We start from the raw sequence: 57671 nt of genomic DNA, 5'->3' as shown, positions 1-57671 counted from the left end.
ATTACCCAATAAGCAAGTTAATATTGCAATAACTACTATAATAAATACTTTAAGTTTTATTCCAATCATGCCCCCTTTCCTTTACAGTCATTTACATTTTACTGTTGCATTGAAAAGTATGTATGTTTTTACATTTATTTTTTATCTGATGGCTACCTACTGTAACACTCCCACTTCTATCAAAGTGGGAGATATTAGAACTCTTGAGCTTCAGCGATTTAGAGTTCTTATGCTGTGCATAACAGTAGCTACGCCCCTAGATAATTCATCTAAACTTAGTGAGAGAAACAAACTTCCACTAAGTAAGATTCATTGATATCAAAATAGTACATTTTTTATAAGTATATCAGATTTATTAAACTTCTACACTAACATTTTCTACTATATAAAGTAAAAAATCACTACAGGAACTTAATCCTATAGTAATTTTTATTTTATCCCATCTATTCTATTTTACACAAACCTATGGATGTTCCCTAGCTATGATAAAAATCATTAGATTTTCCAGTATAACTATCTCCATTGCTCCATTTAAAACTGCCTTGGCCTTGTTTTTTATTATTTATTGTAGAATTACTCAATACCTTTAGGATCTAGTCATTTGTAATCATATGCTGTCAATATGTTTTCATATTCAAAATTGAAAAAGCACTGCCATATAATTTGAACTGTGCCCTGTCTACTTGACAGAGCACAGTTCATTATAAATGATAGTGCTTTTTATATAACTTATCCTATTTCAATTTTATTTTGGTTATCATTGTCCTGCTCTAGCATATCAGCTGGAACCTTTTTCTTAAGTGTAAGCATAGTAACACCTGCAATTACCAGCGATACAGCCAAGCACATATATGCCACTGTATAAGAGCCTGTACTAGTTTTTACAAAGCCAACAAAATAAGGTCCAGTAAAGCCTCCTAAATTTCCTATAGAGTTAATTAGGCCAGTAGCACCAGCTGCTGCAGGACCAGATAAAAATGACGTAGGTACTGCCCACCATACTCCCATTCCTACATATACACCAATTGCAGTAACACAAGTGAATATAAAGCTTAATACAGGATTAGAAACCAAAGCTCCTAATGCCATACCTACAGCACCAATAAAAAGTGGAATAGCTACATGCCATCTTCTTTCTCCTGTCTTTGAGGTAGAATTACCATTAATTATGAAACCAATAAGTGCTGCTGTCATTGGTATTATAATTAGCCAGCTGACACTAGAATTACTCAATCCTGATACTGATTTGAGTACTGTTGGCAGCCAAAATCCAAATCCCCAAAATCCTGTAACCCACATAAAATATATAAAACATAATTTGAGAACGGTCTTATCTTTTAAGGCTTCCCATAATGTATATTTCTTTATTGAATTTTTTACAGCAATTTCTCTTTCATATTCTGTTCTTATTGTCTTTTTTTCTTCTGAAGTTAACCAATTGACATCTTCAGGTGAATCCTTGAGCCAAAAAATAAGAATGATTCCATAAATAAAGGCCATAGTTCCTTCTAAAATAAATAACATCTGCCAACCTTTAAATCCAAAAGCTGCAATACCTAATATTATGCCCGCTAAAGGAGAACCAATAATACTTGAAACCAACATTGAAGTTAAAAGTATTGAAAGTGCCTTAGGCCTCTCCTTTGCATTAAACCAACGAGGAACAATAGCTGAGTAACAAACTGGATAAAAACTTGCTTCTGCAGCTCCTACTAAAAAACGAACAATATAAAATTGAAGTTCCGTATGTACAAAACCCATAAGAGCAGTAACTATACCCCAAGTAAGCATGATTCTAACAACCCATTTACTTGGACTTCGCTTCTCTGCAAATACAGTTCCAGGTACCTCAAACACTACGTACCCAAAAAATAGAATTCCTGCTCCCATTCCAAAAACCTGAGCAGTAAATCCCAGATCTTTATTCATCGTCAAAGCAGCATAGGATATATTGAGTCTGTCAATATACGCCAGCATAGATGCGATAAACAATGGTAAAATAACATTTAAATATTTTCTTTTAGTAACACTACCTTTAATATTCATAAGATAAAGCCCCCTTCTTTTACTCCTGTATAATCATATTTCTATATTGTAATTTGCCCCAATTTTTCTAATATTCTAATATTAATTTATCCTCCTCTCCTATTACACATATTTTAATGAATAAAAAAATCTTTCATCCTTATAAACACATTTTTAAATATGTTCATAAGGACGAAAGATATATTTCCGTGGTACCACCTTATTTGCAATTAGATATACCAATTGCCTCTCAATTTAGGTCAACTTTAAATAAAAAACTTTATTTAATCATGAACCCTAACCATATATCGTTGGTATACGTCCTCATTTACTTGGCAAAAGCCTTTCTACTTGGAAACTCCGGAGTGATTTGCATATTTTCATTAACACCAACTTGCACCAAACGCTGGCTCTCTTAAGTTAATACATTAAATATTTCTTTCTCCATCACAGTTTATGGTATTAAGTGTATTATTTTTTTTTGAGATTGTCAAATGTTTTTTGGAATATTTATCTGACTCTAAGAATCACTTGATATCTTAAATTTTTGAACCATCTCATTAAGTTTTTGAGCAAGTTCTGCTTGACTTTGTGCAGTTTTCGATACCTCTACTATTGCTTTTGTTGTTTCATCAATACTTGCCTTTATTGCTTCTGAATGTTCACTAGAGTTCTGTGAATTTTCTGCCATATTCTGCACTGCATTACTTACTTGACTCACTGTGGCTGTAAGCTCTTCAGACATAGATGCAATTTCCTCAGACATTCTGCTAACAAAATCAGAATCACTGTAATATTGACTCCCCATGTTTCCAAAATCCTGAAATTGTGGATCTACATCTTCATTTATAAATTTTAATACATCATTACCATTTTTAGATATATTTTTAAATGCATCCTGAACCTTTACAATAGTATCTTGAATACCTGTTACTGCTTGTGAAGATTGTTCTGCAAGTTCTCTTACCTCTTCTGCAACTACTGCAAATCCTTTGCCTTGTTCTCCAGCCCTAGCAGCCTCTATAGCGGCATTTAGGGCAAGTAAGTTTGTCTGCCCTGATATATCTGCAATAGTGTCTGCCATAATCCTTATATCATCTACTATTTTTCCCTCTTCAATTGCCTGCAGCATATGATTTTTCTTCTCTTCATATAAGTTTCGTACTTCTTTTATTGCATCCTTACCTTTTTTCTTAACTTTAACAGCTCTTTCTTTAGACTGGTTTGCATTATTGCTTCCTTCTGCAGCTTTACCAGACAGTTCATTAATACTCGAATTCACTTCTTCAATAGATGCTGTTATTTCTTCTGATGACGCACTATTTTCTTCAATTCCAGATGTTATATTCTTTACTGCACCATCTATCTCCTCTGCTTTTGCTGATAACTCTTCTACTGTAGCAGAAAGTTCTTCACTAGATGCACTAATCTCCTGTGAATTTGACATTATTCCTTTAACTAGCTCAGTTAAATCTTTCTGCATCATATATACTACGTCGGCAAGTTCTCCTATTTCATCTTTACGTCCAAGTGGTACAACTGTAGTAAAATCTCCTTTGGCTATAACTTTTATATTTTCTACAGCTAATTTCAAAGGACCTGCTATACATGAATTTAGCAATAAAGATAAGCCTATAGCAAATACTAGTCCAACTATTATTAGTATAGTCATAATCTTATTGCTGCTTAAAAATACAGCATGGTTATTAGAATTTTTGATTTTTGCATTGTCAGTGTTTACACTAATTAGCTTATCAAGACTTGAAAACATGGCATCTCTTGTAGTTGCTATCTGCCCGTATTGTTTAACTGCCTTATCAAAATTTCCTGCATCAATAAGCTTAATAGTATTTTTCCTTAAAGTTATGTACTTATTAACGTAACTTTTAAATGTAGACCACATTTGTTTTTCTGTGTCATTCTTAGGAAGCTTTTCATAATTTTCTATATATTTCTCATCTTCATCTTTATTTAGTTGGATATCTTTTTCTAAATCACTTTTTTTTGAAGCATCTTTCACATAAACTAATTGCAGCATATCGCTTTTTATTTCCGTTAAATTTTGTTCCATATCTGTAAGCATATAAACACTCTGTAATCTATTGCTGTACATCTCTTCAGAATTTACATTCACTGTCCTTAGTGACATTATACCTATAGCACCAACTACAGCAATTAATAAAGCCATTATAATAAAAGATAACATCAATTTTGTTCTTACTTTAATATTTTCAAAAAAATTCACCTTGATTCCCCCTATTTACTTTGATTTTTTAATAAATCTTCCATTTTATTTTCTTTAAGCGGTTTACTAAAATAGTAACCTTGAATCAAATTACATCCCAAACCAATAATTTCATCTAACTGTTCTCTTGTCTCCACACCTTCAGTGATTACTTTATATTTTAAATACTTTGATAATTTAACTATGCTGCCAATTACAGCTTTGTTTTTATCATTATGGATATTAGAAATAAATGACTTATCTATTTTTAACGTATTAACTGCTAAATTAATTAAATAGCTCAAAGAAGAATATCCTGTTCCAAAATCGTCTATTGCAATGCTTACGCCGCTTTCCATAAGCTCATTTAATAATTCAATTCTGTCTTCTCCAATTTCAATTAAAGTTCTCTCCGTTATTTCTATTTCAAGTAAAGAAGGTTCTACATTGTGCTTTGCACATATGTTTAATATATTCATCTTAAAATCACTTTTTTCTAATTGAATTGGAGATACATTTACAGATATCGTCCTAAATTTATAACCTTTTTCTTTCCATGCACAAGCAGTATCTAAGGCTTTATTTAAAACCCAGTTTCCAATTTGTACAATGTATCCATTATCTTCAGCTACAGGAATGAATTCAGCAGGAGGTACATTGCCAAGTTTATTATTATTCCACCTTAAAAGTGCCTCAAAGCCGATAATTTTATTATTTAAAGCATTAATTTGAGGCTGATAAAAAATATCTAATTCGTTATTAATAATTGAATTCTTCAGCTCACTATCAATTAAAATTTTTCTAAAATAGGGTTGTGCCTTTTGTTTATCAAAAAAAGTACACTCATTTTTTCCCTTACCCTTAGATTTATATACTGCAAAATTGCAAAACTTTAATAGCTCATCTGGATCAGAGCTATCATCTGGAAAAACAGTTACCCCTAAACTTGTACTAATATAAATTTCTTTACCCATTATTCGAAAAGACTTTTTTAAACATTTATGAATTTTATTACACATTTTCTCTATTTTTTTTATATCATTAAACTCATAAATTAGTATTGCAAATTCGTCCCCTTCTAACCTGAATAATTCACCTTGCTTACCAAGTAATACAGTAATTGATTTTGCAAATGATTTTAAAATCCAATCACCAAGGTGGTGCCCAAAATTATGATTTATAATTTTCAAATTATCGATATCAATATATATAAGTGCACCTTTTTTATTATGAATTTCAGCCATTTTTATTGAATTATTGAGTTTTATCAAAAAAAATTCCCTATTAGGTAACTTAGTAAGACTATCCCATCTATCATAAAACTTCATATTTGTGATATTAAATATTAATACACCTAGTACACCAGAACTTTCTGTTTCATCTTTAAATATTTTCCCCTTAAGTAAAACCCATTTAATTTCTCCACATTTAGTCTTTATTCTAAATGTACTTCGATAAAATTCTAGAGATCCATTAATGTAATCATCTAAATCTTGTATTGCCATCATTTTGTCTTTTTCATAAGTTATAATATTAATAAATTCATTCATACTTTTGATAGAGTTAAATTCATATCCTGTTATTTTTTCAGAAACAACCATTTCGCCTGTATCTATATTCCATTTGCAGACTCCAAGATTCCCCATATTAAGTGCATATGTATACACGTTGTCATTTTCCAAATTATATTTATCGTTTCTACACATTTTACAATCCTTATCTATGCAAATAATTTTTCTTCTAAACTATTTAACACTACTGGTATTTGTTTATTTAAATGCTCATTCCTCACCATGTGATTAATATTTTGACTTATTTTTTTATCTACATTATTATTTATTTAGACGAAATAAATATATTGTACAATTATTTTGAAAAGAGGAAACTAAATGGAAAGAAATGGTGACAGAAAAATAAAATATCTTACTCAGGAGGAAACAAAGAGCCTTTTCAACGCTATCATTAATTTAGATAATATACATGCAGTTAGAAACTTAGCAATTTTTAGAGTTGCTTATAGGTGTGGGTTAAGAGCATCGGAAATTGCTTTAATTAAATTAGAAGATTACAACTCTTCAAAAGGTGAACTTTACTGTAAAAGACTAAAAGGCAGCTGCAATAATACCATAAGACTTGATAATAAGACAAAAGATGCATTAGATAAATATATACATGAAAGCAATTTGTCATCTAATTCTGAAGTTATATTTAAAAGTCAAAAAAATAGACCTATTTCCAGGCAAACTCTTGATTATCTTATGAAAAAATATTGTTCTTACTCTAATATTCCTGATAAAAGTAAATATCATTTTCATTCTTTAAAGCATACTACAGCAGTTCATTTAGCAGAATCTGATATGGATATAAAAGAGCTGCAATGGTGGCTTGGACATAGATCTGTTACTAATACAGAAATTTACTTTCAATTTACGACCAAGCAGCAAGAAAAAATGTATTCCAAGCTTGAAGAAAAAAGTGAAATGGTCTAGAAATATCTAAATTTAAAGCTAAAGTGCAAATATAGCATTTTAGCTTTAAGTTTATATTGACATAAAAAAACTAGATGATATAATTACATAAATTGAAACTTAAATCATATAAATATCTAAAGAAAGGATTTAAAAATATGAGTATGGAATTTATAAAAAAAATACCTACAGCACAGGAAATTATACAAGAAATGCCTCTGCCAAATCATATTAAGGAAATTAAAAAAAATAGAGATATTGAAATAAAAAAAATTTTTCAAAATGAAGATGACAAATTTCTTCTTATAATAGGACCCTGTTCTGCAGATAACGAAGATTCTGTTTGCGAATACATTGGAAAGCTTGCAAAAGTTCAAGAAAAAGTAAAGGATTGTATTATCATTATACCTAGAATATATACAAATAAGCCAAGAACCACTGGTGAAGGATATAAAGGAATGGCTCATCAACCAGATCTACATAAAAAGCCAGATTTAGTTGAAGGAATAAGAGCAATTAGAAGGATGCATATAAAAGCGTTAAGTGAATATCATATGCCTGCTGCTGATGAAATGCTGTATCCTGAAAATTATAAATATCTTTCAGATATGTTAAGTTATCATGCAGTTGGAGCTCGTTCAGTAGAAGATCAACAGCATAGATTTACTGTAAGCGGTATTGATATGCCTGTAGGAATGAAAAATCCTACCAGTGGAGATATCCATGTAATGTTAAATTCTATTAAAGCGGCACAGCTTGGACATTCTTTTATTTATGATGGTTGGGAGATTAAAACAAGTGGAAACCCTCTTGCACATGCTGTTTTAAGAGGAGCAGTAGATTCTTATGGAAGAAACATTCCAAATTATCATTATGAAAACTTGACTTACCTTGCCAGCGAATATGAAAAACAAGGGTTATTAAATCCTGCTATTATTGTAGATACAAATCATGCAAATTCAATGAAGCTTTATAAGGAGCAGCCAAGAATTGCAAGAGAAGTATTAATGAGTAGGAAATATAATTCTACACTTAAAAAATTAATTAAGGGATTTATGATTGAAAGCTATCTTGTAGGAGGTAGACAAGACGTAAATGATAATATTTATGGAAAATCCATAACAGATCCATGTCTAGGCTGGGAGGATACAGAAAATTTAATTTACTATATTGCTGAAAACGTGTAAATTTACAATAGATGAATTTATTTGGACAGACGTGAAACCTAAGCTGAAACTAAAAGTACCTCACACCTTAAGTTTCATGTCTATATTACTTTTAACCCCTGACTCTACCACCATGTACTACCTTGCCAACTACACTGCCTAATTTTCCCTTTTCTTCCTCATTGTTAATGTTCAAAGCCCAGAACACAGGAAATCTTTCACTGATTTCTGTCTTAATTATCTCTGGTGCTGCAAAGGCTATAATTTGAAAATTAAGCTTGTTTGCAATAGTAAATATGGGGTCCAATACATGAGCTCCAGAAGCCTTCCCAAAAGGATTATCCAGCATCAATACAGTCCAGGGATTTTCATTTCCTAAGGTCTTCTTCTTATAATTCATAAGCATCATGATTACAAAAGTATTTATGGATAACGTCTGTCCCCCACTGCCCTCTGGAGCATCTCCTTCTCCTGAATTTACAGCTTCCCAGGTAGCATAATGATAATTCATTGGTTTTGCATATAAAAATTCATTTTTTTCTGTCATTTTATATACTTCTAGTTTAGGATATTTTCCTCTAAGTGATTTTGAAAATATACTTTTGTCACTCATAAGTTTTTCTAATGTTTTATTATCCAGGTTATCAAAATCCACCTTTTTCTCTTCCAATTTTTCAATACACTGAATAAAGTACTCATTTAATAATACTTTAATATCCTCTTCTTCCTTTGGAAGGAATTCTTCTCCTTTAAGTCTTACAAGCTTAAAAGCATAGTTATTTTCATTAACATATACCATTTTATTAACCATTTCTTTTAAACACTCTGATATCTTAATGGCTTGCCTTGAAGCCCTTGAAACCCACTGCTCCCTTGCTGCTTCTGCCTCAAGCTTATCATTTTTTATTTGGTTCATTTCTCTTTCAGCATGTTCCTTCATACTTTTAAAGGAATCTCTATTATTTATAAAATTACCTACATTAGTCTTTTCACCTATAAGCTCTTTAATCTTATGCTTTAAGATCTCGTCTTTTATGTTATTTTCTAAAGCTTCCATAAAGTTCTCAAAATTCTTCTCTGCATTTATAGTATGATTTTTTATGCTTCCCCTTACAGACTTATACTCCTGTATCCATTTTGTAACTTCATTTTTTTCATTGTCTTTTATTTTATCCATATCATATTCCGAAGTCTTACCCTTGGATAAGTCAATGTCTTCCAGGTATTTAATTTCTGAAATACAATTATTTATGTTTATATTCCTTAATTCTAATTTCTTTAGAATATCTTGTGTATGGCCTAAATAATTATCATTATCCAATATATCAGCCTTTAACCTAAATTCCTTTTCCTTCAAATCCACTCCATCCCATATTTGTACAGCCCTTTTGTGATTTTCAAGTATCTTCTCTGATTGTTTCTTAATCTCTTTACTTATCTGTTTTATAAGTCCTTCCATTGTCTTTACTCTGGCATATTTTTCAACTGCCAGACCATCTTTCAATTTCAACTTTCTGTCAACATTGTCAAATTCAATTTGGGCAGTTTCTAAGGATATACTTTCCACCTTATATCTTTTCCAATTTAAATCTATTTTTTCAAGTTCCTTTATCTGTTGTGCTATGCTCTCACCAACTTCTCTAACGGTATCTTTTAACAAAGTAATCTTATAATTTTTATCTTCAAATTTTGCACTTACTATTTTTCTTTTAGAAATAACTGAAAATATGGCATCTTCCTTATAACTTTCATAATCTGGGGCTGCAGCATGCTGCCAGGTATCACCTGAATCTGTCTCTTTAAATCTGGCTTCTTCTATTACTCCATTTATATCCTTTAATTTTTCCTCCAACTTAATTTTCCAGGATTCATAATTCAAAATTTCATCTTTTATATTTCTATCTGAATTTTCTCTTTCCAGCTCCTTTTCTTCAAGCTGTACCACTATACCATCTAACTTTTCCTTTTCCTCTTTTTCTTCCTTTAACTTCTTATCTATTTCTATTTTTAAATCTATAAATTCCTTCAGCTTTTGAATTTGAACTGATATGTTCCCAATATTTTCTTCAATACTTTCCTTATTTGTTTTATTTATATTAAGACTTTCCAGTGCATTATTTATGCTTACTTCGACAGCACTTATTTCACCCAAAGCTTTACTAATATTAAGCTCCATTTCTTTAAGACTTTGTTCTAAAGAAAAAGAACTCTGATCCTTAAGCATATTATTACTATCATTTATAATTTTATCTATTTTTCTAATAGAACCTTCCACTATATTAATGGTTTCTTTAGTTCCAGTTTCGTTTCTACTTAAGCTTTCCTTCCACAGTTCATAAGCTTCACTGCTTTCTACAAATTTTAAAGCCTTATGCTGCACTAATTCATAGTTAACAGCTTTAACCTCCTGCATTTCTGTACGAATGTAAATTGGAACTGCAGCCCTTAACATAATGTCCTTTTCCAAATTATTATCTATAGTTTCCCATTCCTTACTATTTGATATAACTAAACCAAAAGGCAGCATAGGAAAATTTATTAACTGACTTTTTCTCTGCTTCTCAGAAAGAGCTCTTAAAAATTGTGTACCATAAATAACCTTTATTCCCAAAGCTTCTATTTTAGCTTTTATGCTGCTGATATCATTATTTGCTATCCAATATTCTTCAGTATTTAAGCTTAAATCAATGCTGTTTTCCCATAAATTTTTATAAAGTTCCTTCAGCTGAAAATTTTTTTCTTCCTTAAGCTCTGTTATTTTAAAAATAATATTTTGGAGCCAAGTTTCTGAATATGTCTCTGCTAAAGGGTCTATCTTACAAAGTTCTAAAATTCTTTCATAAAGATGCTCCTCTTCTAACTTTTGCTTATCATACTTTTCTCCAAGTATTTTTTTATCCTTTTCATACTGTTTAAGTTCCATTTCAAATTTAACTTTTTTAAGCTTAAGGGAACTTATTTCATCTTCCAGTTTTTTGCACTTTCTATTCAAACTAACTAATTTTGCATTTTCTTTTGCATTTTCTTTCTCAATATCTTCTAGCAATAATTCTGGATAAACTATTCTAAAAGGATTGAATTCAATTCCTAACTCTTTTTCCCTTCTGTCAAATTTTTCTTTTCTATTTTCAATGTCCTTTAAGTTAACTTGTATATTTTGTTCCTTCTCATTCAAATTCTTTATATCAATTTTTAACTTTAATTCTTTATCCTTTAAAAAAGCTTCATAAGCTTTGTGCTGTTTAGCTGTATTACTCCAATTTTCTTCTGTAAGCTTCCATCTATCTTTAATTTGTTCTTCCAGCTTATCCATTTCCTGCTTTATATCTTTTAAATCCACAGCATTCATAAGACCCGCTATTTCTTCAATCAAATTTTTCTTTTTGTTTAAGCTCTTTTCCATTGGAATAATAAGTTTATTTATTTCATATCTTTTTCTTTCTTCCTTTAAATCTTCCATTTCACCATTTATATAATCAAGTTTTCTCTGTTCTTCCTGCTTTTCTTCTTCATAATCATTTTTTGTCCTAATATTCTTTACATACTCTAAATTGTCTTTTTCAAATTGAAGTTCTAAAGCTTTGTTTTCTGTGTTGTGCTTTTCTTTTTCCCAGGTTTTTATTTCATTTAGTATGTTGATTTGAATACTATTTAAGCTGCAGTACAAGTTATTTCCTTCTATAATACAGTTGTTTCTCCTATTTCCATAAGTTATTCCAAGATCTGCATCTGCTATTAAAGGATTTAACATGGAAGAAATATTTTTGTAATCAGCTTCTCTATTTATAAGCACAGGAAGGTTTTTGGTTATAGAAATATTACTTTTAAACATGTCCTTAAGTACATTTTTATTTTCTTCAAATTGATTGTTAAGATTTTCAGAAATAGCTGGGATTATGTATTCATCAAAAATTCCTTTATTATCTTTAGCTTTTGAAAAGTAATCTCCAACTCCGCCTTCCACTTTGTTTATACGCTTTAAAATAGACCATTCTGAACGATATATACCCTGTCCTGCTAGATACTGATAATATTCAGAATTCGTACTTCTTGAATCCGATTCTAAAAATTTTCTAAAATCTCTTTTATTACTTGAAAGAAATTTCTCTAAATCTTCATAGCTTAATACCTCTTTTTCATTACTTGAGTAAAGTGGTATATTCTCTACTGTATATGGGCTATTTAAAAAATGTTCATGGGTATATAAAAAATATTTTACTCCTATTCTTTCCTCTTCTTTTTCCTCTTCCTTATTGGCCACTTTTTTTACTGCAGTAATACATATACCTGTTATCAACCATCTATCCGGTATTGTATCCAGTTTCCATTCCAACACTACATGAAAGGTATAAGGACTAAATTGGTTATTTCTATTTAAAAACATACCTAAAATTTTATTTCCATCATTTTTACCCCATCTTGTGTTTGGAAGCATTATCTGTGATATAAGCTGCATTATTACCCCTTTACCACTTCCATTATTAAAAGTAAACAAGGTATGATTCGGTTCTCCTTGCTTGGTTAAATCAAAAATAGTATTTTCATGGCACTTTTTAAAATTATCATACTTATTTCCTACTATTCTAATTTTACTTATTCTGGGCATTACTATTTTCCTCCTTTGCAGCTTCTATAAGTTCCATAAATTCTCTATATCTATCCTGGTTGTGATATACTTTATCCAATCTTTCATACAATTCCATTTTAGGGGTAATCTTAAGTTCTTTAGTATTATTATAAATAAGCTTTTGATCTGCTAAAGGCTTTAAAGATTTGTAAATAAAACCAAATCTGTTATCTGAAGTATTTACTACATCAATAGTCCCCTTAGTTTTGCTATTTTTCATTGGTGAAAAATCTTTAGTCCATACTTCATAAATTTCCTTAAGTGCTATACCAAATTCTTCACTAAAGCCTTCCTCTTTCTTGTCTCTAGACATCCATGAGTTTATAACACCATTTACTAAATCCTCCAATTTAGCATAGGATATTCCTTCTTCTTCCCATCTAATTCTTATATTAATTTCTTTATCTACTTCTGATAAAAATACACATATTATTAAATTAGCTAGATAGAAGTATTTCTTATTTTTTAATCCTTTATACTTTTCCTTCATTTGAGTGTAGGAATTTGCAAAAATAGATCCATTTGCTGAAGAAACTAAGTGAAGATTTTCCATAGTTTCTATTATTATAAGGTCTGCTTCCGCTGCCATAGTTTTTACTATTTGCCTCATTTCATTATCATTTGAATATTCTTCTGCGAGAGGCTCCTTTATAGATATGATATTTTCTTTCAAAAGCATAAAAAATAATGCTGAAGCCTTTTGTATATTTTCTGTAGTATATGCCATATAAATCCTCCAAATAACTAAAAATCACTTGATATATATTTTATAAGGTGATATAAACAAACTTCCAAGGTTTAAAGGTTTCTTTTCTTCCTCTAATTTTGAAACAATAGTGCTGCCAATAAGTTTTTTATACTTTTCATCTTTATTACATAACTTATCAAACAAAATCATTCTCTCATCCATCTCTTTAAATTCTTCGCTTATTTGACCAAAGGTTAATTCTGTAAGAACAAACATCATAAATATTTCTGTATTCTTTTTTTGACTAAGCCAGAGTTCTTGAAGAAAAACATCCATATTACCTAATTCAGTAATGCTAAAACCCTTTCCCTCTAAAAACCTATCAAAAATAGGCTGCCATAATTCTAATATGAGCTCCCAATCAACTTTTTTCTTATTTATATACTCTGTTTCTTCCTCTCTATTATAGGGTTCTTTAAATTCTTCTTCATTTTCCCTTACTGACTGCTGCTCCTGCCATGCCCAATCCAAGGGATATATAAAATCTAATTTCGGAGATAAAAGAGGTGTCACAAGATTTTCTAGATAATCAAAGCTTGGAAGTCCATTTTTAACCACTACATTTTGCCATATGTCTTTTTTAAAGGATACCTTTGAAGTTATCCAAAAGCTTTCTGGATAATTTACTCTTATTTTTACCTCATAAGCCATATTATCCACCACTATCTTAGCAAGCAAATTATGAAGTACCCTGGCTTTTTCTACTTCTTCAAAAAGTTTTTCTCCTTCACTTATTTTGTCACTTGGAAAACTTTCCAATCTATTTTTCCAGGACATCATCTCTTCAAAAGTCTTTTTTTCATCTTCAAATTGATTTTTTATTTCCTCATCTGTTTTCTTCCTATCTCTTTTCGTATCAAAAAATATTACTTGAGGATTTCTAATTATATCCTGTCTATAATCCATTTCTTTCTTTATTAACCTTCTCACTCTCCCAATCAAATTATTTACACTGCTTAAAGCTTTATTAAAATTTCCGCTTTTAATCAACTGCAGGGTATAAAATTGTTCCACATCAAAGCCAAATTCCTCCAGCATTTCTCTTGTTATAAATATTATTTTCTGTGCTTCTTCAGTAAGCATGTATACCGTACTGCCGCCCTGTTCCCATCTGGAATGTTCTCTATCTGGCGTTAAATATCTAAATTTATATACTTCATGTTCTCCAGTTTCTTCATTGTATATCAATGAGCTAAATGGATCTTGCCTGTCTGGATCTTTATACCAAAGTACCCCATCCACCATTCTCTTTATATTTTTGTCTGAAGCAGAAATTTTCATTTTCCTTAAAATATCTTCTACAATGTATATCATATCATTACGGGTTCTATTGGTGTTTTCAGTAATTTCCCTTCTAAATATACTTAACAAAAGATATAAGGCAATTTCATGGGCATAATTATTTAACTCTCCTACGTCCATTCCTGTGCCAAGCAATCTTATGGCGTTGATCTTTTTTAATCTATCATTCATACCACTTTCCACTAAATCCATTAATTATACTGCTCCTTCCAGCTTCAGCAAGTATTCATAGGTAATAAATTCCTGAGGTACTCTACAATTTTCTTTCCATAGTTTCTCTATATAAGGGGTATATTGTCCATAATTTTTTTCTTTAAATTCCTCTAAAATACTTTTTAGGCATTCTTCATTTTTTTGCTGATCTTTACTTGGATATTTTTTCTCCAATTTTATAAGTTCTACATAAGCTTTTACAAGTAAACTTATATCAACATCCCTGTATTTATCCTTTAAAGCTGTATATATAAAATAACCCTCAGGATCCATGTCTCCAAAGTAATATACTTTAATATGCTTTCTTTCTGCAATTTCATCTATAAAAGAAAAGCTCTTTATTATTTTCTTTCCATAACCAAAAATAAGGGCATCCGGCTTTATATTAAATATATTTATTCCCTCTTGTACTGTTTTTTTAAAGGAAAAGAAAGTAGAATGATTTTCTAAAATTATTATAGTTTTAATTTCACGAACTCCTCTATTCCAATATATAAAAGGTTCACCATATTCTTTAGCTTTTATATCCTGAAGATTTAAACCAAGCCTTTGGAGCACCTTATTGTCCTTTTTTCCTCTATCATTATCCGTCAAAAACTTTTCATCTTCAAAAAGTTCAAGGCACCTTTCTTCTACACTAGCCCAGGATCTGTTTTCCTTTTCTTTTAAAAATTTATATATATTTTTTATGTATGTCCATTCTTTCTTCGTTTGATATTCAGGATGCCTATTATAGGTTTTAAAATCTAATATATCAGAATATTTAATGATATCTTCGTCCTTCCATAAAGCTTCAGGCTTTGTACTAACTAAAGTCCACCTAAGCTTCATTGGAAGTTGTGCTCTGTTACTTTCTGACCTTGCAATTTCTCTTACAACTTTATCTTTTTTTAATCTTTGCATTTTATTGTAAAAAGTCTTATATCCACCAAGTTCATAATAATTACTTTGTCCACCACATTTTTCTATAATAAAATTTTCCAAATCGCAAATTTCAAATTTCTTGTTGTTTTTACATTCATTTTTGAAAAACAATTTTATAAATTTATCCATTTTGTATCACCATTTTACTATTTTTATTATATTTTATCACAAAAGCATAACCATAATATGATATTTTACATAGTATTGAATTTTAACGTTTATAAAAGCTAAAGTGCTGTACAATACACTTTAGCTTTTTGATCTGCTATTTCAATACTTACTTCATTTCTTTCTACTCAATTTTCTTTTTCATTTCATTCTTTAACGCCGGTCTCCTATTGTTTCGGTTTATGAAATCAATATAATAGGTTAAGGACTCCTCTTCTTTGTTTAATTTTCAATTATTCTTTCAAAGTATTAATTTATTACTACAATCATATTTATATGAATTTTGAACTGTTATTCAACTTATCATCTTTTACAATTAATTTATCTTCAGCAATATCAATAATTATTTTAGAAGCTTTTAGCAAATCTAGACCTAATAACCCATTCACTCTATCCTGTGGATCTATCTCTCCAAAATCAATCCTCATGTTGTCTATAGGCATTTCACCAATGCCTACCCTATCTATTCTTTTTCTTAAAGAACTACACTTACCACCACCTAAAGCATAAGCATTTACAATTTCATCATCTACTGCTACTTCCGTATCTATCTCTTCAAGAAATGCTGGGGATATTATGGTATGATATGCACCTGTATCTACTATAACATCTTCCACTAAAACTTCTTTTCCGTCATGACAAAGAAACAAATTTGTATATAATAGTCCATTCTTATATTTCAAATCAACCATTTACATTTTACCTCTTATACCAATATATTTAACTAACTGAATTTCAACTCTATTTTTAACTGTACTATACACATATTGACCAATTTTGCATTTTAAATGTTCCCTCATAGCTTCTTTTCCATCTTTAATAGGTTTAATAAAGGCAACCTCATCTACTATTTCCTTGTCTTCTTCGATATGAGATTCCACTATCTCAAACTTTACAAAAGTATTAGGATATTGATTTCTTACATCTTCCCATTTCATAATATCAACTCCCGTACAATTGTATTTTTCTAAATTTTAGCATACTAAAATATTTATATAAAGATATTTTTTATACTTTCTCGCCAACAAAAACATCCGCTAGGATAAGATGTACTTTAAGCAACAATCTCAATTAATCTTGTTTCTATATTATCCCACTTCATATTTAAATTTACTGTACATACCTTCAATACATGATTTTCCATAGTATAAGTTAAATCTAAGTCTCTATTTACCTTTGAATGCCTCAACTCTTTTTATAAAAGTTCCTAACAAAATTTTCAAAGAGATATGCCATTTTTCTTTCATCCTCCAAAAAGTTATAGAACCCTGATTCTTTGCCTTTTTCATCCATTAACATATTATCATTAATAAGCTTACATTATACAAAAATAATGGGTATAGATTTGGTTTTTACACAAATCTATACCCATTTTCATTTCAACTCTAGGTGATGTCATAGGGCATTTTGACAATAAACATTTGATACAAATAATCAAGTTTATAATAGCTTGCCATCAAATTATCTAACGTGATATAAACCAAGTTAGTAAAGATGCCAGCACAAATATCATTATCTCTAGTATATAATATTTGATATCTCCTTGTTTAATTATTTTTTTCTCCATTATTACCCTCCTCTGCAAAATAACATAATTGTTGATTTTATATATTTTTTCGACAATTTATATTTTTATAATACTATGAGTTGAATAAAGATGCAAAGGAAGAAAAGAATAAAAATTCCTTTAATTCCTCCTTAGAAAGCTTGCTCTATATCTTTTTCAGTATAATTATTAAAATTCTCTATATGCAAAATAATTCCGTTTCTATTATTTAGATTTTCTTTTTATTTTAAATTATTATATGATACTGCTATTTCTCCTATATTAGAGTTCACTTTCATATCTAAGGGCAATCCATTTACAGCTTCAGCAACAATGTGTTTGCTCTTATTTATTTCCTCTATCAAACCGGCCATAAATACTTGATATAAAGACAAAATAAAAAGAACTATAAGGAATTTAATAAAAAATTCACTTATAGTTCTTATATAGTAGAGCACATAATAATCTAAGTTGCACCATTATAGATAACATACATCACCTTATTATGATATTTCCACCACAATAAAGCAAGTCACTACCAATAATCATGTTTTCCTCGACTACATAAAATATCTACACAACTATATATAACCTCTCGGCTATATATAACCATCTCAACACCTCATATAATTTTAGCTCGACCCTATATCATAAGTTGGAACCTTAATATAATCAACTTTAATCAACTATATTAAAGCTTTTCCCCACAATATAGAATCTTCCCTCTGACTATATATAAGCTATTTATACAATAACCTATATACAATCGTCGGCCGACTTACACATACCTCTAATTGAAGCACATATAAATCTTGACTCAACTGTTATATACCCTATGCTATTATAGTAACCTTTTTGTCTTTATTATATACTGGTAATTTTTGATTAAATTTAAACAAAATTTTTTTCAAACTCCCATTAACCTTTTAAAAGTTAATGGGAATCTTTTAATTACTTACCAATTACTTGATAGATTTGTTGTTGAACATTCTTATCTACTACACCCTCTCCACCAAATATGGTTGCTCCAGATAACTTTCTATCTTTTAAATATAATTTTCCGTTATCTGACAATCCTGTGTTAACTAGAACGATTGGGGCATTGTGCTTTCCAGCATATATGCTTCCGGCAAGTGCATCTGGAAAATCATTACCGGATGCTATGCATGCTTCATTTCCAGCTAACTTAAAATACTTTCCTACTTCAAGAGAAGTTTCATAACGATCTGATCCACCTATTCTTGTAATATTTGACTTCTCTATTGGTATAACCTGTGCAATAGTATTTTCAACTTCTGGGTCTATTGATCCCTGCAATCCTATAATAAATACTTTAGTTGGATTTATAGTTGAAATTTCTTTCTTTATTGTATCTGGAATTTCATTTCTTCTAACTAATAAAATAGGATATTGGTTTACTGCTGCTGTACTGCTTATTGAAACTGCATCTGCATAATTTTCTCCCGAAACTACAACTACAGGAGTTTCTTTATTTACATTTAATTTTTCCGCTATCTTTTCTGAGGTTTCATATCTGTCTGCTCCACCTAGTCTTGTAATATTCTTAAAACCATTAGCTGTAACTTTATCTTCAAATTCTTTGCTTACTGCTCCGTTTCCTCCAAGTATATAAACCGAACCTGTATTATCCATGCAGGATTTAATATAAGCTAGTACTTTTTGCTGATCTTCATCCGTGCTTCCTACAAGCAGCATTGGTGCATTTAGTTTGTATGCTAGTACACTTCCTGACAAAGCATCTGGGTAATTTTGTGCTGAAGCAATTACTACATTTGAAATTTTCCCTGGATAAGTTGCCTTTGCAATCTCTAAAGCTGTATCTATCCTATTTTGTCCGGACAAACGCTGTACTCCTGTTACTTTACTTGAATCATCTTCTTTATTCATTCTTATATCCCATTTTACGATTTCCTGTTCTACAGAAATTGTAGGACTTACATATTTATAGTACCCATCTTTATTTACTACTACGTAGTAATCTGAATTTGGAAATACCATAAATCCATAGGCTCCGTTACTATCGCTTATTTGTGGATTCTTGTTATTATTAGGTTTAAATCCATCTATGCCAGGAAGTGGTACTTCTGTATCTGCTTTCTTCCCTGCAGCTTTATTTCTATCAGTGTTTGCATAATATACTGTTACATTTGCTCCTTCTATAGGTTTTCCTGTAGATACATCTGTTATTATTCCATAAGGGTCAATCAACTTACTTTGTAAGCCTACTTTTCCGTCTGTTCCAACCTTAACTTCCATGGTTCCAATAACAATCTTCTGCCCATTTCCTAAATCATAAGTTAAATTAAAATTGTTAGTTGTTCCCTTTGCTAAGTTTTCAACTTTAACTGTTCCGTCAGTTGCAATTGTAACTGGTGTTCCTTTATCTGTGGTAATACTTAATTTTGAAACATCTGTTAAATCACTTACAGTTCCGTCTGGTGTTTTTAATGCTGCTACCTCTGAAGCCTTCATTGAAACTGTACTATTACCCTTACTATCAGTTGTTACTTTAGCTGATATACCAGAAACTTGAGTCCCTGTCTTACCATCTACTACAGATCCTGTAACAGTAGTTTGAGATGAAGTATTTCCTGATGAACTACTGGAGCTTCCGCCGCTATGAGAATCTGGGATTGGTGTAAAAGCTAAATCAAAATCACTTTCTGTACTGCCCGGAATCATTCTTATACTTACATTATATCTTCCTGAAGTAATAGTGCTTCCAGCTGCAGTAATAGGACTTGATATAGTAACCGGGAGTATCACGCCGGCTATCAAATTTTCATTGGTTATGTTAGTCTTTGGAAATTCTCCACTTATACTTTTGCTTCCTTTGCTTATAGTTACATTAACTTTATCTGTATTTATTGAATTAACATCACTTAATAGAGCATCTCTTGTTCCATTTGGAAGTTTAAAGTGATATCCGCCTGTCATATTTGGTGTTACATCTAAGTTATTTACTGTTTCTACTGGTTTTCCTGTAACCTGTACTAAAAATGAATTTCCAGATGGAGGTGTGCATGCTTCTACCTTATATGTTTTTCCATTTGTCAAGCCTATTATTTCTGTTCCTGCCAATGCTGCTGCATCTGATTCATTATCTGATAATGTTCCATCTGCTTTCACATACTTAACTGCTCCATCTACTGTTACCTTGTATTTGCTTCCTTTAGTTAAGCCTGTTATCTTGCTGTCTCCTGCAACTGCTTCACTTACTGAACCAGTTGCTACTGTTACTGAACCTGTTTGACTTGGTACATAGACTTCTATTTTGTATGTCTTTCCATTGGTCAAGCCTATTATTTCTGTTCCTGTTAATGCTGCTGCATCTGCTTCATTGTCTGATAGTGTTCCATCTGCTTTTACATATTTTACTGCTCCGTCTACTGTTACCTTGTATTTGTTTCCTTTAGTTAAGCCTGTTATCTTGCTGTCTCCTGGTACTACTCCACTTACTGAACCTTCTGCTACTGTTACTGTACTTCCTGGAGTTTGTTCTGGTGCTGGAAGATTTACTGGACTGCTAGTTATCTGTGTACAACTTGCAGCATTAAATGCTAGCTGTGTTCCTGTAACTGCTGCTGAATTAGATGTACCAAGGTCAGTGAAATTTACAATTCCTGCCTTTGCTGCTACTGCTGCAGTTCCAGTTAACGTCCATGTTCCAGTATCATTTTTAGATGCTGTTACTTGTGTTGAGTTATCGTTTGTACATATGTTTAAATATTTATCCTTAAGAGTTACTTGAGGCTGCTTTGCAAACTGTCCTCCATTTGAAGAAGGTGCTGTAATATCCTGAGTTAAACTCATTGATGTTACTGCCGCTGGCACTGGTGTTATTGTAATAGGTTCTGTTATTGGCGTATCTACTCCTTCTACGGTAAATACTATATCTTGTGCTGCTGCATTATTAAGTGTCAAGTTTGCATAAGCTACACCCTGTTCAAAGTAGAAACCCAGTGTTGTAGAATCTGCTGCTAAGCTTCCTACTGGATTAATTTCACTTAAAATACTACCAAGTCCAACACCACAGCCAATAACTGGCATACCTAATGAAGCTATAGGACATTGCGAAAATTTCCCATAACTGCCATCTGGTGCTGCTCTGTAACCTGATACTGTAACGTTCTTTAAATCATTAAACTGAGTATCTATATTTCCATGTGAATCTTTCGCAGTTAATACAATTTGGTCATTTTCTCCTGCTGTTGGATTTGATTTTGTTACAGATACTTGTATTGATTCTGGTGCCGGTGCTGGTGATACAACTACCTCTACTGTTGCTGTATAGTTTCCAGTATTTTTATAGCCTGCTGGTATTGTTCCTAAAGTTGCAGTAAAAGTATAGCTTCCTGCTACATTAGGATTATAGTGATCTGTGTTCACCCATGTACTTACTGGTACAGTCACTGCACTATTGTTTGCCTTTACTGTTTTGGGTAGTGCTTTTATTACATCTGATGCATTTGAATAAGTTGTACTTCCTACATTTCCTGCTGATACATCATTTATTTTATCAAAACTTGTTATTTCCGTCGCTGCTGGTGCCGAATTAAACTGTTTAACTGTTATCTTTTCACTACCACCTCTATATACATATGCTGCATATAAATTATCATTTTTATCAATAGCTGCACTAATATCACTTATCATTCCTTCTGAAAATCCTGCAGTTCCTACAATTTTCCAGCTAGTTCCATCATACTTTTTTACCAATGCTCCCATATATGAACTCGAAACACTTGAATCTGTATTATGTGTATTATCTGTATCAATATATGATAAATAAAGATTATCCTTGCTATCAAAAACTATGTTTCCATTCCATGATCTAGATCCTAATAGTGAATCAGCTCCTACATCTATCCAATTACTTCCATCATATTTGTTTACATGCACATAACTCTTATCATCAGAAATTGTATAAGATAAATAAGGAGTACCTTTACTATCAAAAGCTAAACTATTATAAAAGTTTTGACCAGTGGTAAAATCCTGGTTTCCAAGATATCCCCAGCTAGTCCCATTATATGCCTTTACAGATCCTTTTAAGGCATTACTGTCCATATATGCTACATATGGATAATTATTTTTAGGATTTATAGCCATATAAGCGTTACAAATTTGACTCGATGAAACTCCTCCTTCTGCTCCAACAAATTGCCAGCTAGTCCCATTATATTTTTTTACAGAAGCTTGATAGTTTTTGCTATGATCATCATATAATATATAAGGAGCATCATTTTTATCAATAGCTAAACTAACATAACTAACATAATTATAAGTACCTGTATATATGCTATCACTTGCTACATCTTGCCAAGTTCCTGAAGAAAATTTCTTTACACTAATACAACCATATCCGATGCCATTATCCTTATATGCAACGTAGACTACATCATTACTGTCTATACATATATTTAAATTATCAGCTTGACCAGCTGAAAAATCTGGATCTCCTACATTTTCCCAGCTTGTTCCATTAAACTTTTTTACTGTTATTTTGCTGCCATTTGTAGTATCATCATATGCTACATAGCAATTGCCATGACTGTCTGTAGCCATCTTAACACTAGTAGCCGCCCCTGAAAATTCTGCAGTTCCTACGGTGTTCCAAGTATCCGCAGCCAAAGCTTTCGTGCCGGTAAAAAACTGTACTAATAAAAGTAGTACTGCACTAATAGAAACTACTTTTAAAAAGGATCTTTTTTTTACTTTCATATTTTATTACCTCTTTTCTCTATTTATTAGACCTTCATAACATATTATATAAAACATTGATTGTCCTACTCTTGGTCCATCCGTATAACAAAAGAATATTTTAATATTATATATTTTATTTTACAATATTCCAGTAAAAGAAAAGTAAAAGATTTTTAGTTCTTTCGTGTTATAAAAATGAAACCCTCTTCCTTCGTCACAGAAATAAGCGATTCACACAAAATCATAGATTTTGGTCCTCTGCTTAAATATAAATGAGGTATTAGAATCAATCTAATACCTCATTTTTCCGATCGCTACCATTGCTAATATCCCCCATCGCACTCTGTGAAAGCGACTATCACCAAATCAAAGATTTTGGATATCTGCTTTTCTTCAAAGTGGGGGATAAGCACTGCTACGCGCCTGGATAAGTTCTTCTAAGGTTCAGATGGAGAAAAGGTATTCCTTATAAGAAAACTCCACCTGAACCTAAGAATCACTTGATATTCACTAAACTTAATTAAAAGCCATTTATAAGTTTTCTATACAAATCTATCACAGCTGGTTCTGGACATATATCTAATTCCCTTTTTAACATTTTTACATAGCCTTCATAATGTTTCATTAATAATTTTTTATTCTTTTGTGCTGCAAATACCTTCATAAAAAGATAATTTGCCTCTTCCTGAAGCGGACTAATTTTAATTATCTTTTTTAAAATATAAGAAGCTTGTTCCATGTTACCATTATCGAAATAATATTTTCCTAGTTTTTTGGCTAAACTTAAATATTGATTTAAATATTTTTCTCTTTCTGACATACTCCAATAATAGGATCTATCTCCTAGTAGATCTCCTACATACATTTTCTCTACATTTAATGCTTCCTGAAGATTTGATGCATCTATTTTTTCAAGTTTCTGAATTTTTTCTCTAAAGTCCATGAAGTCCACATAAAAATCACTACATTCTAGCTTATAAGCTCCATTACTTGATGTAAGCAGTAATTTTAAGCCATGGTGTTCAATCACTTTCCTAATTTGATAAACAGCAGTTTTTAGATAGTTTTCAGCATTTTTTAAAGGCATGCCAGGAAATATATCTTCTATAACTATATTCTTTGGCACTTTCCTTCCTTCCTTTAAAAGAAGATATGCAAAAAGCTCCATACTCTTAGTAGAAAGCCATTTTACAGTGCCTAAGCTTTGGCTGCTTACATCTATACCTCCAAAAAGATAAACTGAAATATTTTTTTCTTTTGATAACGCTTTTTCAACTAATACTGATCTTTTTTTCAATGCCCTACTTATAGTACGCTGTAACCGCTCTGATAAAACTGGTTTTACAATATAGTCAAAGGCACATATATCAAAAGCTTCCACAGCATATTCTCTATAAGATGTAATAAATACAATATCAATTATTGAATTTGCTTTTTTTATTTTCTTAGCCAACTCAACTCCATTTTCTCCTGGCATATTTATATCCAAAAACACCATATCTATACTGAATTCTTTTAGAAATTCCAATACATTGCTTGAACTATTAAATGTATTTATTACCTCCACTTCTGGAATTTTATTAAAAATCCTTTTAAGGATAAGAAGCATAGCTTTATCATCATCAATAATAATAACCCTCATATTTATCCAACCCCCAACCTATTTAAGCTTTTAAGCACTTTTACCTGATAAAATTGTAAAACCAAAAGTACTTCCCTTGCCTACACTGCTTTGAGCCCATATTTTACCGTTATTTTTTTCAATAAGCTCCTTACAAACCATTAATCCAATTCCTGTTCCTTTTTCCCCTGAAGTACCAAAAGTAGTGTTACGACTAAAATTACTAACTCAACTTTCGCACATAAAAATTAAGGCGAAAGCCTTCAGAATAAACACATAAAGCAAAAAAACATTCCTTTTGGTATAATAGAATTGCTAAAAACACCACACCAAAGAAAGGAATGTTTCTTATGAATACTATTATATCAAATGATACTACTGATAAACAATTTAATTTTACTATAAATAGATTTTTTAAAGACAACAAAATTGGACATATACTTAGGCAATGCAATTTTTCTAAAGAAAAAGGATTTTCATGTATTAAAATATTTCAATATATTTTTATGCTTGTTTTTACTGGAAAAAACTTATTTAGAAACTTGGAGTCTGGAAAAAATAATCAATTTTCAAAGGATACTGTATATAGATTTCTTAATTCACCAAACTTTAATTGGAGAAAGTTTTTGTTTTTACTTTCTTCATCAATCATAAAAAATATTATTGTACCACTTACTTCAAAAGATAGAGTTAATGTACTTGTAGTTGATGACTCTTTATACAGTAGGTGCAGGAGCAAATCTGTTGAACTTCTTGCAAGAGTTCATGACCATGTTGAACATAAATATGTCAAAGGCTTTCGCCTTCTCACCCTTGGTTGGTCAGATGGCAATACTTTTTTACCTCTTGCTTTCACTCTGCTTTCTTCCGAAAAGGAGAAAAACAGACTTTGTCCTGAAAACCACAATATTGATAAAAGAACCAATGGTTCTAAACTTCGTAAGGAGGCTGTTTTAAAGTCACCTGAGGTTATGATTAGTTTACTTAAACAAGTTTCAAAATATGCTATTCCTGCATCATATGTTCTTTTTGACAGTTGGTTTACGTACCCAAAAACTCTTATACAGATTTTAGAACTCAAACTTAATACTATTGCTATGGTCAAAGCAATGCCAAGGGTTTACTACAATTACAACGGTAAGTTATTGAACCTTAAAAATCTCTATGCTAATTTAAGAAAAAAGCGTGGTAAGGCAAAAATTCTTTCTTCTGTTATTGTAGGTATTGGCTCTGACAAAAATAGTAATGAGGTAAAAGCAAAAATTGTATTTGTAAGAGATAGAAACAGAAGTAGAAAATGGCTTGCTTTAATTTCTACAAATATATCCTTAGATGACAATGAGATAATAAGAATTTATGGAAAACGCTGGGATATAGAGGTTTTCTTTAAAATGAACAAGTCTTTTCTAAAACTCGCTAAAGAGTTTCAAGGGCGTTCTTATGATTCCATGGTTTCACATACTTCTATAGTTTTTACCAGATACATTATGCTTACTTTAGAGAGCCGTAAGAATAATGACGTTAGAACTATTGGTGGTTTTTTTTATCAATGCTGTGATGAACTTCAAGATATCCAATTTTGTGAAGTAATGAATATTATTATAGATATTCTAAAAAGTGTATTAACTGAAAAACTTCTTCTTTCAAAGAACGTTATTGACTCAATAATAGATAGTTTTATTGCTGCTTTGCCTTGTTATATCAAGGAGAAATTAGTCTTTTTGTCCTGCGAAAGTTGAGTTACTAAATAATTTTTCTACCTTCTCTTCTTCCATTCCTACACCATTATCACTGACGGCTACATTAACTATTCCTTCAAATTCTTGCGCTGATATTTTTATATTTCCACCACTATTAGTAAACTTTATTGCATTAGAAAATAGGTTTCTTAACACAATTTCAATCATATCTCTATCTACACAAACAACAACCTTGTCCGATATTTCATAGGATATACTTATTTTCTTTAACTCCGCATTTTGTATTAAAGGAGTTATAGAATTTTTGACTATATCCAATAGTGTCCATGAAAGATTATTGCAGGTCATCCCATCCATTTGACTTCTAAACCATTGAAGTACATTTTCAACCATCTCATATGTACTTTTGCTATTCTCCTTAATCTGATATAGTATTTCTTTATTTTCTTCTCTGTAAATATCATCCTCATCTTCTAAAAGATCTAACAAACTTAATAAAACACCTAGCGGAGATTTAATATCATGGGAAACTATAGTGAATAGTTTATCCTTAAATGCATTGAGCTCAGATAACTTTTCACGCTGCAGCTCAATTTCAGTAATGTCATTTAGAATTAGTATCTTCCCTATGATTTCGCCAGTATTTTCATATATCTTGCTAATATTGATCTTATAATATCTTAACTGATGTTTATCTTTTATACTTATTAAACTTTCATTATTAGAAGTACTATTTAAAGCTTCTAGTATTGTTTTATATTCCTTAAATACCTCATCAATTTTTTTGCCTCCTGCTTCTATATCCTTCAATTCTGAAATGATATTTTTTGACGAGTTGTTAAAATTAACTATATTATTTTCAGGATCTAATATTATAACCCCATCCAACATATTGGAAAAGACTTTCTCCAGTGCTATTGGCGTAAGTTTTAAAAACTTAAATTTTAATACAGCAAAGCTATACATTATTGCGGAAATAGAAAGTGCAAGTGGAGCTAAATCCACATCAAAGTGAAGTAATCCAAAAATATAAATAATATCTGAAATCCACGGAATTATCCAAGCTATTATTAAAAGTAATATCTGTTTTCTTATAATTGTTACTGCCTTTAAATAAGCTTTTATAAAAATTATTAAACCTATAGCCATTAGTACATAGTTATACACAGTATGTACCCAATACCAGGGACCATGTATTACTTCTAAAATTGGAAAAATCCCATCATTGTTCATATACATTTTTTTATAAAACAAATGATGAAAATCATTTGTATAATTCACTATTAATATAATAACAGGCATAATATATAATAACATCAAAGTTCTCTTTTTAACTTTTTCTTTATACCCAGTAAAATTAAGTGCAAACATTAACCATAGTACGCCTAGAAAAGCCCCTCCTAAATATTCTACTTTAACCCAAAACTTTATCCACTCAATGTTTGTACATAATATTTCACATGCATATCCAAATGCATAAATTGATACAGGAAACAAAGATGCCGCCACATATTGCTTGTCTCTTTTCCATGAAAGGCATCCTATAAAGCCCATCACTAATGCTGATATTAATAATACCAAACTAAAAAAATAGTTTACCTTCAAAAACATCACATCTCTTTTCCCTTACAAGATTATAAGCTTTATCCAGATAACAAAATCCATAAACGTCTTTGAAACATTCTATACTTTTTATTTTGCTGGCTAATTATTGCAAATATGTAAACTTATTAACTTAATTGTTACATTTATTTAATAATACAACATTTAATACACCTGATTCAAGAAATTATTTTGCATTTTAATATTTAACAATATTTCCAGCAAATTAAAGACGCCAACTCACTGATTACAATAAGTTGGCGTTATGTCATATCTTTATCTGATGTCTATTTAACATCTTATTAAATTTTTCATACTTTTCGTTTGCTTAATAGCTCTTCCAGTAAAGCTTTCCTTTGAGTCAATAACATCTTTCAAAGTGCCTTCTACAATAACTTTACCCCCATCTTTTCCGCCTTCTGGCCCCATATCTACTATCCATCCTGCTGCTTTTATAACATTCAAATTATGTTCTATAACTATAAGAGTATGTCCTGCTCTAAGAAGTTTATCAAAAATAACAAGCAGCTGGGATACATCATGAAAATGCAGTCCATTTGTAGGCTCGTCAAAGATATATACAGTCTTTCCTTTAGCTTTTCTGCTGAGTTCCTTTGCAAGTTTTACTCTTTGAGCCTCTCCTCCACTTAAGGTTGTGGCACTTTGACCAAGCTTGATATATCCAAGTCCTACTTCTTTTAAAACTTCAAGAACTAAATGTATATCTTTGTAATCTTTAAAGAATTCTGATGCCTCATTTGCATCCATGTCCAGCACATCAGCAATGTTCTTTCCATTGATCTCATTTTTAAGCACTTCTTCTTTAAATCTCCTGCCTCCACATTCATCACACTCTATCCATACATCTGGTAAAAAATGCATTTCTATTTTTATCTGACCTTGTCCTTCACAACAAGGGCATCTTCCTTTTACTGAGTTAAAGCTGAAATAATCAAAGCCCATATGGTGCTCCTTAGCATATTTTGTATTTGCAAAAACTTTTCGTATTTTATCAAACACTCCTATATAGGTAGCTGGATTAGATCTTGGAGTTCTTCCTATAGGCTCCTGTGAAACATTTATGACCTTATCTAAGTCTTCATATCCTAAAATTTCGCTGTAATGTTCTACTTTATTATCCGCTTTATTTAATAAATTTTCTAAGACAGGTTTTAAAGTTCTGCTTATTAAGCTGCTTTTTCCACTGCCACTGACTCCTGTTACAACATTTAATGTATTTAACCTGAAGTTTGCTGTAACGCTTCTTAAATTATTTAAGTTTGCACCTTTTATTGTAAGGAATCTATTACTTTCTAAATTGTTATACATAGTATCATTGACTTTTAAAGTTTTACTCAAATATTTTCCTGTTAGTGAATTGCTATTATTTTTAATAGCATCTAAACTTCCCTGTGCTATTATTTCTCCACCTAAAACCCCTGCATAAGGTCCTATATCTACAATATAATCTGCATGCTTAATTATTTCTTCATCATGTTCTACAACAATTACTGTATTTCCCTTATCTCTTAACTTTAAAAGTGTGCTTACTAAATTTTCTAAATCCCGTGGATGCAGTCCTGTTGATGGCTCATCTAAAACATAAGTTATACCTGTAATCTCACTGCTAAGCTGGGCAGCCAGCCTCACCCTCTGGCCTTCACCTCCAGATAAGGTAGGTGCACTCCTGTTTAAAGATAAATAATGAAGACCAACATCATTTAAAAAAGATAATCTTTTATATATCTCCAAAATTATTTCCTTTGACATCTTGAATATAGAATTCGGAGCATGTTCATATACATCTTTGATAAAGCTTAAAGCTTCTCTCACAGACATATCTGAAACCTCCGATATTGTTCTTTTTCTTATCCTGACGCTATTTGCTTCTTTTGATAGCTTTGTACCCTTACAGACACTGCAAGTATTGAAGCTCATAAATTGTGCATACTTTTTTCTTGTTACCTCGGAATCTGTTTCATAATAAAGTCTAGTTAACTCCGTAACAATTCCTTTAACCGGTTTAAGTGTAGTTTTACCTCCCATTATAGATGGATACTTTAGCTTTTCTTCTCCTGAACCATACAGTATTATATCTTGAAAACTCTTAGGTAAATCTCTCCAGGGTGTTTCAATATCTAAATTATAATGATCAAATACAATATCTAAAGGCCCTGTTGGCCATGTAGTTTTACTATTTTCTCTAAGATTTCCAAACCAATTAATAGCACCATCTAAAATGCTTAAACTTTCATCACCAATTAAAAGCTTTAAATCAACTTCCTGCGTAACACCAAGCCCCTTACAACGAGGACACATTCCCTGAGGAGTATTAGAACTGAAATGTGCTGACATGAGAGGTTTAATAAAGGTATGACAGTTAGGGCATTCACTTTTGCTATTTTTATAAAGCAGTGTTTTTATTTCTGTTTTACAGTTTTCACAGGTTCTAATCCCTATTCTGGAATATAAAAGACGCAGGTAATCAGAAATTTCCGTCAAGGTTCCAACGGTAGAGCGTGGATTGCTGCTTACACTTTTTTGCTCTATGGCAAGAGATGGGGTTAAGCCTGAAATATATTCAACCTTTGGCCTTTCAATTTTTCCCACACTTCTTTTTGCAAAGGTGGATAAACCTTTAATAAATCTTCGTTGTGCTTCAGCATGTATTATATCGAATACTAAAGTAGATTTACCGCTTCCACTGACTCCAGTAAATACAATGAGTTTATTCTTGGGTAGTTTCAAAGAAACGTTTTTAAGATTATGATGCTTTGCACCTTTTATAACAATCATATTATCTTCAGATTCTTCATTAATACTTTCATTTATTATAAGTTCTCTAAGCTTAGTACTCATATTACACCTCTTTCAAACTTCTACTTGAAAGAATAATGCATCCAGTAACTGGAGAGTCAATACTTATTTTAATTATTGGAATACTGCACACTTTTTTCTTTTTTATTTATTTTTGATAATGCATCAAAAACCAGGTCAGGCTGATCCATCATCAAGAAATGTCCCGCATCAGGAATTATGAATATATCTTTATTTGGCGCCTTTATATCTTCAAAATAATCTTCAGCTATAACATGGGGAGCTTGCCAATCCCTTCCCCCCAAAATATAATATACCGGCACCTTATATTCTTTGGATTCTCTGCGTAGATTAAAGTCCTCAAGAAAACTGTAAACCTTTGAATTTGCTTTAAAAATCTTCATAAATGCTATAATATCGGAGAACTTAAAAATGGGACTTTTAAGTGCAGCTATCCATATATCAATGCCTATCTCCATACCTAATTTGTATTTTCCCTGAAGTTTACGAACTACATTACATTTTCTTAAAAACTCTTTATCAAAAACAGTTTTGCTGCCAGGATATTCACCTATACTTTCAAGCTTTTTTAATGATTTTTTATCATCTACTTCTTCAATCATTTCTTTAACTTTGTTATAGCCTACCTGCTCATTTTCCACCATACCAATAACCTGTCCAGCACCAATATAATACTCTACGTCTTCCGGATGCTTTCTGATAAATACCGACCCCAAAACACTTCCCCATGAATGTCCAAATATAACAATCTTTTTCTTGTTATACTTTTTCTTAAGATACTGAATAACTTCAAATAAGTCCTGAAGCATCAAATCTATTGTAGGAAGTTTATCTGGATTCTTCGTGAGAGTCTTCCCAGCACCCCTCTGGTCCCAGTGAACTACAGTATATATTTCTTCCCATCTATCTTGAAATAATCCTGTAAATAAGGATTCTGCCGAACCTGGCCCTCCATGTAAAAATAGCATTACAGGATTATCAAAGCTTGTTCCTAGATGATACAGGAACTGATCTATTCCATTAATCCTTACATATTCAGAAGTACATATTAACCTGTTGTTTTTATTTCTCATAATTTTTCCTATCCTTTCTTTGATTTTTTCTTATATTTTCAAACTCCTTTAATATTCTTGCTGCGTCATCTTTCTGACTTTCATCTACTTTTAAATTACTATCTTCTTCAAAACCATCTTGTTCTTCACCATCAAATCGATACAGCTTTTTAAGCATTCCCCAAATAGTTTCTAACTCTTCAGTTGAAAAATCCTTAAAAAGCTGTGCCATGAAAAATATTCCTTTTTCTGAAACTTGATATAATATCTGCTTCCCAGCCTCCGTAATTATTACATTGACAGCACGCCTATCTTCAGGATTAGGTACAATATCAACATATCCCTTTTTCTGCATGACAGTAACAATTTGTTTTACATTTTGCTTAGTGGAACCCAGTTTTCTTGCAATATTATTAAGTGTAGTTTTACCTTCAGATAAATGAGCAATTGCAACCATTGTCATATACTGCCTTGAAGTCAAATTTCCCAGGTATTCATCTCCTCTTACCTGAAGTTTATTGGCCAGTGAAAATAAGGTGGCATAGGTTTGTTCCATTAAAAATATTTCTCTATATGTATCCATAAAAATTTTCCTCCATTAGTCAATATATTGTCTAATTATAGTTTAATGATATTTTTTATATTTGTCAATATATTGTCTATTATTTTATCCGATGACTATATAATAAAAAACTCCCATACTACCAATACTATCTTAAGAATATAAAATGAAAGATGGTGAAAAAACTGCGGCACAGCAGGAAATATTATGGATGTATGCAAATTAGATAACGAAAAACTAAAAGAACTGTCTTCCTATATAGATAGTTTGGAAGGAAAAGAAGGTTCACTTATAAGTGTACTTCACAGAGCTCAGGATATATTTGGATACCTTCCTGAAGAATTACAAACATTTATTGCAAATAAACTTGACATTAGTGCAGCAAAAGTATTTGGTGTAGTTACTTTCTATTCATACTTTACAATGAAGCCCAAAGGTAAACATGTGATAAGCATATGTATGGGTACAGCTTGTTTTGTTAAAGGTGCAGAAAACATTTTAGAAGAATTTAGAAACCAACTTAAAGTAAAAGATGGATTTACCACAGAAGATGGATTGTTCACTATAGATATTTTAAGATGTGTTGGAGCTTGCGGCCTTGCACCAGTAGTTGTAGTTGACGGAACAGTCCATGGAAAAGTAAAGGTCGAAGATGTTAAAGGAATATTAAGTCAATATACCTTAAAATAAATATTAGAAATTTATGTGGAGGAAAATATATGGATAAGATAAAATCCTTTGAAGATTTAAAAGCTTTAAGAGAAGAGTATAAAGCTAAGATAGCAAACCGCACTTATGATAATGCAAATAAAAATATAAAAAAAAGCTTACTTGTATGCGGTGGAACAGGATGTCGTGCTTCAAGAAGCTTAGATATAGTCAATATACTTAAAACTGAAATTAAAAATGCAGGTCTAGAAAATACAGTTGATGTCATTTCTACAGGATGCTTTGGGTTTTGTGAGAAGGGACCTATCGTCAAAGTTGTACCAGATAATGTTTTTTATGTTGAAGTTAATACCGAGAGAGCAAAGCTAATTGTGTATGAACATATGGCCAAAAATACAGTAGTTGAGGAAGCTTTATATAGAGATCCTATTACTAAAGAAAAAATATCAAATCAAACGGATATTCCATTTTATAAAAATCAAAAAAGAATTGCTCTTAGAAACTGCGGCCTTTTAAACCCTGAAGATATTACAGAATACATAGCAATGAACGGGTACGAAGCTTTAGGCAGAGTTTTAACACAAATGACACCTGACAGTACAATTGATGAAATTAAAAAAAGCGGCCTAAGAGGCAGAGGGGGCGGTGGCTTTCCTACGGGTGTAAAATGGGAAATGACAAGAAAATCTAAATCTGATACAAAGTTTATGATCTGTAATGCTGATGAAGGAGATCCCGGTGCCTTTATGGATAGAAGCATACTTGAGGGAGATCCAAATTCTGTACTTGAAGCTATGGCTATTGCAGGTTACTGCATAGGTGCAAATAAAGGTTATATTTATATCAGAGCTGAATATCCTCTTGCAATAAACAGATTAAAAATTGCTTTAAAGCAAGCTTATAATTTAGGTTTATTGGGTGATAATATTTTAGGTACTAATTTTTCCTTCCATATAGATTTAAAATATGGTGCCGGAGCTTTCATATGCGGTGAGGAAACTGCACTCATAAATTCCATAGAAGGCGGACGCGGCGAGCCTACAGTAAAACCTCCTTTTCCTTCCCAAATAGGTCTCTGGAAAAAGCCAACTAATATAAATAACGTAGAAACTCTGGCAAACATCCCCCCCATTATATTAAAAGGCTCCAAGTGGTTTAGTTCTATAGGAACTGAAAAGAGTAAAGGAACCAAAGTTTTTGCCTTAGCAGGCAAGATCAATAATGTTGGCCTTGTCGAGGTACCTATGGGCGTAACCTTACGGGAAATAATATATAATTTAGGCGGAGGTATTCGCGGCGGTAAAAAATTCAAGGCTGTTCAAACTGGTGGTCCTTCTGGTGGGTGCATTCCTGCAGATCATTTAGATACTGCCATTGACTACGAAAGCCTTACTGAAATAGGCTCCATGATGGGTTCTGGTGGAATGATAGTTATGGATGAAGATAATTGCATGGTAAATATAGCTAAATTTTATCTTCAATTTAGTGTAGATGAATCCTGTGGAAAGTGCACTGCCTGCAGAATTGGAAATAAGAGACTTTTAGAAATTTTAGAAAACATCACTAAAGGCAAAGGAACTATGGAAGATCTTGAAAGTTTAAAAGATTTATCCTATGTAATAAAGGATTCAGCTCTATGTGGTCTTGGTCAAACATCACCTAATCCAATTATAAGTACAATGAAATTTTTCTGGGATGAATATGTAGCCCATGTAAAAGATAAACGCTGTCCTGCTGGAGTTTGCACTTCACTTTTAAAATACAATATAAATTCTGAAAAATGTATTGGCTGCACAGCTTGTACAAAGGTATGCCCTAAAGGAGCTATTTCTGGAGAAATAAAAAAGTCACATGTAATAGATAAGTCAAAATGTATAAATTGTGGTGCATGTAGTAGCATTTGTAAATTTTCTGCTATTACGAAAGAATAATAATTTAAAGAAAGGAGTTTGTAAAAATGGTAAATTTAACTATAAACGATATAAAAGTTTCTGTACCAGAAGGCACTACAATTTTAAACGCTGCAAAAAAAGTAAACATAAATATACCTACTCTCTGCTATCTTGATCTTCACGATATAAAAATGGTAAATAGAACTTCCTCCTGCAGAGTCTGTCTTGTTGAAATTGAAGGTAGACGAAATCTTGCACCTTCATGTTCTACAGAAGCTTTCGAAGGAATGGTCGTTAAAACCAACAGTCCCAGAGCTATAAAAGCAAGGCGTACTATGGTAGAACTTTTATTATCAGATCATCCTACCGACTGCCTTGTATGTGAAAAGAATACTCAATGTCAACTTCAATTAATTGCTGCTGAATTAGGTATAAGAAAAATAAGATATAAAGGTGCTATGTCTAATTATAAAAAAGATTCCTCAAGTGGAGCTATATATAGAAACCTGGATAAATGTATAATGTGCAGACGATGTGAAACCATGTGTAATGAAGTGCAAACCTGTCAGGTTTACTCTGCAGTAGATAGAGGTTTCGAAACTGTAGTATCCCCTGCATTTGGTCGTCCTATGGTTGATACGCAATGTACATTTTGCGGCCAATGTGTATCCGTATGTCCAACTGCTGCATTAACTCAAGTTAGTAATGTAGCCAAAGTATGGGAAGTACTAACTGATCCTGATAAATATGTAGTAGTTCAAACTGCCCCTGCTATAAGAGTTACTTTAGGTGAAAAATTCGGTATGGAACCTGGAACTATTGTAACTGGTAAAATGGTATGTGCCCTTAGAAGATTGGGATTTGATAAGGTATGTGATACCGATTTTGCGGCAGATGTAACTATTTTAGAAGAAGCTCATGAATTTATAGATAGACTTCAAAATGGTGGAAGACTTCCAATACTCACAAGCTGCTGTCCCAGCTGGGTTAAATTTATAGAGCATCAATTTCCTGATCTTTTAGATGTTCCTTCAACTTGTAAGTCTCCACACATAATGTTTGGGACTTTAGCCAAAACATATATGGCTGAAAAACTAAATATTGACCCATCCAAAATTGTAGTAGTTTCAATTATGCCATGTATTGCAAAAAAATATGAAGTAAGCAGAAAAGAGCTTCAATATGAAGGTCATAAAAATGTTGATCTTGTAGTTACCACAAGAGAGCTTACAGATATGATAATGGAAGCAGGAATAGATTTTAATAAACTCCCAGATGAAGACTTTGATAAACCGTTTGGAGAATCCACAGGTGCCTCTGTAATATTTGGAACTACCGGTGGTGTAATTGAAGCAGCTCTTAGAACTGCTTATGAATGGATTACTGGAGAGACTTTAAAAGAAGTAGAATTTCATGGTGTAAGAGGACTTGATGGACTTAAAGAAGCCAGTATAAATATTGGTGGTAAAGAAATAAACATTGGCGTAGCACATGGTCTTGGCAACGCAAGAAAGCTTCTTGAGGAAATAGAATCTGGTGAATCAAAATATCATGCTATAGAAATAATGGCATGTCCCGGAGGATGTATTGACGGTGGAGGTCAGCCGTATCACTTTGGCAACATGGATATTGTAAAAAAGCGAATGGAAGCTTTATACACGGAAGATAGAAATAAACCTCTTAGAAAATCTCACGAAAATCCTGAAGTTCAAGCTCTATATAAAGAATTTATTGGAGATGTAGGTGGTAAAAAAGCTCATGATCTCCTTCACACCCATTATATAAAAAGACAAAAACTATAACTTTATCTTTAAATATTGAAGTCCTCCTGAATTACTGTATTAAAATAAATACTAATTCCAGGAGGAACTATTTTTATCCGATTGCTACCATTGCTAATACCCCCATCGCACACAGCGAAAGCGACTATCACCAAATCAAAGATTTGCGACATCTGCTTTTCTATCAAAGTGGGGTATAAGCACTGCTACGCACCTGGATAACGATTTCTAAGCATCAGGTGGAGTCAAAACTCAACCTGATGCCAAGAACTCTGTTTATATGCTATAATATTATTATAATACATCTAATTCTAAGGAGGTGCAGCAGTTTGGGCATACTTAGCAATGTATTTTCTTCAAAATACAAGTCAATTTATAAATCCATTGAGGAAGGAAATATAAATGAAATAAAAGATTACTTAAAGGAAGACAATGATTTGGATTCCGACTTTGAAATTCAGAGTATACTTCATTATGCTATCGACAATTGCGGAAACAACTATTTTGAGACAATTCAGCTTTTAATAAACAGCGGTGCAGATATCAACAGCCGCCAAAGTAAACTCATGGAAACTCCCCTGCACAAACTTTGTGCAAGAGCAGCCCCCCATATTGACTTGATAACCATGATACTAAAAAGAGGAGCTGAAGTTAATGCAATCAATAGCCTTGGTAAAACTCCTATATTTTACTGCAGCTTTAATTATTCCGTAGAACTTTTGAATCTACTTGTAAAATACGGTGCGGATATAAATGCCCGTGATAAATATGAAAATACTCTCCTCCATGACGACTATATCAATTGTTTTGAAGAACATTTTGAAGAATTTTTAAAAGCACTCTTAAACTTCGGTTTTGATATAAACTTGAAAAATGCTTCAGGACTAACTCCCATGGCTCTTTGTAAAAATAAAAGAATCGAGAATATTTTATCAAAATATGGTGGAATTAAATTTTAAATTGAAGTAGTTTATTTTCATATGGTGCCTTGTGGAATTATCTTCATAAGACACTTCTTTTAATATAACTTTAACACACTTGTAGAAATTAATGTCAACATTCAACTGAAAAGTTCCTCGATATCCTTTTCTTCCATATTGGAAAGCAAAATTTCCTCTCCAGTATTTTCTTCTATAACATCCTTTATTATTTCTTTCTTCTTATCCTGTATTTTGTGTATTTTCTCTTCTATAGTTCCTTTAGCAATAAGTCTAATAACCTCTACCGTTTTCTTCTGTCCAATTCTATGAGCCCTGTCCGAAGCCTGATTTTCTACTGCTGGATTCCACCAGGGGTCATAATGAATAACTATATCTGCAGAAGTTAGGTTTAGCCCTGTTCCACCAGCTTTAAGAGATATTAAAAATATAGGGATTTGACCTTCATTAAACTCCCTAACCATTTCTCCTCTTTTTTCTGCTTTTACGCTTCCATCAAGGTACATATACTTTATATTTTCATTTTTGAACATATCTCCAATATTTTTAAGTACAGAGGTAAATTGAGAAAATAGCAATATTTTATGCCCATCATTTACACTATTCTGTACTATATCCATAAGAGCTTCCATTTTTCCATTATCACTTTCATAATTTTCTATAAAAGTAGAAGGATCACAACATATTTGTCTAAGTCTTGTTATTATAGAAAGTATCTTTATTTTGCTTTTATTAATGCCTTTATCTCTTATTTCATCATTCAATTCCTCTTTAGCTTGCCCAAGGTAAGCTGCGTATACTTTCTTTTGATCCTCTGTCATATCTATCACCATATTATGTTCAATTTTAGGTGGAAGTTCTTTTATGACATCCTTCTTAAGCCTCCTAAGAATAAAAGGTCTAATATGTTTATTCAACTCCTCTAAAGCTTTTTTATCACCATTTTTTATAATAGGCACTTCATATTTTTGACTAAACTTCCCGTGGCTTAACAGGTATCCCGGCATGATAAAATCAAAAATTGACCACAATTCTGTAATAGAATTTTCAATAGGGGTTCCTGTTAATGCAAAATAGCTGCCAGCTTTAATGGATTTTACACTTTGAGCATTTAAAGAATTAGGATTTTTTATATTTTGAGCTTCATCTAAAAAGCAATGTCTAAATTTTATAGCTTTATATTCTTCTATGTCTCTTTTAATAAGTGCATAGGAAGTTATAACTATGTCCGCCTCATTCATCTCTTTTAACTGACTTTCTCTTACATCCCTGCTGCCTGATACAACTAAGCATTTTAAATCCGATTGAAATTTATTTATTTCACTTTCCCAATTGTACACTAAGGATGTAGGACACACCACCAAAGAAGGCTGTCTTTCCTCATTTTCATCTACCTCTGATTTTATAAAAGCTATAGCCTCAAGAGTTTTTCCAAGACCCATTTCATCTGCTAAAATACCTCCAAAACCACAGCTTGAAAGAGTTTTAAACCACTTAAATCCAAATTTTTGATAACCTCTCATAATATTATCCAGTTTTTTTGGAATTGTATAATCAATGTCACCAATATCCTTTATATTATTTATAAGTTCTCTAAACTTCTTATTTCTTTGTACAAAAGTTATATTATTTTCCTTAAGACTTGTATCTATGTAAACAGAATTATATTTAGAAAGAACTATTTGATCCTTTTCAAGATCTGAAGTCTTGATGTTTAAATAATCTATCATATCCGACATATTTTGAAGTTCTCCAGCCTGCAGAGGAATAAAGCCTCCATTTTTAAGTCTGTAATATTTCTTCTTTTGTTTTAATGCATCAAATATGTGCTTTAACTCTTCTCTATTTACACCATCAATATTAAAGGTAAATTCTAAAAGATCCTCATCATTTAATCTTATGTTGGATTTATAGCTTTTAGAGGTATAAATTCTTATATCTTTAAAGGCGTCCGAATAGTAAATTTCTGCAGATTCCTGAAGTTTTTCCAGGCCTTCTCCAACAAAATCTAAAATTTTATCCTCATCCTCTAAAATAAAATTAGATTTTCCCTTTTCAAATTGAAAGGCAGTCAAGGTATCTACTATAGCTGCTTCTTCCTCAATGTCTCTAACCAATACCTTCTCATCATCTTTCCTTGCCTCATCATCCTTTAAAGGATTTATATCTATATCTCCATATTTAAATATTACATCACAAACTACAGCATCTTTATCCTTATCAAAATAAAGACAGGGCTTTAAAGGTTCTTCATAAAATTTGTCTTTAATACTGTTATTCACTGTTACCTTTGTACCTATCTTTTTTAAGGCTGGAATTATATAAGAAGCTATTTCTTCACTTTCATTTTGCTGAAAAGTAATTTCAGAGTTTTTTTGTTCAATAAAAGTATTGTAAAGTGCTTTATACACCCTTACCTGTTCACTTGTCGGCATATATATTTTGTTATTATAATAAAAATAATTTCCACTTTTAACTAAAGCTTTAGGCAACTTTGAGATTTGAGATAAAATTATATTATTCTCTCTGCTGTCTAATTTAAATTCTAAAGGGAAATTTTCTTTTACTACTTTAACCTCACTGTAGTTATCATCATTTATTACTAAATCTATAGCTGTTTCTCCTATATTATCAAGAAACTTTTTTAAGTTACTTTCCGTAAGCCTTGCCTTTTTTCCGCTTAAAAATTTCGGTGTTTTGCTATAATGATAACCATACATTACCATATTCTCCGTAACTCTGTCTATTTCATATAGATCTTTAAGCATACTCAAAATAAATTTGTCTTCATCCTTAAACCTGTGTAAATATGAGTTATATGTAAAACTTTTACCAAACTCCAGCTCATTATGTTCTATAACTGCCTCTAAAAAGCTTTTCATATTCTTTACTACATAAAGCTTTTCTTCTCCCACCTTTAATTCTAAAAAAGCTTCACTTTCTCTGCGGCTAATATTAAATTGAAGTTTACACTGCAGGTTTAAAGTCTTAGGTTCCATCTTTGTCTTAGGGGATATTAGACTTTTCTTTAATTGTTGAATTAATTTACTATTTTTCTTTATCCCTGATTTATTCTTTTCTCGAGCATATTTTATAAGCACCGCAGCTATATGCTTACATGGAGCATTATAATTATAATATGCCTTGCAGTCACAATGACAACTTATGTTTTCATTGGTATTTGGATATATTATTTTTACATTATATTTTATAGGCATTTGTGAAGAAGACTTCACTTTTCCTTCAATAGTAGTTTTTTTCCACCCTAATTCTCCTTCAGTACTTACACTCAAGTTTTCTACTTGACCATTTTCATAACATGTAATACCTTTTTCGTACGTTTCAAAATTTAAACTGTCCCTTATTATACCTTCATTTAGTTCAAACAAATTTATCCACTCCTGTTTAGGCATCTGAAATAAAATAATTTATCCCTGTTAAACATTCTAGCACATAATAATATTTTTAAACATGTTTCTAAATTATTCTTATTGAAATAATTGTAAAACCTATGCTAAAACTGTTGTTAAAGCATAGGTTTTTTATTACAAAAATGTTAGTCAATTTATATTTCATATCCTTTTATCCAGTTTTTAGAATATCTACTTTATCCGATGAGGTTTTAAGAATCCATTTTCAAAATTTATATCTTCCATTGGTTTTCCATAATAATATCCTTGGAATATATCGCATCCTAAGCTTTTTAAAGATTTTATTTGTTCTATTTCTTCTACTCCTTCTGCTACAACTTCATATCCAAAATAATGAGATAATGAGATAATTGTATTAACCATTACTACACTTGCTTCATTTGATGTTATATCATCAACAAAAGATTTATCAATTTTAATAATATCTATGGGCATATTTTTTAAATAATTTAATGATGAGTATCCAGTTCCAAAATCATCAAGGCTTATTTTGATTCCATTAGCTCTTATTTTATTTATATTATTTACAGCTTCATCAAAATTCTTGGCTATTGTTGTTTCTGTAACTTCAAATTCTATATACTCAAAAGGCACTTTAAATATTTTTATTATTTCCAGTAAGTTGTCACATAGTTTACTGTCAATGAGCTGTTCTGTAGATAAATTTACAGCTATTTTAAAATTTTTATAACCTTTATCAATCCAATTTGATACATTTTTACATACCTCAATAATAACTGATTCTCCTATATATTTTATAAGACCTTCTCTTTCTGCAAAATCAATAAATTCTGAAGGAGGTATAATCTTATTATCCTCTTTAATCCATCTTACAAGCGCTTCCGCACCTAATACCTCACCATGTTTTGAAATTTTAGGTTGATAAAAAACTTTAAACTCACCATTTTTAATCCCATCTTCTATTGCCTTTTTCTTTATTGTGTCTTCATATATACCAACATTTATAGCGTCATTATAAAAGCTATATACATGTTTGCCTATTCTTTTAGATTCATACATAGCATCATCTGCACGCTTGTACAAAGTTTCAAAATTATTTCCGTCTTTAGGAATAACTGCCACACCCAGGCTTGCAGTCACATAATCAACATTTTTTCCATAAATATTAAAAGGCTTTTTAAATACATTTAAAATTTCTCTAAGCATTACCTCTGCTTCATCTTTATTCTTAACAGACTTTATTAAAAATAGAAACTCATCGCCTCCATTTTGACAAATGTAGTCTTGAATATGCATTACCTTCTTAAATCTTCTCCCTGCCTGTTTTAAAAATTCATCACCTGAAATATGACCCAGCGTATCATTTACAGCTTTAAAATTATCCATATCCAAACTTATTAATATGGAATAGGTATTTATTTTAGGAATTTCTTTAACTAATGTGTTTAATACATAATTCTTATTGGGAAGGTCAGTAACACAATTATGAAATGCATAGTAATCCATCTTCTTACTTATTTTAGTAACCACAAACATCATTAAACTAAACAAAAGTATCATTGCAAAATTAATAGCAATTATTGCCCGTAAGGTGATTTCCTTTATAATTTCATTTTTATCACTTAAACTTTTTATATATTGGTCTGAATAATTTAATATTTCTTTGCTTAGTTCAATTCTTCTATCTCCTAAATTCATTATTTCTTTCTTTTCATCATTGGTAATAGCTTTAGATTCTTTTAGCTTCCCAAGCAATTCATTTAATCTATTTGAATATTTTTTATTTGATTCTTTAAATTGAACAACTAAATCTTTTTCTTCATTGGTTAAATCGTGAAGTGTGGTATATTTATTAATATTTTCTTCAATATCTTTTTCATATTCATCTACCTTATCTTTCATATCCATATAATCATTAACTGAATACAATGCGTATAATCGTATACTCCAAATATCTTCATTGATTTTATTTGCATAAGCAGAAGTTAAATATCCATTTTGGTACATATTAGTTTCATTGTTGTAACTATCTTTAAGTGTTTTATAAGAAATAAATGTAAATATTAGAAATATTGTCAAAGCTAACATTATAACACTATTAAATATAATTTGTAATTTTGGATTTTTTGAAATAACCTGAGCAAAAAAATTTTTTCTAATTTTATTAATTATCTTTTTTATCATAATTTCTCCTATTAAATACAATAATTCATATTTTAAACTTATCTATTACTTTTTTAAGCTATTTCATCTTCTTCAACATACAATTATAATAATTCACATACAACTCAAATATATAATATTATATATTTGAGTTGTATGCTTAGTCAATCTATTATTTCTTACAGTTTTCCCATTCTTATATAAACAGAGTTCTTGGCATCAGATGGAGTTTTGACTCCACCTGATGCTTATTAACAGGCTTCTTAATGCTTCAGAACTTAGAAGGCGTTATCCTTTAGGAGAAATCGTTATCCAGGGACGTAGCTGCTCGCAACGTAAACTTGGAAAAGTGGGAGTATTAGAGCAGGTAGTCATCGGATAGACCTTCAGTGATAGCCTGTTCAACATCTTACCTTATTATATCACGTCATTTATGTAACTTGAATTAATCTTTCTTTTGTTTTCAAAAATCTCCACAATAGTTTTTTCGGTACCAATCATTCCTGGAGATGCAATGCAACCCATATTCTTCATGGTTTCTTCAGGAGTTTTACCATTAATGCCGTGTACATCATCAATATATATACCGTTCATTGCAAAATCTACAGCTTTATAGGCAGCATCTACAGCAACAATTCCTTTCATAGTACATCCCTGATTTCCCCCATCGCATATCATACCAGTAATACTACTAGCCATATTGTTAAGCACATGGGCCATCATATCTACAGTTCCACCTCGCAAATATACCAATGCACATGCCATTCCAGAACCTGCTGCTATTGCGCATCCACAAAAGGCCGAAAGCTTTCCAGAATACTCTTTAATATACATGCAAACTAAATAGCTGAGTGCAGTAGCACGAAGGAGTTGTTCTTTTGTATAACCATTTACTTTATAAGCTGCATACAAAGGCATTGTAGCTATAATTCCATGGGCACCAGAACCTGTAATACTCATTGCCGGCTTATCCAAACCAATTACACGGGCTTCAATTGCCGCATTGCAAAGTAAAGATGCAGTAGACTGTTCATTTTTAGAGATTTCCTTTCCTCCATTGTTTTTCAGAAGATGTCTGGCAAATGTTGTTCTAGGGTTCTTTAACCCTTCACCATATAATTTAAGATTAACTTTATAAGCTTCTTTTATAAAACTTATTTCTTTAATATCAACAGTTGTAATATAATCGTATAATTGCTGAAGAGTATATTTATGTATATCAAATACTTCTTTTGACAGCTCATCACCGTCATCCTCTTTTTCACCTTTTTGTTCCATTTCTACTTTTCCATTTACAATAATCTTTGTGATATTTGTATGAGAATCCTCTATGGTAACAACAGCTGTATCACTTTCAGTAATAACTGCAGCTTCTATAAATATTTTACTTGTAATTCCCTTAAGTTCAATTGTTACAGCACCAGATTTTACGAGTTTATGGGCTTCTATATTGTCCTTCTCTGTTACATTTTTCAATGCTTCGAGGCCTTTTTTTGCATCTCCTGCCACGTAACCCAACGCTGCAGCAAAGACATTGCCAACTTCGCTGCTGTTTGGTATACCACAGGTAAAGGCATTCTTATACATGCCGCTGTTCATTGCCACATTTATTTTTATCACATTTCCTTTTGTATAGCTTTTTGCTTTTGCTACTGCAAAGGCAATTGCACCTGGTTCTGTCACCCCCAATGCAGGCTTCATGTCATCTTTAATTAATTGTGTTAATTCATGCATAAACATTTCCTCCTTAAATTTATATAATTATTATGGAAGATTTAAATTCGCTTTTACAAAATATACTATGTCTAAGATATATCCCATAGTAAAAGCCTATGAATCTATATTCAGACACTCATTTACTACACTTAGCCTTAATTTTGTCTGCATAATAAAAGCATGATATAATTTATTTGTTATGTCAATTGAAAACAAAAATATTATTTAAACGAGGTATAATATATGATCAGAATAATGTTTGTATGTCACGGCAACATATGCCGCTCACCAATGGCTGAATTTGTATTAAAAGATATAGTCAAAAAACGCGGACTTGAAGATAACTTCTTTATAGCATCCTCTGCAACAAGCACCGAAGAGATCGGCAATCCTGTTCATAGGGGCACAAGAGACAAGCTTTCCAAATTCGGTATTTCAACAGATGGAAAATATGCCATTCAGCTCACCAAATTGGATTATGAAAAGTATGATTATATCATAGGAATGGACAGCTATAATATAAAAAATATTCTCAGAATAATTGGACAAGATTCTCAAAACAAGGTTACAAAGCTTCTTGATTTCTCAGATACTTCAGGGGACATTGCAGATCCCTGGTACACAGGTAATTTTGATGAGACCTATGATGATATAAAAATAGGCTGCGAAGCTCTTTTAAAATACATATCAAATAAAGCTTCATGTAAAAATGCTTCATCCTTGATATAACAGGGGTGAAGTAAATTAATTTCAATTACCAATATATGATATTAAATTTATACTAATGCATTTCCTTTTATCAATTCACGTCTTACTTCAGTACGTCAAGCAGACCATAGATTCTGTAAACCTGTTCATCCTCAACCAAATTTAGGACTTAAAGAAATATTTCTTCAACATCAATAGCTCCTCTAACATCATCCCTCTGCCAATCAGGCAAGCTTTATTACATCAAATTTTAACCACTACAGTACCATAAGACTTTGCACGTTCTATTATATACTGATGACAGGTGAACAAAAGCATCTCAAAAACTAATTATGCCTCAAGTATTGAAATTAGTGGAATAGCTTTAATATCTCTATATACTTTTTCATAATTATAGTATAATATCCAAGTATAATTGAATATTGGGCTATCTACTTTCGCACATCTTTGTAATTTATTAGAACTCTTTTCTAAAAACACCTTAAGCATACCTAAAAAGCTTAAAACAGCTGATTATTACTACTTTTATCTAATCCCAATCAGGATACTGCTGTGGTGATTCTCCTTTGCTCTCAATGATTTGGGGAGTAGATTCTTCATTTTCTATAAAGTCCATTACTTGTATTTTAAATTCCCACATATCACCAAAGTCAAATAAATATATAAATTGCTGACCTTTATAAATGTCCGCCTCTTCTATGGTTAATTCTTCATATTCATCACTTTCACCAAATGGATCAGCTGAATACAACTCTTTTCCTGTTCTTCTACTTGTGCCAGTATAAAAAGCATACATATGATCATTATCAAAATCAAAAGCTTGTTGAATTAATAAATGTAATTCATGAAATGTCGTATTATGAGATAGTTTTAGCACTCTCCAAAGATTCTTACCTAATAAAACTTTTAATATATAAGTTCCTTTTTTATTAATTTCAACATTACAATTTATAGTTTTGCTAATTAACTTAGGTTCAAAAACCATTGATATAATTTCAATAAATGCTTTATCTTCTTCACTATTCTTAAGATTCAATCTTTCTTTAAGAATACTTATGATATAATCTTCAATATTTATATAATCTAAAGCTGTTATTAAAGTTTTACTTATTTCTCTACCAAAATCTGTTGGCATAATACTTTTTATGGAATCATCGTATTTACTTTTAACACTATCTATAAACTCTAATTCACATATTCCTAGTATTCTTAATATCCTTGTAATCTTAGAATAATATGAAAAGAAACCTCCATAACCAACATCATTTTTAAATATTTTGCTATAACTATTAGTTTTACTAATTACATTTAAAAGCTCGATAAACTCGAAAACATTATGTCTTAATTCTTCTTCAAAATCATATGTAGTCCAAAAAACTTCAAGTAGAAATACATATTTTTCATAAATATTTAAGTTTAAGAATTCTTCTAAACAAACTGTTTTTATTAGTTTGAACTTATTTTTATTATTGATCTGTATTAAAAACAATCTACTTTTAACTGCTAATTTAAAAAATAAATCTATAGCTATATATTGTTCTTGAGTATAACTTGCTTTGATTGCAGTCCTTTGAAAATGCAGGTGAGAATTTAATTCAAAACAGAGGTTTTTACCTAAAACTTGAGTTTTATTTGATAAATCTGGATCTTTCTCCAAAATAAAATTTATAAAGGCACCAAAATCTTCTATAAATGGTAAGATATCTTTTTCATATTTAGATTTCATTATTAAAAGTGTATTCAACTATAGTGGTAACTCCACACTTGGAACAAAAACGCTGTTTATAATAAGTTGTTGTATGTTTGAGTATATGTTAAAAATTTTTGCTTTTTGAATAAAGTACTTCAATAATGTCAGTCACCTTATCAGAACTTAAAATTTTAGATAAATCTCTAATAAATTCTGTTTCATTATTACAAGTATAATCAATGTCTATATAATCTTCATTATTATTTACTGAAATAGCCACCGGGTAGTTAGCTTCTGGATTTGAATATACTGTAAATAATGTATAGGTATAGTTGTCTAATTCTGGAGATACTATGTTAAAACTTGTAGCAAGTTTATATTCCTGCACATCATCATTGCTTTTTAATCTTGTATTTATGATTTTTGCATATAAAACACCCTTTATAGTCTTTTCAAAATACCTTGCTTGTTCCTCTAGTATTAAATTAGGAGAATTAGATACTTTTTTATCAATGTCTTGTAAGTTCCATAAATTATCCATTATTTTTCATTACCTCCATATTGAATTCAAATTTAATTGGCAAATGATCAGATATTCTTTTTTTGTCAGGTATATTATTTCTACTTATTAAACTGTTTTTATTAATAACATCAATTATTTTTAACTTATTGATATCAAATTTATTTATTAAATCTGGTCTTAATATAACTTGATCATACGTATACCAATAGTAACTTTTCATTTCAGTTGAATAATAAAATGTTCCCTTAGACAAATTTGAAGCATTTCCCATAAGGTGCCACATCGGATTATAATAAAATTTTCTTTCTTCTTGTAAAACTTTTCTGCTTCTTCTTTTAGCAATTTCCGGACACATAACTGCATTAAAACTTAATGCTGAAATCATTCCACTATCAAAAGGATTCATATTAAAGTCGCCTACAACTATACTATTTTCAGTATTACGTTCTTCTTCAAGCTGCTCAAATTCCCTTATAATTTGCGAAGCATACATGTTTAAGTCATCTTTTTCTTGTTTATATCTGCTTGGAAGATGTAATGTAAAAAGTAAAGTTTTTTTATCTCCATCATTTATATTAAATGCTGAATAATATTTACTTTCTTTTATAACATTTATTTGCCCTTCTGTATTATGTAAAAGCATTATTCTAGAATCCTTATTAATTCTTTCAACCTGAAAAAACATACCTTCATCTCTTAATTTTCTTATCAAGTAATCTACGTCTATATTTTTACACTCTGTTAAAATCAATATATTGATTTTATTTTCTACACATACATCTACAATATATGAAGAAATATTATTATTACAAACATTCCAATATAGAAAATTTATCTTAAACACCTCCATAAAAATTCACCATTATAACAAATATTAATTATAGAGATTTGTAATTTAGTCTAATAATTATTATATTTATTTCTTTATAATCCAAATTTATAATAAAGTCAAATAGAAAAATTACTTATTACATCAAATTTTAACTGCCTCATTAGTATAATGCTTTGCTCGTTCTATTATATTCTGATGGCAGGTGAACAAAAGCAGTTGAAATTCATCCCCTTTTTGAACTGCATAATCAGACAAAAACTTCAAGGCTGCATCCATTCTTTCGTCGTCATACTGCATCAGCACATCATCTAAAAATAAAGGTAAATAAATGTTTTTATCAGAAATAAGCTCTGCAATAGCTAATCTTAATGCCAGATAAACCTGGTCAACTGTTCCATTACTCAAGTATTTCCATTCCCTATAGTGTATACCTGACTGGATAGAAATATCGTAATCTTTTGTTACAAGAATATTCCCGTATTTTCCATTAGTCAGGCTTTTGAATATTTCTGAAGTCTTCCTGTTTAACTGCGGTCCAAAACTCTTACGCACCTCATCTGAAGCTTCCTGCATTACTTCTGATGCAATTTTAAGACAATCAAAGTATTGTGTCTTTTCATCCATATCTTTTTCCTTTTCATCTATTTCTTCTTGAATCTGACTTGAATTTTTATCCGGTGTCTTAATTTTTTTCTGCAAATCGAAAAATTGTTGTTCAATATTTTGAGACGCAAAATCTTTCTGTTTTTGTTTTAATTCTTCTATGGAATAATTAATATCTCCTACAGACTCAAATCGTTTTATTGATGCTTCCAATTTATTTTTTTCCTCATTTAAATGATCAAGTGAAGGAGAATCATATCCCATTCCCTTTGCTATATTGAGCACTTCATATTTTTCTCTTTCCAATTGAGAAATTTTTTCTTGAAGCTTTTGTACTAAAACTTTAGCAGCTTCATAGTCCGGTGTAATTTCATATTCATTCACTTTATCCAGAAATTGTCCGGCTTTTTTTAAGTACTCTTCCTGAACCCTGGTAACAGCATCATGATTTTTCATGTTGGAAGCATACTCCAGATATTTATTTTCATATTTTTTTATCGATGTACACGATTTTTCATTCATTTTTTCTTTAATTTCCAGTTCTACAGCATTATAAAGTTCCTCAATTTTATTTCTATAGCTGACAGCATCTATTTCTTTTAAATCTTCCGACTGTAAAACTGTAATTTTTGCTTCTGCATTTAAGTTTGAATTTCCCGAATATTTTTCAAGCATATAGTTCAATTCCTGGGAAAAAATGCTTTTTCTCGTATTTAGATAATTTAAAGCTATATCTTTCTCATTTTTCAGCTGTGAACATTTATCCATTGAATTCATGTAGGCATTATTATTTTCTATTAACGATTTTAACTTTTCTTCAATTCTATCAATTTTACTTGAAATATCCGCTATTTTATCCTCATAATCTTTTGTCCTGTCAGAAACCCTCCTGTCTTCCCTTTCACTTTGAACTTTGAGATTTTGCAATTCCTGCTTTAGATTACTTGTTGAATCATATTTATTGCCTTTTTCCGTTTTATCACTTTGTTTATCGGACTTGATTGCAAATACACCTATTCCAGCGGCAAGAACAACTCCAATTGCTGCAAGTGAACTGATTTTTACTGCAAGTATAAGTGAAATGACGCCAAGTATAACACTAAAAATCAGTAATAAATTTTTATTCTGGCTTTCTTTACCTGATGTTTGTGTCAATTTGCCCTGCATTGACAATTTTTCACTTGTAAATTCAATATGCTGCTCTCTCAGTTGTTTTTCGGAATTCCACTTTGCCCTGTCTTTTTCAAAGTCTCTTGTAATCTTCTCTTTATCTGCTATTCTGGTACTCTTTTCTTCTTCATAACTTTTATAAGCTTTATGAAATTTTTGCAATTGCCCTGCCAGTTCAGTTTCTTTTCTTAACAGTGTTTCTGCATTTTGATAACTATTTTTTGCTTCTATAAAAGACCTGAACGCCGGTAAAAAACATTCATCAATTCTCTTTAGCAAGTCTTTAAGTGTTTTTTCCTTGCTGACCAGTTCATTTAGACATTTATACTCCTTTTTACTTACTGGAATAAGCTTATTTCCATTACAATCTTCATTTTTAATTGATCCTTTCAGCTTTTCCAGGCTTCCGCTTACTTTTTCACTTTCATCCATCAGTGAATTGCATTCCGTTAAAAATGCCTTAAGACTTTTAAATGGAATATTTTCTTTTTCTAATTTTTTTTCTGATTCAGTGTACCCCATTATTTTTTCAATAAGAGAATTTACTTGCTTTAGTCTATTTCTATTTGTATTTAGCTCCAGCAAGTCTTTAATATTTTTTTGCTCATTCAACTTTGTTTTCAGGCACTGATATTCTTCCATGTTTTTTTTCTGTTCATCTTCAAGTATTTGAATATCCACCAATTCATTATGCAAAGAGTCAATTTCATTTTTAGCTTCAACGAGTATTCCCTTTTTTCCTCTCTTAGATTCCATATCTTCTATTGCATCATTAATACGGTTTATCACCAATTGCTGGGATACATTTTCGTCTCCTGAAAGAACTAAATTTGACATCAATTTTTCTGCAACTTCATCATTATTCCCATTGGAAGAAAAACTTCCGATATTACTTATATAAACACTGCGTTCAAACCCGTCCAAATCAAGGCCAAAAAATCTTTTTCCAATCTCTTCATTTTTACCAAAAGATACTTCCTCTCCAGTGTCCATATTGATGAGTTTTACTTTATCTGCTCCAGGAGTAGCCCCCATATCTTTCTGCAGGCGGTAACATGTTCCATCATGTTCAAATTCGATTGCTCCATTCATCATGGAACCATCCCATGGCTGGTATTTCTTCCTCAGATTTTTATTTATGTCCTTGCCCCTTTCCAGTTTGCTGTAAAACATTATTTTAATAAATGCCATCAAGGTTGATTTTCCATCCTCATTTTTCCCGTATATCAGTTGAAAACCATCTTTTAATTCTAATTCATAGTCCTTGAATTTGCCAAAACTGCCTATCTGCAATTTATTAATCTTCACTATATTTTACCTCCCCGAAAAATGCCTTCAATCCAAGTCTGAGTGCCTTGTTTAATTTTTCTTTTTCATCAGGTCCTGCATCATTTATTCGTTCCATCATCTTCCGTATAAAAATATTCCTAAGTGTCGTTTCCTCCGGAACCGCGTCAAAATCTATCTTTACTGTAGTATGATCTTTAATTTTAACAAAGAATATCTCATATAAAATTGCCTTGATATCATCAATATCAATACTGACATTGTCTGCAATCATTCCCTCCAGAATCACCTTGTAAAGATTTTCTGAATAATTTTCTTCACATCTTGACTTCATTTTATCCAGTATAATATCCGCAGCCATTTTTGAATTCTTTGCATCAGAAATGTCTACATGAAGTTCAACATTCATACGCTGGCACAATCTACGGTATTTTAGCCTGCACAGCCCTTTTGAAACTGTCCCGATGTAGACACCTTTTTCATCAATCTCATCAAATCCCCTTCCTTCCGGGCATCCTGAATAGGCATAATATGTATTGCCAGCTTTTAATACTTCAGTCTGTTTATGAATATGTCCTAAAGCAACATAATCAACTTTGCTATTTTTAAGCTGCGTTTCTGTAATTGGATTGTAATTGCTCTTTTGATGCGGGGCGACAAGTTCTCCGTGAATTACACAGATATTAATTAACTCATCATCTGGAATGGTAAAATTTTTCAACATGGAATCGACTTGATATGTTCCCGTAAAAGCTCCTCCCCACAGACGAACTCCCAATTTTTCAAGTTCTATTTTTTCTAATGCACCTTTAAAAATAATGACATTACGGGGCCAGAAATCCTTTAACAAATACGGTGAATCTTCAGTAATTGGATCATGATTTCCCGGTGCAATTGCAATAGTAGTATCTTCCAGTCCTGCAAACCCATTTTTTATTTCTTCCAGCATAGTTTTCTGAACATGAACATTATCAAATAAATCTCCCGCTATCAGCAATAATTGTATTTTTTCATCCTGACATAATTTTAAAATATTCAAAAATGTCCTTTTAACTTCAGCCCTCCTTGTCACTGCTTTTCTTCCCAATGTTGATAATTCTGCACCAAGGTGCATATCTGCACAATGTAATATTCTTATTTCTTTCACATTCATACCTCCATAGACAATTAATTCTCTCATTTCATTTAACTCAATATTAGTCAAATTTGATTTTAATGTAATATTGAGGCAACACGTTTAAAATACGTTAAGGTTATTCGTGGTAAAAAAACTGACAAAAAAGATGCGAAATGGATTGCTGACTTGTTTAAAAAAGTTCTACAAGAATTCTGAATAAGATTGTTGAAAATCCTTTTTGCAAAGAATTACACTCCATAGGATTCCCTAAATGTACCAGGAATTTTTTGCTTTACTTTTATTATGCGAATATCACGTTTTACTTGATTGTCATCAAATGGCATATCAAAGTCATTCATAAACCTGGGTATTTCATCCTTATATAAGATTTATATCCAGTTTAAAATTCTACAGGTGTTGTAGTCTTTCCTGTTTTTAGTACATGAGTATTACTGATTTTTATTTTTTCTGGCGAACATGGTATTATTCTTCCCTTTTCATCTTTGCTTATAAAAATTACTCCTTTTTCAAACTTACCTTGCTCAAAATCTTCTCTACTTCTATAACCATACATTCTTGAATGTTGCAGTACGATATCTTGCTGCATTTTTTGAGGTAATCTACCATAATAAAATCCTATAAGATTAACTATAGTAATATATAAAATGCTTATGTGCTTCAAACTTATTTTTATCATATTATAATAATGCAAATGTATAGATGTTTCGCAGGTGAAAACATCCTTTAATTATTTCCAATATAAATAAAAACATAACTATTCAGCTATACTAATAGCATACCTAATTTTTAGATATAACCAAAATGGTTATCACAATAAAAATATAACTTTTTAAAAAATTTAAGCTAATAGGCTTTCCTATGGATGCTCTCGTCATTTCAAAATGTTTAATGTATATTATTTTTTAATTTTCATACTGATAGTACTACTCATAAACCCTCTCCAACACAATTCCATCTTTAAATCCACCACGTTTTTCTTTCTTCTGCAACCTCATCTTCATCAAATCCTCTTCACTATACCCCAAATTCTCAGCCAAGCCAAAAAGCACTTCCATAACATCCGCCAATTCCTCTAAATTCTTATCCTCTAAAAATTCCTTAACTTCTTCCTCTAACTTAACTTCAAGAAGCTTATAGTGTTCCTCCTTATCTGCCTTCCTAACATCAAATTTCTTACCTGCAGCTTCTATTACCTGTGGTATTTTATCACGAACTAATTTATTATAAGTCTTCATTATATTAACCTTCCTTTACTCATTCTCACTTTTTCTTATTTTCTACTCTATTTTTATAATACTCTCTTGTTCTAAAATCTACTGCATCTTTAAAATGTTTCACAAAAGCTTTATTTGCTTTAAATTCCTCTAAATTTTCATTTAAACAGAAATCTTCTTTATCAAAATAGAAAAACTCTTTTTCAGTTTTAGCCAAAAACTTCAATGGATTATCCTTTGCCAGCTTATACCACTGCTTTTTATCCCAGTTTTTAAAACCTTTTGTAGATTTCTGATTTAACAAATCTATTGCATTTGACCCTTTTGCATAGAAGTTTTTAAAACTATTATAAATATCTTCTTCATCTATACTTAATTTTAAGTTTCCATCATTATAAAAAGCTAAAAGTACAGGCATCTTATAGGTTTTAGACATAGATGTTCTTTCTATCATATTTATAAATTCTTCTGCCTTTGTTCCCATAAGCTCAGCCTCATCTTGGTGAAGTTCCTCAATATCCTTTAAAAAGCCTAAGTAATTTCTAAAAGGATTTTTATCTGATGCATTTTTTATTCTATTATATATGTCATTTTCAATATAAGTTATAAACTCCACTCTTGTAGGTCTGCGTCCTAAGTCTTCTTTTATCCTATAATATTCCTCTTTTATTATATCCTGAAGCCTTTTACCCTGCTGTTCCATTTTCTTAAATATGTCCACAAGCCTAAAATCAAAGTCTACAAAACAGTCTTCTGGATATTCTTCTTCATCTGGTATAGTTCCTGAGCTTATAGAATTCTTTGGTTCCCCAGTAAGAAATAAAGGTACAAGATTTGCCTTTTTATAGTTTCCTATAAAATCTAATACATTTAAATATCTCTTTTCCTTATACTTACGAAGCCCCCTTCCAAGCTGCTGCAAAAATACTGTTGGTGACTGTGTAGGTCTTAAGAACATGACAAGATCTATTGAAGGAATATCCAGGCCTTCATTAAACATATCCACTGAAAATATTACCTTTATTTCACCTTTAGCAAGTTTATTTACTGCTTCGTTTCTATCTACACTACAGTCAGAGCTTCCTTCACTTACTACTGCACAAGCTTTTACACCTTTACTACAAAAGTATTCTGCCATAAATTCTGCATGCTTTCTTGATGAACAAAATCCTAAAGCTCTTTGACTTTTGTATTTACTATAATGTCCAATTATTAAATCTGCTCTTTTATTTATCATTAAAGCTTCTTCCAGCTTGTTATTATCATATTTACCATTTTTATAATCTATAGTTTCATAATTTACAAGTTCATCATATATTCCATAATATCTAAAAGGCACAAGCCACCCTTTATTAATGGCAGATTTCAGCCTAACTTCATAAGCTACATTGTTATCGCATAATGCAAATACATCTTTATTATCCAATCTTTCTGGAGTAGCTGTTAAACCTAACATAAATTTAGGCTGAAAATAATCAATTATATTTTTATAATTTCCTGCAGCTGCATGGTGAAATTCATCTATTACAATATAATCAAAAGCATCTTTAGCAAAATGCTTATCATTTAAATATTCAGGCTTTCCAAGAGTTTGAACTGTTGCAAATATAAAGTCGCTAGTATTATCTTTGTTATTACTATAAAAAAAGCCTATAGACTTATCTGGCCTTACATTCTTAAAAGATACTGCCGCTTGATTTATTATTTCTTCTCTATGAGCCACAAATAAAATTCTATTATAATCCTTTGAATCAAAAGCAGCTAAATACGTTTTTCCTATACCTGTAGCTGCTACTACCAGACCTTTATCATACCCCTCTTCTCTTCTTTTCTTTAATTCATATAAAGCTTCTATTTGTGCTCCCCTTGGTTCATAAAATTCAATTAGATTATTGTCCTTCTTTAAAGAAACATTTTCATTATCATCTATATGTTTGTATACCTTAGGTCTTACCCAACTTTCCGAATACTTTCTCATTTCTTCTTCATCTATTATTGTGGAATTATTTAAAAATAAGTCCTCGAAAGTACTTTTAAAGCTGTTAAAATCATCAATATTCTTATCTTTATTTAATCTATAATTCCACTCAATACCGCTAGTTAATGCAGATCTTGATATATTGGAGGAACCTACATATAAATCTCCATCCTTTTCATACTCAAAAATATATGCCTTTGGGTGAAATGACTTGTTAGGTATATTATAGAACCTCAAATCAACCTTATCTCCCATTATATCCTTTAACATATACAAAGCTTGTGGTTGAGTTATATTTAGGTAGTTACCCGTAAGTATTCTTATAGGTATGCTTTTATTTACTACTTCCTTAAGTTCTTCTTTTAAAAGCTTTACTCCTGACTCCATTAAAAATGCCACTATTATATCAATGCTTATAGCTTTCTTAAAGGATTCCTTAAGCTTAGGCAGCAAATAATTAGTGTCACCAGTAATACAGTTGGAATTTTCTATTTCTTTAGCTGTTATTGCGTCTACAGATATATAATCATAATTATTTTCTAATTTCAACTTTTTTGTCATGCTTTCACCTCTTCCAAGGTAGAATATTTTTATAATTTTACAATTTCACAAATCCATAAAATTTATTTGCCGCAGCTATATTAATTGCTCTTTTTATATAAAATTTCAAATTATACTGTTATTTTATAACATATTCATCTCTTTTTACAGTGAAAAAATGGAGACAAGTACTAACTCTTCTATAAAAGTTTATTAATAAAACTTCTAAAAGCTAAAACTTATCTCTAATTAGAATTTAAAGATGGATATTTTCCCAATATCTACTTGTTATCAATTTCCACTCCATTGCAACTGCACCAATCCAATGCAATTTTTCTCAAAGCTTCATCTCTAAACTCATACCATTTTTCTTCTATGCTAAGCCTGAAAACTGTGTCCTTAAATCTTCTAAAAGCTCCTTTTCCATTTAACGCATTTAATAGTTGGTTAGATATTTTATCATTATCCAACAAATAGCAAAATTTAACCATAATATCATACTCATTAATATCAAACTTTGATGGTAAAGCAATATAATAATTCCAGTTTTCTTCAACATCAATAGCTCCTCTAACATCATCCCTCTGCCAATCAGGTAAACTTTCTAAATCTTCCATGCTACAATCCTCAGCTAGTCTTCTTGTTTCATCATCCACATAAGTAATTTCACCTGTCATTTTATTATAATAATTGCTATCATCATTAACTAACTCCATAGCTTCTATAATATCTTCTAATTTAACTTTTTTCATCACTACAGCCCTCACTTTTAATTTATCATAAAGACTTTTCAAGGTATGAATTATCCTTTACCAATCTCCGTAACTACAAAAAATTTAATTAAACCATTACTTCAAATATCTTTTTTCCATCTTATTTAATCCACGCTGCAATATATTTTTTATTTCTATTAAATTTGAAAGA

At 31.0% G+C, this 57671-nt stretch carries 38 protein-coding genes and 1 other annotated feature (1 of these 39 only partly in view); of the genes, 8 read left to right on the top strand and 30 right to left on the bottom strand.

Annotated elements, in window-relative coordinates:
• The 4 genes from B5S50_RS18870 to B5S50_RS18855 form a co-directional block, all read right to left on the bottom strand.
• Positions 1-69, bottom strand: partial view of a transporter substrate-binding domain-containing protein gene (locus tag B5S50_RS18870; protein WP_065078309.1) — the 5' end (the start) only. Its footprint begins 2412 nt before the window's first position; only the first 69 of its 2481 coding nucleotides appear in the window; its start codon is at positions 67-69; its stop codon lies beyond the left edge, outside the window.
• A 660-nt stretch (positions 70-729) separates the two neighbouring features.
• Positions 730-2046, bottom strand: a complete 1317-nt coding sequence (locus tag B5S50_RS18865; protein WP_065078310.1) for an MFS transporter — start codon at positions 2044-2046, stop codon at positions 730-732.
• A gap of 164 nt (positions 2047-2210) precedes the next feature.
• Positions 2211-2485, bottom strand: a binding site (T-box leader).
• A 60-nt stretch (positions 2486-2545) separates the two neighbouring features.
• A complete protein-coding gene (locus B5S50_RS18860) occupies positions 2546-4270 on the bottom strand; it encodes a methyl-accepting chemotaxis protein (protein WP_217302551.1) in 1725 nt (574 codons plus the stop codon).
• Between the two features lie 11 nt (positions 4271-4281).
• Positions 4282-5955, bottom strand: coding sequence for a GGDEF and EAL domain-containing protein (locus B5S50_RS18855; RefSeq protein ID WP_217302550.1), 1674 nt, complete (start codon positions 5953-5955; stop codon positions 4282-4284).
• A gap of 183 nt (positions 5956-6138) precedes the next feature.
• On the opposite strand from B5S50_RS18855, the gene B5S50_RS18850 reads away from it, so the two are divergent.
• On the top strand, positions 6139-6738 hold the full coding sequence (locus tag B5S50_RS18850) for a tyrosine-type recombinase/integrase (protein WP_065078313.1): 600 nt from the start codon (positions 6139-6141) through the stop codon (positions 6736-6738).
• A gap of 137 nt (positions 6739-6875) precedes the next feature.
• Positions 6876-7904 carry a 3-deoxy-7-phosphoheptulonate synthase gene (locus B5S50_RS18845; RefSeq protein WP_065078314.1) on the top strand — a complete coding sequence of 343 codons (1029 nt, stop codon included), beginning with the start codon at positions 6876-6878 and terminating at the stop codon, positions 7902-7904.
• A 91-nt stretch (positions 7905-7995) separates the two neighbouring features.
• On the opposite strand, the gene B5S50_RS18840 is transcribed toward B5S50_RS18845, so the two are convergent.
• From B5S50_RS18840 to B5S50_RS18800, 9 genes are all read right to left on the bottom strand, one after another.
• The gene (locus tag B5S50_RS18840; protein WP_217302549.1) at positions 7996-12489 is read right to left on the bottom strand and encodes a hypothetical protein; all 4494 of its coding nucleotides are present in this window, start codon (positions 12487-12489) and stop codon (positions 7996-7998) included.
• Complete coding sequence (locus tag B5S50_RS18835; protein WP_217302548.1) at positions 12473-13237, bottom strand: DUF6063 family protein; 765 nt, start codon at positions 13235-13237, stop codon at positions 12473-12475. The genes B5S50_RS18840 and B5S50_RS18835 overlap by 17 nt, the downstream gene beginning before the upstream one ends.
• A 24-nt stretch (positions 13238-13261) precedes the next feature.
• The gene (locus tag B5S50_RS18830) at positions 13262-14752 is read right to left on the bottom strand and encodes a hypothetical protein (protein ID WP_217302547.1); all 1491 of its coding nucleotides are present in this window, start codon (positions 14750-14752) and stop codon (positions 13262-13264) included.
• Positions 14753-14755: 3 nt separating this feature from the next.
• Positions 14756-15826, bottom strand: coding sequence for a Wadjet anti-phage system protein JetD domain-containing protein (locus B5S50_RS18825; RefSeq protein ID WP_217302546.1), 1071 nt, complete (start codon positions 15824-15826; stop codon positions 14756-14758).
• Between the two features lie 311 nt (positions 15827-16137).
• Positions 16138-16557 carry a retropepsin-like aspartic protease gene (locus B5S50_RS18820; protein WP_217302545.1) on the bottom strand — a complete coding sequence of 140 codons (420 nt, stop codon included), beginning with the start codon at positions 16555-16557 and terminating at the stop codon, positions 16138-16140.
• Positions 16558-16803, bottom strand: a complete 246-nt coding sequence (locus B5S50_RS18815) for a hypothetical protein (RefSeq protein WP_217302544.1) — start codon at positions 16801-16803, stop codon at positions 16558-16560.
• Positions 16804-18362: 1559 nt separating this feature from the next.
• Positions 18363-23156 (bottom strand): cell wall-binding repeat-containing protein, encoded by a 4794-nt coding sequence (locus tag B5S50_RS18810; protein ID WP_217302543.1) that lies wholly within the window; start codon positions 23154-23156, stop codon positions 18363-18365.
• A 502-nt stretch (positions 23157-23658) separates the two neighbouring features.
• On the bottom strand, positions 23659-24780 hold the full coding sequence (locus B5S50_RS18805; protein WP_217302542.1) for a response regulator: 1122 nt from the start codon (positions 24778-24780) through the stop codon (positions 23659-23661).
• Between the two features lie 30 nt (positions 24781-24810).
• Positions 24811-24921, bottom strand: a complete 111-nt coding sequence (locus B5S50_RS18800; protein WP_217302541.1) for a cell wall metabolism sensor histidine kinase WalK — start codon at positions 24919-24921, stop codon at positions 24811-24813.
• Positions 24922-25109: 188 nt separating this feature from the next.
• Here B5S50_RS18800 and B5S50_RS18795 point away from each other — a divergent pair, with 188 nt between their 5' ends.
• Positions 25110-26498, top strand: coding sequence for a transposase (locus tag B5S50_RS18795; protein WP_217302540.1), 1389 nt, complete (start codon positions 25110-25112; stop codon positions 26496-26498).
• On the opposite strand, the gene B5S50_RS18790 is transcribed toward B5S50_RS18795, so the two are convergent.
• From B5S50_RS18790 to B5S50_RS18775, 4 genes are all read right to left on the bottom strand, one after another.
• Positions 26472-28064: a histidine kinase N-terminal 7TM domain-containing protein gene (locus B5S50_RS18790; RefSeq protein ID WP_217302539.1), complete on the bottom strand. Its 1593-nt coding sequence runs from the start codon at positions 28062-28064 to the stop codon at positions 26472-26474. The two genes, B5S50_RS18795 and B5S50_RS18790, sit on opposite strands and share 27 nt — an antisense overlap.
• A gap of 288 nt (positions 28065-28352) precedes the next feature.
• Complete coding sequence (uvrA, locus tag B5S50_RS18785; protein WP_254306622.1) at positions 28353-30920, bottom strand: excinuclease ABC subunit UvrA; 2568 nt, start codon at positions 30918-30920, stop codon at positions 28353-28355.
• 68 nt (positions 30921-30988) lie between these two features.
• Positions 30989-31972: an alpha/beta fold hydrolase gene (locus B5S50_RS18780; protein ID WP_217302538.1), complete on the bottom strand. Its 984-nt coding sequence runs from the start codon at positions 31970-31972 to the stop codon at positions 30989-30991.
• Positions 31962-32534 (bottom strand): MarR family winged helix-turn-helix transcriptional regulator, encoded by a 573-nt coding sequence (locus B5S50_RS18775; RefSeq protein ID WP_217302537.1) that lies wholly within the window; start codon positions 32532-32534, stop codon positions 31962-31964. The genes B5S50_RS18780 and B5S50_RS18775 overlap by 11 nt, the downstream gene beginning before the upstream one ends.
• 186 nt (positions 32535-32720) lie before the next feature.
• Here B5S50_RS18775 and B5S50_RS18770 point away from each other — a divergent pair, with 186 nt between their 5' ends.
• The 4 genes from B5S50_RS18770 (at position 32721) to B5S50_RS18755 (ending at position 37814) form a co-directional block, all read left to right on the top strand.
• Entirely contained in the window at positions 32721-33203 is a 483-nt protein-coding gene (locus B5S50_RS18770) for an NAD(P)H-dependent oxidoreductase subunit E (protein WP_217302536.1), read from the top strand.
• A gap of 29 nt (positions 33204-33232) precedes the next feature.
• Positions 33233-35113, top strand: coding sequence for an NADH-quinone oxidoreductase subunit NuoF (locus tag B5S50_RS18765; RefSeq protein ID WP_217302535.1), 1881 nt, complete (start codon positions 33233-33235; stop codon positions 35111-35113).
• Between the two features lie 26 nt (positions 35114-35139).
• The gene (locus tag B5S50_RS18760; RefSeq protein ID WP_217302534.1) at positions 35140-36876 is read left to right on the top strand and encodes an NADH-dependent [FeFe] hydrogenase, group A6; all 1737 of its coding nucleotides are present in this window, start codon (positions 35140-35142) and stop codon (positions 36874-36876) included.
• A 308-nt stretch (positions 36877-37184) separates the two neighbouring features.
• Positions 37185-37814, top strand: coding sequence for an ankyrin repeat domain-containing protein (locus B5S50_RS18755; RefSeq protein ID WP_254306621.1), 630 nt, complete (start codon positions 37185-37187; stop codon positions 37812-37814).
• 101 nt (positions 37815-37915) lie between these two features.
• Here B5S50_RS18755 and B5S50_RS18750 read toward each other — a convergent pair whose 3' ends face one another.
• From B5S50_RS18750 to B5S50_RS18740, 3 genes are all read right to left on the bottom strand, one after another.
• Complete coding sequence (locus B5S50_RS18750; protein ID WP_217303825.1) at positions 37916-41188, bottom strand: SNF2 helicase associated domain-containing protein; 3273 nt, start codon at positions 41186-41188, stop codon at positions 37916-37918.
• Positions 41189-41395: 207 nt separating this feature from the next.
• Positions 41396-43369: an EAL domain-containing protein gene (locus B5S50_RS18745; protein WP_217302532.1), complete on the bottom strand. Its 1974-nt coding sequence runs from the start codon at positions 43367-43369 to the stop codon at positions 41396-41398.
• A gap of 396 nt (positions 43370-43765) precedes the next feature.
• The gene (locus tag B5S50_RS18740; protein ID WP_217302531.1) at positions 43766-45082 is read right to left on the bottom strand and encodes a serine dehydratase subunit alpha family protein; all 1317 of its coding nucleotides are present in this window, start codon (positions 45080-45082) and stop codon (positions 43766-43768) included.
• Positions 45083-45307: 225 nt separating this feature from the next.
• Here B5S50_RS18740 and B5S50_RS18735 point away from each other — a divergent pair, with 225 nt between their 5' ends.
• Positions 45308-45793 carry a low molecular weight protein-tyrosine-phosphatase gene (locus tag B5S50_RS18735; RefSeq protein ID WP_217302530.1) on the top strand — a complete coding sequence of 162 codons (486 nt, stop codon included), beginning with the start codon at positions 45308-45310 and terminating at the stop codon, positions 45791-45793.
• A 508-nt stretch (positions 45794-46301) separates the two neighbouring features.
• Here B5S50_RS18735 and B5S50_RS18730 read toward each other — a convergent pair.
• From B5S50_RS18730 to B5S50_RS18685, 10 genes are all read right to left on the bottom strand, one after another.
• The gene (locus B5S50_RS18730) at positions 46302-47516 is read right to left on the bottom strand and encodes a hypothetical protein (protein WP_217302529.1); all 1215 of its coding nucleotides are present in this window, start codon (positions 47514-47516) and stop codon (positions 46302-46304) included.
• A gap of 70 nt (positions 47517-47586) precedes the next feature.
• Entirely contained in the window at positions 47587-48003 is a 417-nt protein-coding gene (locus B5S50_RS18725; protein WP_065077359.1) for a hypothetical protein, read from the bottom strand.
• A complete protein-coding gene (locus B5S50_RS18720; protein WP_065077358.1) occupies positions 47996-48835 on the bottom strand; it encodes a hypothetical protein in 840 nt (279 codons plus the stop codon). Before B5S50_RS18720 ends, B5S50_RS18725 begins: the two co-directional genes overlap by 8 nt.
• Positions 48836-48958: 123 nt before the next feature.
• Positions 48959-51898 (bottom strand): ATP-binding protein, encoded by a 2940-nt coding sequence (locus tag B5S50_RS18715; protein ID WP_217302528.1) that lies wholly within the window; start codon positions 51896-51898, stop codon positions 48959-48961.
• On the bottom strand, positions 51888-53024 hold the full coding sequence (locus B5S50_RS18710; protein ID WP_217302527.1) for a DNA repair exonuclease: 1137 nt from the start codon (positions 53022-53024) through the stop codon (positions 51888-51890). Before B5S50_RS18710 ends, B5S50_RS18715 begins: the two co-directional genes overlap by 11 nt.
• 218 nt (positions 53025-53242) lie before the next feature.
• Positions 53243-53353: a transposase gene (locus B5S50_RS18705; RefSeq protein WP_217302526.1), complete on the bottom strand. Its 111-nt coding sequence runs from the start codon at positions 53351-53353 to the stop codon at positions 53243-53245.
• Positions 53354-53394: 41 nt separating this feature from the next.
• Positions 53395-53691, bottom strand: coding sequence for a hypothetical protein (locus tag B5S50_RS18700; protein WP_217302525.1), 297 nt, complete (start codon positions 53689-53691; stop codon positions 53395-53397).
• A 247-nt stretch (positions 53692-53938) separates the two neighbouring features.
• Positions 53939-54250: a nucleoside triphosphate pyrophosphohydrolase gene (locus B5S50_RS18695; protein ID WP_217302524.1), complete on the bottom strand. Its 312-nt coding sequence runs from the start codon at positions 54248-54250 to the stop codon at positions 53939-53941.
• Between the two features lie 25 nt (positions 54251-54275).
• Positions 54276-56768, bottom strand: coding sequence for a DEAD/DEAH box helicase family protein (locus B5S50_RS18690; RefSeq protein ID WP_217302523.1), 2493 nt, complete (start codon positions 56766-56768; stop codon positions 54276-54278).
• 260 nt (positions 56769-57028) lie between these two features.
• Complete coding sequence (locus tag B5S50_RS18685; protein ID WP_217302522.1) at positions 57029-57499, bottom strand: UPF0158 family protein; 471 nt, start codon at positions 57497-57499, stop codon at positions 57029-57031.
• Between the last annotated feature and the right edge of the window lie 172 nt (positions 57500-57671).

It is taken from the genome of Clostridium sp. 001 (genome assembly GCF_019056555.1).
GTDB classification, from domain to species: Bacteria; Bacillota; Clostridia; order Clostridiales; family Clostridiaceae; genus Clostridium_B; species Clostridium_B ragsdalei.
Note: the sequence above shows the minus strand (reverse complement) of the source record. Positions and strands in the feature narration are given on the sequence as shown.

Bases quoted from the DNA above. Each gene is read 5' to 3' on its own strand.
- B5S50_RS18865 (WP_065078310.1), bottom strand. From the start codon at position 2,046: ATGAATATTAAAGGTAGTGTTACTAAAAGAAAATATTTAAATGTTATT.
- B5S50_RS18855 (WP_217302550.1), bottom strand. From the start codon at position 5,955: ATGTGTAGAAACGATAAATATAATTTGGAAAATGACAACGTGTATACA.
- B5S50_RS18850 (WP_065078313.1), top strand. From the start codon at position 6,139: ATGGAAAGAAATGGTGACAGAAAAATAAAATATCTTACTCAGGAGGAA.
- B5S50_RS18845 (WP_065078314.1), top strand. From the start codon at position 6,876: ATGAGTATGGAATTTATAAAAAAAATACCTACAGCACAGGAAATTATA.
- B5S50_RS18840 (WP_217302549.1), bottom strand. From the start codon at position 12,489: ATGCCCAGAATAAGTAAAATTAGAATAGTAGGAAATAAGTATGATAAT.
- B5S50_RS18835 (WP_217302548.1), bottom strand. From the start codon at position 13,237: ATGGCATATACTACAGAAAATATACAAAAGGCTTCAGCATTATTTTTT.
- B5S50_RS18830 (WP_217302547.1), bottom strand. From the start codon at position 14,752: ATGGATTTAGTGGAAAGTGGTATGAATGATAGATTAAAAAAGATCAAC.
- B5S50_RS18825 (WP_217302546.1), bottom strand. From the start codon at position 15,826: ATGGATAAATTTATAAAATTGTTTTTCAAAAATGAATGTAAAAACAAC.
- B5S50_RS18820 (WP_217302545.1), bottom strand. From the start codon at position 16,557: ATGGTTGATTTGAAATATAAGAATGGACTATTATATACAAATTTGTTT.
- B5S50_RS18815 (WP_217302544.1), bottom strand. From the start codon at position 16,803: ATGAAATGGGAAGATGTAAGAAATCAATATCCTAATACTTTTGTAAAG.
- B5S50_RS18810 (WP_217302543.1), bottom strand. From the start codon at position 23,156: ATGAAAGTAAAAAAAAGATCCTTTTTAAAAGTAGTTTCTATTAGTGCA.
- B5S50_RS18805 (WP_217302542.1), bottom strand. From the start codon at position 24,780: ATGAGGGTTATTATTATTGATGATGATAAAGCTATGCTTCTTATCCTT.
- B5S50_RS18800 (WP_217302541.1), bottom strand. From the start codon at position 24,921: ATGGTTTGTAAGGAGCTTATTGAAAAAAATAACGGTAAAATATGGGCT.
- B5S50_RS18795 (WP_217302540.1), top strand. From the start codon at position 25,110: ATGAATACTATTATATCAAATGATACTACTGATAAACAATTTAATTTT.
- uvrA (WP_254306622.1), bottom strand. From the start codon at position 30,920: ATGAGTACTAAGCTTAGAGAACTTATAATAAATGAAAGTATTAATGAA.
- B5S50_RS18780 (WP_217302538.1), bottom strand. From the start codon at position 31,972: ATGAGAAATAAAAACAACAGGTTAATATGTACTTCTGAATATGTAAGG.
- B5S50_RS18775 (WP_217302537.1), bottom strand. From the start codon at position 32,534: ATGGATACATATAGAGAAATATTTTTAATGGAACAAACCTATGCCACC.
- B5S50_RS18770 (WP_217302536.1), top strand. From the start codon at position 32,721: ATGGATGTATGCAAATTAGATAACGAAAAACTAAAAGAACTGTCTTCC.
- B5S50_RS18765 (WP_217302535.1), top strand. From the start codon at position 33,233: ATGGATAAGATAAAATCCTTTGAAGATTTAAAAGCTTTAAGAGAAGAG.
- B5S50_RS18760 (WP_217302534.1), top strand. From the start codon at position 35,140: ATGGTAAATTTAACTATAAACGATATAAAAGTTTCTGTACCAGAAGGC.
- B5S50_RS18745 (WP_217302532.1), bottom strand. From the start codon at position 43,369: ATGATAAAAAAGATAATTAATAAAATTAGAAAAAATTTTTTTGCTCAG.
- B5S50_RS18740 (WP_217302531.1), bottom strand. From the start codon at position 45,082: ATGCATGAATTAACACAATTAATTAAAGATGACATGAAGCCTGCATTG.
- B5S50_RS18735 (WP_217302530.1), top strand. From the start codon at position 45,308: ATGATCAGAATAATGTTTGTATGTCACGGCAACATATGCCGCTCACCA.
- B5S50_RS18725 (WP_065077359.1), bottom strand. From the start codon at position 48,003: ATGGATAATTTATGGAACTTACAAGACATTGATAAAAAAGTATCTAAT.
- B5S50_RS18720 (WP_065077358.1), bottom strand. From the start codon at position 48,835: ATGGAGGTGTTTAAGATAAATTTTCTATATTGGAATGTTTGTAATAAT.
- B5S50_RS18705 (WP_217302526.1), bottom strand. From the start codon at position 53,353: ATGAATGACTTTGATATGCCATTTGATGACAATCAAGTAAAACGTGAT.
- B5S50_RS18700 (WP_217302525.1), bottom strand. From the start codon at position 53,691: ATGATAAAAATAAGTTTGAAGCACATAAGCATTTTATATATTACTATA.
- B5S50_RS18695 (WP_217302524.1), bottom strand. From the start codon at position 54,250: ATGAAGACTTATAATAAATTAGTTCGTGATAAAATACCACAGGTAATA.
- B5S50_RS18690 (WP_217302523.1), bottom strand. From the start codon at position 56,768: ATGACAAAAAAGTTGAAATTAGAAAATAATTATGATTATATATCTGTA.
- B5S50_RS18685 (WP_217302522.1), bottom strand. From the start codon at position 57,499: ATGAAAAAAGTTAAATTAGAAGATATTATAGAAGCTATGGAGTTAGTT.